This is a genomic window from Streptomyces yunnanensis, assembly GCF_029011865.1.
GTDB classification, from domain to species: Bacteria; Actinomycetota; Actinomycetes; order Streptomycetales; family Streptomycetaceae; genus Streptomyces; species Streptomyces yunnanensis.
Genome location: NZ_CP095749.1, coordinates 57,672 through 115,342, shown reverse-complemented (window position 1 = coordinate 115,342; position 57,671 = coordinate 57,672). Strand labels below are relative to the sequence as shown.

Sequence of the window (57,671 nt, the reverse complement as noted above, 5' to 3'; positions counted from 1 at the left end):
GCACGCAACTGCCTTGAGTAGCGCGGCGATGCCGGCCGCCGACTCCAGGTGGCCCATGTTCGCCTTGACGGTGCCCACGGGCAGTGGGCGCCGCCGTTCTTGCGGCCCAGCGCGGAGACGATGGCCTCCATCTCGATGGTGTCGCCCATCGACGTGCCGGTGCCGTGCGCCTCCACCAGACCGATGTCGGCCGGGGCCAGCCCCGCGTCCGCCAGCGCCGCCTCCATCAGATTGATCGACGAGAGCACGTTGGGCGCGGTGAACCCGGTCGAGCGGCCGTACTGGTTGACCGCCGAGCCCTTGAGCACGCCCAGGACGCGGTCCCCGTCACGCCGAGCGTCCGACAGGCGCTTGAGGACGACCACTCCGCAGCCCTCACCGCGGGCGAAGCCGTTGGCCCGGGCGTCGAACGCCTTGCACTTGGCGTCCGGTGCCAGCGAACCCAGCGCGTCAAGCTGCTTGGTCATGTGGGGGGACAGCGCGAGGTTGACGCCGCCGGCCAGAGCCACGTCGCACTCCTTGCGGGCGAGCGCCTGCCGGGCGAGGTGGACGGAGACCAGTGACGAGGAGCAGGCGGTGTCCACCGCGATGGCGGGCCCGCCCAGCCCCAGCTCGTAAGCGAGCCGGCCAGCCGCGAAATAGTGCCCGTTGCCCGTCGTCCAGTGGCGGTCGGGGTCGCCGTCCAGCCACTGCCACCAGTCGTGGTTCATGATGCCGACGAACAGACCGGTACGGGCGCCGTCGAGTCGGTCGGCGGGCAGCGCGGCGTTCTCCAGCGCCTCCCAGGCGACCTCCAGCAGCAGCCGGTGCTGCGGGTCCAGGGCCGTGGCCTCCTCGGCACCCATGCCGAAGAACGCGGCGTCGAAGTCCATGACCTCGTCGAGGAATCCGCCACGGGGCACAAGCCGGTCCCACTCCGCGGCGAAGGGCCGCTGCGCTGCTCGGGCAGCGGCCGCACCATGTCACGGCCCTCGGCCAGCGCCTGCCAGTACGAGTCGAGGTCATCGATGCCACCGGGGAACCGCAGCCCCGCGCCGATGATGGCCAGCGGCTGGCTGCCACCGGCCTCCTCCAGCTGGGCCCGCAGCTTCTTGACCGTGTCCAGCGCCCTGCTCAGCGGGGTGGGGGTGGCGGCGTCGGGCGTGACGTCCATATCCATCAGTCCTTGTCGTCATCGGAGGCCGGGGCGGCGGACAACTGCTCCGCCAGGACGCCGGAGAGAGCGCGTGTACTGCCGTAGGTCCACAGCAGCGTGGGCGAAAGCTTGAGGTCGAACGCTGCTTCGAGCCGGTTGCGCAACTCAAGGCCCATCAGCGAGTCCAGGCCCAGCGCCTTGAAGGGGGTGTCCCGGTCGATGGCCCCGGTCTCCAGGCGCAACACCCGGCCCGCCAGCTCCCGCACCGTGGTCTCCAGCAGCTCGGCCCGGCGCTCGGGCGCGGTCGCGCGCAGTTCGGCCAGGAAGGCACGGCCGGAACCGTCCGCGCCCGGTACGTCCTTGGCCGCCTCCCGCAGCGTGCTCCAGCTCCGCAGGGCGGCAGTGTCCGGATATGCCTCGAACCACTGGCGCACATTGAGCGGTACATAGGAGACGACCTGCTCCTCGCCGGCAAGGAAGCGCTCCAGCGCCTGCCACGCCTCGTGCGTGGTAATGCCGCCCATGCCGCGTTCCGCCAGCCGCGCGCCGCGGTTGGCGTCCTGCGCGGCGAGCCCGGCGTCGGAGAACGGCCCCCACTGCACGCTCAATCCGGGCAGTCCACGTCGGCGGCGGGATACGGCCAGTGCGTCCATGAAGGCGTTGCCTGCCGCATACGCCGCCTGGCCCGCGTTGCCGAACAGGGCGGCGGCCGAGGAGAACAGCACGAAGAAGTCCAGCGGGTCGCCCGCCGTGACGGTGTCGAGGTTACGGGCGCCGGCGGCCCCAGGTGCCAATACCCGTCGCAGCTGCTCGGGCCGCAGCTTCTGGATCGTGGCGTCATCCAGCAGACCGGCGGCGTGCACCACTCCGCGCAGCGGCGGCAGTTGGGCACGCACCCGTTTGAGCGCCTCCTCGTCGGCGATATCTGCCTGGAAGGTGTCCACGCGCACCCCGCCAGTCCGCAGCACCTCGATGCGCGCGGCGGCCTCGGGGTCCGGCGCGGAGCGGCCGACCAGCGCCAGCGCACCGGCTCCCCGCCCGGCCAGGAACTCGGCCAGGGACAGGCCGAGCGCCCCCAGACCACCGCTGATCAGATACGTGCCGTCGGCACGGAAGCGGCCGCCCGGCATCGGCTCCGGCGCCACCGCGCCCGCGGAGTCCGGATCGACGAGCACGGCCGTACCGATGCGGCCGCCTTCCGACAGCGCGCGCCATGCCTTCTGCGCGTCGCCGAAGGAGTACGTCGTCACCGGCGGCGGAGTCAGCCGTCCTTCCGCCACCAGTGCCCAGACCTCGGCCAGCAGCCGGGAGAACCGCTCGGGCCTGCGCACGATGAGTCCGGCCAGGTCCACGGAGACGAAGCTGATGCCCTTGCGGAACGCAGCCAGGCTCACCGAGTGCTTCTCCCGCCCGTCCCGCATGCCGACGTCGAGGAAGTGCCCGTCCTCGGCCAGCACGTCCAGGCCGTGCTCCAGGGCCGCGCCGACGAGGAGCCCAGGACGGCGTCCACCCCCGGCCTACGGTCGCCTCGCGCACACCATGGGCCCACGACAGGTCACGGGAGTCGAAGACGCGCTCGATACCCAGCCGGGTGAGATGGTCCCGCTGCTCCGTGCCCGAGGCCGTGGCGATGACCTCGGCACCCAGCACCTGTGCCACCTGGACCGCCGCCAGGCCCGGCCCGCTCGCCGCCTCGTGGATCAGTACGGTCCGTCCCGCGCCCAGCCCGGCCACCTCGTGCAGTGCGTACCAGGCGGCCGTCAGCGCAGAGGGCAGCGCCACGGCGGTGGCCTCGTCCATGTGGCCGGGCAGCGGGAGTGCGTGGTCGGCGCGGAGGATCTGGTACGAGGCGAGCGCACCGGGCGCGCACCCGACCACGCGGTCGCCCTCGGCGAAGCGGGTCACGCCTTCGCCGACACGGGTTACCACACCCGTCGCATCCAGTCCGTAGAGCTCATCGAAGCTTTCGGTGAAACGCGGGACATCGGTGGTACTCACCGCCGCGGCGCGCACAGCGATCTCGATTTCGCCGGGAGCCGGCGCCCGCCGCCCCAGCGGCCGACACTCCAGCGGTTCCGCAGCGCCCAGGCGGGCGGCGGCCAGCCGGAACGGCTGCGGCGGGGTGTGCCAGGCGGGCTCCGATCGCGGATCGGCGGAGCCGTCCGGGCCACGCAGCAGCCGTCCGGCGAAGCGGTCGGTACCACGTAGCGCGACCTGGTCCTCCTCGTCCTCGGCAAGCAGTTCGGCAGCGCAGTCCGCCGCCCACCCCGCCTCGCCCGAGCCCAGGTCGAGCAGCAGCGGCCGCAGCTCCGCGTGCTCGCGGCGCAGTACCCGGCCGAAGCCCCAGTACAGGGCGGAGCCCGCATCGGGCAGGTCGGCGGCGAGCGCCGCCTGCGCGCCGGTGGTGACCACGGCCACGCGCGGCGGCGTGGGCAGCGTCGAACAGGCACGCACCAGTGCGGCCAAACCGAGCAGTCCCTCGCGCTGTGCCTCCAGGCCGTCGTCAGCCCGCGGCGCGAGGAAGGCGACGCCCGTCACCTCACCGGCGGCACAGAGACGTTCGGCCCACACCGCCTCGTTCACCGCGTCGTCCCCGCTGACCACGGCCGTGGCCGTGTGGGCGCCGAGCGCACCCAGCGCGCCGGCCAGCGCGCCGGCCGCATCGATACCGCTGCTGGGCGCGCACACCGCCCACGTACCGTGCACGGTGCCCCGCGGCTCCGCGACGGCACGCGGCCGGGAGGTGAAGACCAGGCGATGGATACGGTCCGTTTCGGCGCCCGCCACCTGGGCGGTGACGGCCAGCGGCGTCAGGCGCAGCCCCTCCATCACGAGCAGGGGCCGGCGGCCGGCGTCGTAGAAGTACACGTCGAACAGCAGGTGGCCGCGGCATACCGCGTACGACCACACCTCCACGACCGGCTCGGCGAGATCCTGGAGCAGGTGAACCCGGCGCACACTGGTCGGCACCACGGCGTCCGCCTCCTCGGCGAGCGGCAGCGACACCTGCATCGCACCGTCCCACAGGGCCGGGTGCAGATCGCGGGCCCGGGCGCCGGCCAGGCACTGTTCGCTCAGGTGCACCTCGGCCAGCGTCTCGCCCTCGCCCCGGCGCACGCCGTTCACCCCGCGGAAGGCCGGTCCGTAGTTCAGGCCCTTGGCGGCGCAGGAGGCGTAGAACTCCTCGGCCTCCATCGGGGAGGCCACCAGCAGGTGTTCGGGGAATCGCGGCACCGCCACCTCAGGGGTGAGTGTGGGCGGCAGGGCACGGGCGACGGCGTGTTCGGTCCAGGCCGTGGCTCCCGGCGGCAGGGAGGCGAGTGTGAAGGACCCGCCTTGGGCGGGCTCGTCGCGCCACTGGACGCTGACCCTGGCCGCGTCCTCGCTCAGGGTGAGGTCGCTGCGGAACGCGATGTCGGCGAGCGCGCCGGGGAGGTCTCCGGTGCGGGCCAGTGCCGTGCGTACGGCGAACGCCAGCATCGCGGCGCCAGGCAGGACGACGGCGTCGTGCACCTGGTGGTCGCGCAGCCAGGGCTGGTCCTCCAGCGCCACCTCCAAGGTTCCTGTCCAGCGATCCTGTTCGGTTACGGACGGAGCCAGCACGATGTCCAGGCCGGGCTGCCGGGCCTCGCGGCGACCGGGCCGGATCCAGTGGGCAGTGCGCTGCCAGGGGTAGCCGGGCGCCGGGGCCCATGCCTTGCGCGGCAGGGAGTTGAACGGTGCAAGTCCCGCCACATAGGCACGGGCGAAGGACTCGCACAGATGCTGCGGCGATCCGCTGTCGCGCCGAAGGGTGGACAGTACCCGCGGGGGAGAGGTGCGCTGTGCCGCCAACTGCTCGATGGCTGGGGTGAGTACGGGGTGCGGGCTGATCTCGACGACATGGGTGACGCCGTCGTCGAAGACCTTGTCCAGTGCGTCGGCGAACGCCACCGGGCGACGCAGGTTGTCCACCCAGTAGCGGGCGTCGAGCTCACAACCGCCCAGCGCCGTCAGCCGCACCGTCGACAGCAACTCGATCGTGCCCTGGCGAGGGGTCACCGGGCCCAGTGCGGCCAGCAGGTCCTCCTCCAGTTCGTCCATCTGCGGGCTGTGCGAGGCGTAGTCCACGTTGACCAGGCGGCAGAACGTGCCCTCCGCCTCCAGGATTTCCTTCAGGACCTGAATCAGCTCGCTGTCGCCGGACAGCACGCAGGAGCTGGGGCCGTTGTTCACCGCCAGCGACACCCCGTGCTCAAAACCCTTGATGGCCGCCCGGGCGCCTTCGACGTCCAGATCCACGGCGAGCATCAGGCCCTTGCCGGACGTACGGCGGGCTATCGCGCTGCGCCGGGCCATCACCAGCGCGGCGTCCTCGTAGGACAGCGCGCCGGCCACCGTGGCGGCGGTGACCTCGCCCTGGCTGTGCCCGATGACCACGTCCGGCTCGACGCCTGCCGCCCGCCACACCTCGGCCAGGCTCACGGAGACGGCCCACAGGGTCGGCTGAAGCATGTCGATGCGCGAGAGCCACTCCTCACCGGCCTCGCCCGCCACGATCTTGACGAGATCCCAGGGGAAGTGCGGCTCAAGCGCCTTGGCACAGCGCTGGATCACCGCGGCGAAGACCGGGTCGGTGGCGAGCAGTTGGCGGCCCATCCCCGCCCACTGCGATCCCTGCCCGGGAAAGACGAAGGCGACACGGCCCGCTTCCTCGGCGGCTCGGCCGCTGACCACACCGGGAAGCTCCTCATCGGGCCCGGCGGCGTAGCGGGTGAGCCGGTCGTGAATCTCTTCGGGGCCGGTGCCGGTGAAGGCCGCCCGGAAGGGGAAGTGGTCGCGCTGCCAGGCCAGGGTGCCCGCCAGGGCGGGCAGCAACGCGGCACCCTGGGCGGCGAGGGCCTCGGCCACCCCAGCGCCCGCTGCTCCAGCGCCGCCTGCGAGTGCGCGGACAGCGGCAGCACCAGGCGTTCTCCCGCCGTCCCGGAGCACGGTTCGCCTCGCTCGGTGGGCGGTGGACTCATCACGCAGACATGCGCGTTGGTGCCGCCCCATCCAAGGAGCTGACCCCCGCGAAGAGCCGCCCGTCGGCGGGCAGCGGGAGCCGCTCGCGCACCACGTGCAGATTCAGCTCGTCGAAGGGGATGTCGGGGTTGAGGACCTCGGAGTGCAGACTTGGCGGCACCGTGCGGTGCTTGAGCACGAGCATCGCCTTGACCAGGCCCGCCATACCCGCACAGGCTTCCAGGTGCCCGATGTTGGTCTTGACCGACCCGATGGGCAGCGGCCCCATGGCGCGACTGCGCGGCTGCCCCAGGACGTGGCCGATGACCCCAGCCTCGATGGGGTCGCCGCGCTTGGTGCCGGTGCCGTGGGCCTCCAGGTAAGCGACCTCGTCGACGGGGATGCCCAGCCGGCCGTACACACTGCGCAGCAGGTCTTCCTGGCCGGCCGGGTTCGGGGTGACCAAACTCTCCCCGCCGCCGTCGTTGTTGACCGCCGTCCCCGCGATGACGCCGTGGATGCGGTCGCCGTCCTCCACAGCGCGGGCGAGGGTCTTCACATACAGAGCCACCACGCCCTCGCCGCGGACGAATCCGTTCGCGGAGGCGGAGAAGGTCTGGCAGCGGCCGTCGGGGGACAGTCCGCCGAAGTGTGTCAGGCCGATCATGACGTCGGGGGTCAGCATCACGTTGACCCCGCCCACGACGGCCGCGTCGATCTCCCCCTGCCGCAGGGCCTGTCCGGCCAGGTGCAGCGCCACCAGGGAGGACGAGCAGGCGGTTTCGACGGCCATGCTAGGGCCGGTAAGTCCAAGGAAGTAGGAGACCCGGGCGGCGATGACGTCGAGGGCGGCGCCGACCGCGCTGTGCTGGGTGGCCCCGGCCCCGCGGTCCCTGCGCAGGATCTCGTAGTCGTGCCACTGCGCTCCGACATAGACACCGGTCCGCGAACCCGCCAGCGAGCCGGCCGGTGTTCCGGCGTCCTCCAGCGCCTGCCAGGTCGTCTCCAGCATCAGCCGCTGCTGAGGGTCCAGCGCCTCGGCCTCGCGGGGAGATCCCGAAGAAGGTGGCGTCGAACCGGTCGATGCCGGAGAGGAACCCGCCCACGGACTGGATGCGCTTGTGGGGGTCCAACTGGGCCCCACTGTCCCAGCGTTCGGTGGGCACCGGCCCAATGGCATCGTGCTCGTCCAGCAGCCGCTGCCAGAAGGCGCCGATGTCGTCAGCTCCCGGAAACGCCCCGCCATACCGACGACAGCGAGGAGTCGGGCCGGATCCTGAGTCACATGGTCTGCGTGCATTACCTCTTCCTCGGCTAATTCCTCGGCTGTCGCACGGGACGCTGGGCGGTGGCGTGAACCACTCGTGCGCGAGGTCTCAAATGCGCTGGGGAAAGGGGCGTCGACCGGTGTGGGCGCGATATGCGGATGCTTGGTGCGCCGGCGGTTCTGCTCGCCCATGACGAGCATGCACGGCTGTTCGAGAAAGACGCAACCAGGAAATGGCAGCCGCTGTACCGCGCCAGGCCCGGTAGCCTGTCGCAACAGTTGGCCAGGTCCGGGCCGAACTGTTCAACCATCCACTTCGGGCAGTTGAACGCATGTCGGTGAAGCAGCCGGCGGCACCGCGTTCCACGAATCGGTCGAGTCAGAGAAACGAGCCGGCACACGAAGGGAACTGTCATGGCGGAAATCAAGGTTGTACTGGTTGGCGGCCCTTCCTATTTCCCTGACGACCAACGAGTGCAGTACGCCCCCTCGCTCACCGAGACGTTCAAGAAGCGCTTCCGGAACGGCTATGAGCACTTCGTGCATCAGGGGCCTTCCACACCGTGGAAGGCGAGGAGCTTCCGGCCCTGGAGTGGACGGCCCGGACAGCCATCGCGGAGTGAGCACGACGCCAACGGCGCCGGGAAGACGGCGTTCCCGTCGCGAGAGCGCCGTCACGGCACATCGGTACCCTCTGTCATCATGATCAACTTCCCCTACCCGCTGCCCTCGGACACCACATCCGAGGTGGACGAACGCGCTGCGGCCGTGGCCCTGCTGCCCGTCGGCAGTTACGAACAGCACGGCCCCCACCTGCCGTTGGTCACCGACACCCTCATCGCGTGTGCCATCGCCGACCGTCTCGCCGCCGCCTACCCCGTCCAGCAACTGCCGCCCCTGACCATCTCGTGCTCGCACGAACACGAGCGCTGGCCCGGCACGGTGAGCATTTCGGCGACCACGCTGCACGCGGTGGTATCCGACATCGCCGCCTCACTGCGCCGCGGCGGCACCACCGCCCTCGTCGTGGTCAACGCCCACGGCGGCAATCACGTCCTGCGCAACACCGTCCAGGAGAGCACGGCGCGCGGAGAGCGGATGGCACTGTTCCCCACCGCGGACGACTGGCGAACAGCGGCCGAGGACGCCGGGATACACACCGACGCGCACAGTGACATGCACGCCGGGGAACTGGAGACCTCCATCCTCTTGCATGTCGGCCCCCAACTGGTCCGTATCGGCCATGAATCGATGGATCACGTCCACGAAGACCGCAGGCACCTGCTCACCCTGGGCATGGATGCCTACACCGCCTCCGGCGTCATCGGCCGCCCCTCGCTGGCCTCGGCGGAGAAGGGACAGCGGCTGCTCGCCGGGCTGACCGAGTCCTTCGCCGACCATCTGAGCGCGCTCGGTGTCCGATGAACCGGCCACTGCTGGAAGCCGAAGAGGCATGGGAGAGGCTGCTGTCCGTCCGCACCGAGTCGCAGGCCGAGGCCGCGGGGTTGTGTCGGCGGCCGGACGGCAGCCGACGGTGGCGGCAGCCCGCCACACCCGAAGCGCACCACCTCGCCGAGGTGTACGCCCCGCTGTGCCTGGCCGGCCCGGGCCTGGTGTTCGCCCAGCTCGGGCAGAGCGTGGACGGATTCATCGCCACCCGCACCGGCCATTCCGACTACGTCACGGGGCAGCAGGACCGCCTGCACCTGCACCGACTGCGCGCCCTGGCCGACGCTGTCATCGTGGGCACCGGTACAGTCGTGTCCGATGACCCGCAGCTGACCGTGCGCGCCTGCCCTGGCCGCAACCCCGTACGGGTCGTCCTCGATCCACGGGGCCGCGCACTGCACCGGGCACCGGGCGCACAACTGTTCACCGATGGCCGTGGCCGGACACTGCGTGTGATCGGCCGGGATGGCCCGGAGGACGACCAGAAGGCGAGCAGTGCGAGCCCGGACGTCCTGCGGGTGCCCTGCGGCGAAGGAGGGTTCGCACCACACAAGGTGCTGGCCGCGCTCGCCGCACGCGGGCTGAGCCGGATCCTGGTCGAGGGCGGCGGCGTGACCGTCTCCCGCTTCCTACACGCCCGCGCCCTGGACCGGCTCTACGTCACGATCGCCCCCGTCCTGCTCGGGGACGGCGTGCCCGGTCTGCGCTTCTCCGGCCCCGACCGTATGGACGGGGCGCTACGCCCCTCGGTCCGCACCTTCGCGCTCGGTGAGGACACCCTCTTCGAACTGGATCTGAGAACCCGTGCGACGCCCGGCCAGGGAACGGACGGCCAGCACCCCGGCGCCAGGCAGGCTTGAGACGAGCGCGAGCACCCCGTACACCACGGAGGCGGCCAGGCCCTGCCGGGCCCCAGCCCGGCAGCGCCGAACACCAGCGCGCACGCGCCCTCCCGCGGTCCCCATCCGCCCAGACCCACCGGCAGCGCCATCGCCATCAGAGCGAACAGCAGCAGCGGCACCAGCGTCGCTACGGACGCCGTGACCCCCGCCACCCGCGCGGCCATGACGAACAGCCCCAGATGACCAGTCAGCGTCAGCACGGACAGCACCAGCACGCCCGGCAGGACGTCGCGGCCGAACAACCCCACACGCACCTCCGCCAGCACCACGGCCAGCGCCCGTCGCCACCGCGCCGCACCCCACCCCGCCACAGCACCAGCGCGAGAGCTCCGGCCGACACACCCAGCACGGCCGCGGTCACCGACAGCGGGACCCCTGCCGCGCCGACAACCGCCGGCAGAGACGGTCCAGCCACCAGCGCCAGCAGCCCGGCGGTCACCAGCACCATCTGGCCCGCGCAGCGTTCCAGGACCACGGCCCGCACACCATGGCCCAGCGCCCCGGATTCCTTGCCGTGTCGCATCCCGCGGTACACATCGCCGAGCACGCCTCCGGGCAGTACGGCGTTGAGGAACAGCGACCGGTAGTAGTCCGCCACCGCCGTCCCCAGCGACAGTTCGAGCCCCAGCCGCCGGGCCACCAGACACCACCGCCAGGCAGCGCACACAGTGGTCGGCACACTGACCGCGAACGTGGCCACGACGACCAGGACGTCGATGTGGGCCAGCACCTTCAGGAACTGCGTGCTGCCCACTTCGTACGCCACGGCCACGAGGAGACCGAGGACGGCCGGTATCCGCAACCGCCCCCACAGCGTGCGGGTCACAAGGTCACGCTCCCCAAGGAGCACGGGAGCGCGAGCAGATCACGGTGCCCGACGGTGACCCGCAGCGCACCGGACCGGCACTGGACAAGCCGTCGGCTGACATAGCGCTCGCTGCACCGGGCCAGGGCCGGGCGCTGCGCGCAGGCCGCCGCGACCCAGCCGAGCAGCCACTGTTCGGCCAGACCTGCCTGGTCCGCCCCCAGCCGCCACGGGCTCACACGGGTGTGCACCCGCGCACCGTGCCGCTCGAAGGCAGCCGCCGCCACGTCGACGGCGTCCGGTCCGAGCAGCCGTCGCCCACCGTCGTTGCGGCGCTGGTGGGCGTTGAAGGCGGCGGTGAATTCGGCGTCCAACGGGTCGGCGGGCTCCAGTACGACCTCGCCCACGACGGACAGCGCCAGCAGCACCGGGCAGGCAGCCTCGGCACAGGCCGAGGCGAGTCGGTGCACCTCGTCCTCGGTGAGCAGGTCCAGCAGAGCCGACCCGCACACCAGCGCCGTACCCGCCAGGTCACCCGAGCTCAGCCGGGTGATGTCCCGCTGTTCGGTGGTCACTTCGACACGGCCGCCGTCCGCACTGCGGCGTGGCATCCGCGCACCGACGCGGGCCAGCAGAGCCGGGTCGCGATCACACATGATCCAGCGCTGCGGGCCGCCGAGCCGTGCGGCCAGCCAACGCCCCATCGACCCGGTGCCACAGCCCAGATCGCGGAAGGCAGGCACCTCGCCTGGCCGGCGCACGCGGTCCAGATACGCGCGCAGCGGGCCGAGCAGCTCAGGGGCGCGGGCCGCGGCGTCGGCCGGTTCGCGCAGCGTCAGCCACTGGGAGGCGAAACGGGGGGAGCCGGGGGTGCCGGCCAGGTTCGAATCGGCAGTGGTCATCAGGCCCTCCGGGGCTCGCGGCCGAGGCGGCTGAGCACCTCGGCCAGCCGGCGGGACGTTCCCTGCCAGCCATCCAGCGCGGTTCGTCGCCGTAGTGCCGAGGCCGCCAGCTGACGACGCAACACCGGATCGGTGAGCCAACGGCGCAGCGCCGTGGCGAGCGCGCGCGCATCCTGTGGCGGCACCAGCAGGCCCGGCACACTCCCGTCGCAGGCCCGCCCCAGTGTGTCGGGCACTGCGTCCACCGCCGAGGCCAGTACGGGTACCGCGCGGGCCAGCGCCTCGGTCACCACCATCCCGTACGTCTCAGCACGAGACGGCAGCACCAACAGGTCCGCGGCGGCGTAGCTGCCCGCGAGCCGCTCGCCGGTGCGCACTCCCCCCAGCCGCACCCGACCGGTCAGCCCCAACTCCCCGATGCGTTCACGCAACCGCCCCGTGTACACCGGGTCCCGGTCCCCCGCTCCCACCAGCTCGCAGCGCCACGGAAGTCCGGCGACCGCCGCCAGCGCATCGACCAGCAGATCCTGCCCCTTGCGGGGATCAGGGCGGCTACGCACAACAGCTGCGGAGTGCCGTGGCTGCCGCGGGCGGGTGGGGCGGGGTCGATGCCCGGCGCGGCGTAGTACACCCGGTTCGGATCAAGCCAGTGACGGTCCGTCAACTGTCTTGCGGCCCACGGGCTGGTCGCGACGACCGCGCTCGCGGCGCGCAGTGTCTCTCCTCCCGCCGCTCCAGCTCCGCGGCCACGCCGGGCGCCAGCCCTGTTTCGTCGGCCAGCGGGAGGTGCACCAGCACCGCCAGGCGCAGCCGCCGGACCTGTGGCACGACGATCTCGGGCACGCCACAGGCCACCAGGCCGTCCATCAGCACGACGGCACCGTCGGGCAACTTCGCCAGCGCCTCCGCCAGTTCGGCGCCCGCCGCCGTGCCGGCCCGCGGCCAGCGGCCCCGGACCGGCACCTCGTGCACCGACCAGCCCGCCGAGGGCAGCTCCTGGCAGACGCGGCGGTCGTAGACGTTGCCGCCACTGGGAGCAGCCGGGTCGTCCACGCCGGCGGGCAGGACCATGTGCACGGTGGGGGCGGATGCCGCCGCGTGGCCCACGTCCCAGCTCACAGCGGCCGCTCGTAGGACGCCCAGGCGATATGCGACTCGTGCAGCGTCACGGCTATCGAGTCCAGGCCGAGCGCGCCCTTCCCCAGGGCACCGGCCCGTACCCGGTCGGCGATCCGGTCGGCGACGGCCTTGGCCAGGAACTCCGTGGTGGTGTTGACCTCGGCGAAGGCGGGGCGTCGTCGAGATTGCGGTAGTTGAGCTCGCCGAGCACAGAGCCCAACTCGACGCCGGCCCGCCCGATGTCGACGACGACGTTGTCGACGTCCAGTTCGGCGCGGCGGAAGGTCACGTCCACCACAAAGGTCGCGCCGTGCAGCCGCTGCGCGGGTCCGAAGATCTCGCCGCGGAAGCTGTGCGCGACCATCATGTGATCGCGGACGGTAATGCTGAACAAGGTCACTCTCCGGAGCCAGGGACCGCAGCCGTCTGTTCGTCACAGGTGCGGCCGTAGGTGATGCGATGACACAGGGCAGAGATCTCGCCGTTGGCGATGCGGGGCATTACACGGGGAAGCTCCTCGAAGTCGGATTCACCAGTGAACAGGGCGTCGAACACAGGGTCGCTCAGCAGGTGCAGGGCCAGTGACATCCGGTCCGTGAAGCCGCGGCGGACCCGCCGGCCAGCCGGAACCGCACCCACCTGGCTGCTGCGCAGCACCAGTCGGCGGGAGTGGAAGGCCGCGCCCAGCGGCACACTGACCCGGCGGTCTCCATACCAGCTCAGCTCGATGACCTCGCCTTCCGGGGCGAGCAGTTCAAGGCAGCGGACGAGCCCGGCCTCGGACGCGCTGGCGTGCACGACCAGGTCGCACTCCCCGTTGGCCCCTTCGGGAAGCGCGAAGTCCACTCCGAGCGCCCGGGCGACGGCGGCCCGTGTGGGATCGGCATCGACCAACTGCAGCCGCACGCCCGGGAAACGGCCGAGCAGGGCAGCCACGCAGCAGCCGACCATCCCCGCGCCGACCACCGCGATCCGGTCACCGACCAGCGGTGCCGCGTCCCACAGCGCGTTCACCGCGGTCTCCACCGTCCCGGCGAGCACGGCCCGCTGAGGCGGCACGCCATCCGGCACAGGTGTCACCGCACTCGCCGGGACCACATACCGGGTCTGGTGCGGATAGAGACAGAAGACCGTACGCCCCAGCAGCGCCAAGGCGTCTTCTCCACAGCCCTCTTCGACCACCCCCACATTGAGATAGCCGTATTTCACGGGCCCGGAAACTCCCCTCCTGAAAAGGTGCCCGCATCGAAGCCCGCTGGCTCGCGGGAACCCTGCCGTCGAAGACCAGGGTTTCGGTTCCTCGGCTGATGCCCGAATACAGCGTACGGACCAGTACATTTCCCTCATCGGGCGCGGGTACGGACCCCGGGCGGATCTCGCCGAGACCGGGGGAACGGAGCCAGTAGGCGCGGACTGCGCACTCCATCGGCATCCTCCAGAACAACAATGGGCCGACAACTCACGACACGTCGTATCGCCATGGCGACAAGTACCGTAAGCAGCTCCTTCGAACTCCGCCACACTCCGACAGGAGACATGTTGATCACGCAAGACGGCCGCCGCCCGGACGCGTTGATCCGGCAGGCGCTCACCGGAACGGCCGCCCAGCTCGCCCTCCTGGCGCTGCTGGGGTCCACCGTCGGCCTGGGCGCGGTGGGATGGCTGGCCGGAACGGCCGCGGCCGTCACCGTCTGGGCGGTCCTCATACGCGCCCTGCGCAGGTCCGGGGCACTTTCCTTGGGGCCGGCCGACCGCGTGACCGTGGCGCGGGCCACGCTCATCGGCGGCGTACTGGCGCTGGTGGCCGACTCCGGTCCGCACTCGGCACCCCTCGCTCTCGTGGCCCTGTCGGTACCCGCCTTGGTCCTCGACGCGGTCGACGGCAAGGTCGCCCGGCGGACCGAGACGGCCTCGGCTGTGGGAGCGCGTTTCGACATGGAGATCGATGCGCTGCTCATCCTCGTGCTCAGTGTCTTCGTCTCCACCTTCTACGGCGTGTGGGTGTTGGCCATCGGCGCGATGCGGTACGCCTTCGCCGCCTTGGAGCTGACTCTGCCGTGGATGCAGGCGCCGCTGCCGCCGAGTTTCGCCCGTAAGGCCGTGGCTGCTGCCCAGGGGATCGCCCTCGTCCTCGCCGCTTCCACACTCCTGCCGAATCCGTTTGGGGCAGCCGTGGTTGGTCTGTCCCTGGCCCTGCTGGTGTGGTCGTTCGGGCGCGACACCATATGGTTGTGGCAATCCAGCCGTTCCCAACTCGGCTTGCCCCGGCTCCGCCTGGGCGGAACGGGCGAATGATCAACCGCGCGGGTACGATCAAGCGCATGGCAGACCAAGCTCTCGCATTAAACGGTGTTTCGCGGATATCCGGGATCGAGCGGGTGGTGGATGTCCGGATGCCCACCGAGTACGGCGAATTCGTCGCCGTCGGCTATCTGGACCGCAGCACCGGGCAGGAGCAGATAGCCCTGGTCCACGGCGAAATCCAAGAGCATGCGATGCTGACCCGGGTCCATTCGGAATGCCTTACCGGAGACGCCTTCGCTTCCCGGCACTGTGAATGCGGCGATCAGCTTTCCGCCGCGCTTCAGGCCATTGTCGCCGAAGGGCGCGGAATCCTTCTCTACATCCGGGGCCACGAAGGGCGCGGCATCGGCCTGCTGGCCAAGCTCAAGGCGATGAAACTACAGTCCGAGGGCCTCGATACCGTCGAGGCGAATCTGGCACTCGGGCTCCCTGTGGACGCTCGCGATTTCAGCGTGGCCGCCGAGGTTCTCCACGACCTCAACGTGCGCTCCGTCCGCCTGATGTCGAACAACCCGCGAAAGCAGGAAGCGCTGGAGGAAACGGCATCACAATCGCCGAACGGGTCCCACTGCTGGCGACCCCGCACAAGGAGAACCTCCGCTATCTGCGCACCAAACGGGAGCGCCTGGACCACATCCTTCCGCAGCTGGACGGCTTGGCTGCCCACTGAGACAAGAGCGACGTTCGCCAACCAGCCTGGCCGACACCGCAATCCGGTGCCGGCCACGTCGCTGTGCGCCGTCCGACTGCGGGCGTCACCCGCCTGTGCCGGTCGTCGTCGACGTCATCAGTCGGCACCTCTCCGGGCGGGCGGGGCACCGCCGGACCGGTCCCACAGCAGAGCCGGATCGCTGCCGGCCCGGTCCAGAATGTCGGCCCGCAGTCGTTGGAGATGGGCCGGGGGCTCAACGCCCAACTCGCGCTGGAGGATGGCATGGAGATTCTGATACGCCTGCAGCGCCTCGATACGGCGGCCCGAACGGTACAGCGCCGTGATCAGCTGGCCGTGGAACCACTCGTGAAGCGGATAGTCGGCCACCAGCGTCCGCAGCTCCGGCAGGTGCTCCTTATGCCGGCCGAGCTGACCGGCGATATCGATCCGCAGCTCCAGTACACGGATCCGCAGTTCCTCCAACCACCCGAGCCGGCCCAGCAGCACACCGCCGACCGGGACGTTGCTCAGCGTCGGGCCGCGCCACAACTCCAGTGCCCGCTCCACCAGGTCGGCCGCTCGCTCCCACGCCCTGGCCGCGAACTCCCGCTGCGCCCGCTGGACCAGCCCTTCCATCGTCAAGGCATCCACTTCGGTGTCGTCCACCTGGAGCCGGTAGCCGGGCGCCTCGGTGAGCAGCAGGTCCCGGCCCGGTTCGGTGACTCGCTCCCCGGCCAGCATCTTGCGCGCGTGGTAGACGTGCGTCTGCAGCGTTCGCAGCGCGCTGCCCGGAGGGCTCTGGCCCCACAGCTCTCGGGCCAGTACATCCACCGCTACCGCCTCGCGGGGCCTGAGCGCCAACAGGGCCAGCAGCTGAGAGATCTTCGGTGCCTTGGGCGCATACGTTCTCCCGTCATCGGTCCTGATTTCGAACGGGCCAAGAAGGTTGAATCGCACGGCGTATGCTCCCGTTCCGGTCCGGTCGGCGTTCTCAGGGCAGCGAAACCGCTGAGAACTGCCGCCGAATTCACCGGCCCCCACGCGGCGCTGGGATCCTGAAAGGAGATGACGAGAGACTAGACCGGGACGCGGCCTGCGGTAAAGACTCTCCTTCGCTGACGTGGTCAGCGCCCGACGCGCCCTCCCGCGGGCGGAAAATGTCCGGCGGCCACAAAGAACTCTATGTATTTCGCGAAGAGTTCTTCAGTCACCGGCGGGCACTGGATACCGCTGTCCAGCAAGGCGGCATCGGTCTCGCTGGTGTCGATGGGCGGGTAGAAGGAATCCGTTTCCGTGACCATGTACTCGAAGGCGTCGAGCAGTGGGGTCACCGCGTTGTCGTGGTCACCGCGTATGCATGCGCTCCACTCTCCCAATTCCTTCTCGGCCAAGGGGTAGCCGAGCGAGCGGAGATATTCAACACAGGTGGCCAGGCTCAGTGCGTTCTGGTTGAACAGATGGAACGTCCGGCCCGCGCTCTCTTCCTGCCGGGAAAGGCCGATGATGGCCGCGCTGGTGTAGTCGACCGGGAGCAGGTGGAACCGCCCACCACCGGTCGCGGGAACGGCGCCCGCCTGCACCATGCCCTTAAGGCTCAGCCAGACGAAGTCCTGTGTCTGGCAGGCACCGTTGATCTGGTCGCCGGAGATCACATGGACCCGGTAGACAGACACCGGCAGGCCGCGATCCCTGGCCAGCTCGATGACCTGCTCCGCCACCCACTTGCTCTGCACATACCCACTGGGCAGTGCCTCGCCGGGGCCCGTCGGGGCGTCGGTGCGCAGCGGTGCGTGACCGTCTCCGCCGCCGGCGAAGACCCCGGCGGTGGACACGTGGTGGACCGGGACGGTGCGGTGCCGGGCGGCCAACCGCAGAATCTCCTGTGTGCCCAGGACGTTGGCCGCCTTGAGATCCGAGTAGGGGCGCAGCCAGTGCACGGCGGCCCCGCAGTGGTAGACGACGTCGACACGGCGTGCCAACTCGTCGAAATCGACTTCGTCCAGCCCAAGGTGATTCTGCGTCAGGTCGCCTGAGTGCACCGTGATCCGCTCGGGATTCACCTCGTCCCAGACGCGGTACCACTCCAGATTGGCACGCAGTCGCTCCCATGCCCGGGCCCCGTCCTCGGCCCGTACCAGGCAGTGGACGCGTCCTCGGGTGGTACGCATCAGGTCACGCAGCATGAACGCCCCGAGGAAGCCGGTCGCGCCGGTGAGCAGGATCTCCTGCGGTTCGTGGACGGTGTGCGCGACCTCGGGGGCGGGCTGGATGTCGGCGTCGAGACGGATGTCCGCGGCGAAGTCCACCGCCGGCGCGGCGGCATGATCCGTCTGCGTACGGGAATCAGCGGTCTCCTGCTCAGCCACCACCTGGGTCAGCAGGAAATGGGCCAGCGCGGCCGGGGTGGGGTAGTCGAAGACCACCGTGGCCCGCAGCTTGGTTGCGGCGAACTCGTTGATGCGGTTGCGCAGCTCGACCGAGGTGAGGAGTCGAACCCGAGAGCGGTGAAGGATTGCTCGGCGTCGATGCGCCCGGCGTCGGTGTGGCCAAGCACCTCGGCGACCTCCGCGAGCAGCCGGCGGACCAGGAACGCGAGCCGGTCTTCCGGGGCCAGCACGGCCAACTGCTCGGCGAGCGTGCCCCCACCGGTGCCGGTGTTGCGCGCCTTGCCACGGAACGGTGTACGCACCAGGGCACCCAGCACGGTGAGCGGCTTTCCCGGCTGACGTCGCATGGCCGCGATGTCCAGCGGGTTGGCCACCACGGCTGCCCGGTCCAGCTGAAGCGCGCTGTCGAGCATGGCCGGGCCGTCCTGGATCCCGACCGGTTTGAACCCGGCGCGGGCCATGCGCTTGAGATCGGTCTCGTCCAGTTGCCCGGTCATTCCCGAGATCTGTTCCCACAGTCCCCAGGCGACGGAGGTGGCGGACAGGCCGTTGGCCCGGCGGTGCTGGGCCAGGGCGTCCATGAAGACATTGGCAGCGGCGTAGTTGGACTGGCCCGGGCCGCCGATGGTGCCCGCGATGGAGGAGAAGAGGACGAACGCTGTGAGGTGCTGCTGGTCGCGGGTGAGGTCGTGGAGGTTCCAGGCCCCGTCGACCTTCGGGCGCAGCACGGCTTCGAGGCGCTCGGGAGTGAGGGCGTTGAACAGGCCGTCGTCCAGAACACCGGCGGTGTGGACGACACCGGTGAGCGGGTGCTCGTCCGGAATGACGTCCAGGGCAGCCCGGAGCGCGGCCCGGTCGGCGGCGTCGGCCGCGACAACGGTGACCTCAGCCCCCAATCCGGACAGTTCCGCGACGAGTTGGTCGGCACCTTCGGCCTTGAGACCGCGGCGGCTGGTGAGCAGCAGCCGTTTGATGCCGTGTTCGGCAATCAGATGGCGCGCGAAGAGAGCACCGAGCGTACCGGTACCACCGGTGATCAGAGTCGTCCCCTCCGGGTTCCAGGGAGCGGGACGGCGGGCGGCCAGGCCGTCTGGACCCGCTGGAGGCGAGGGAGGAAGAGGCGGCCCTCGCGGATGGCTGCCTGGGGTTCGCCGCAGATCAGGAGGGCTTGGAGAGCTTCCAGCGGGTGCGGCGTGGCGGAGTCGAGGTCGGCGAGGGTGAGCCGGCCGGGGTGCTCCGACTGCGCCGAGCGCAGCAGGCCCCACAGGGCGGCTCGGGCTGGGGCCAGGTCTTCGGCGCCGTCGGAGGTACTCACGGCTCCTTGGGTGAGGACGATCAACGGGGTGTCGACGAGACGTTCGTCGGCCAGCCAGGCCTGGACGAGAGCGAGCGCGCGCCGGGTGGTGCGGTGGGCAGCGGCCGCCATGTCGTCCACATCAGCGTCAACGACCTCGTCCGTGTCGGCGAACGGAACAACTACAGCTGCCAGTCGAGCGCCGGACTCCACGGCACGGGCCACCGCCGGCACATCCGCGAAGCGCTCCGCCGCTCCGAACAGACCCGGTACGTCTGCTCCCAGCACGCCCCACGCCGCCGCCTCGGCCGGCCGCGGCACGGCCACCGGCGTCCAGTCGAGCTGGAAGAGCGCGTCCGGTGTGGCTTCCACCCCGGCCAGTTGCTCGTGTGGGATTTCGTGGTAGGTGAGGTTGTCGATGGTGAGGAGGGGTTGTCCGGTTTGGTCGGTGAGGAGGGCGGTGGCGGTGTTGTGGCCGGTGCGGGTCAGTCGGATGTGTGCGGTGGTGGCGCCGGTGGCGTGGAGGCGTACGCCGTGCCATTCGGTGGGGAGGAGGAGGGTGCCTTCGCGGGGAGGAAGGGGTGGTTGAGGAGGGCGGCGTCCAGCAAGGCCGGATGAATCCCGAAGTCACCGGAGCGGCCGATCTGTTTCTCGCTCAGCCGGACCTCGGAGAAGAGATCGTCTCCCTGCTGCCACACGGTCCGTTCGAGGTCGGTGTCCTCGGCCCCCTGTGGCGGCCACTGGCCGAGCGCGGGCACAACCCCGGGAACGGAAAAGGAGAGTCGGGCGTGTGCGTGGCAGGTCCAGGGTGTGTCGTTGTTGTCGGGTCGGGTGTGGATGGTGAGGTTGTGGTGGTTGGTGTGGTCGGGGGTGGTGATGCGGACTTGGAGTTGGATGGCTTGGTGTGGGGGAGGGTGAGGGGGTGTGGAGGGTGAGGTGGTCGAGGGTGGTGGCGCCGTGGTGGTCGCCGGCGCGGATGGCGAGTTCGGTGAGGGTTGCTGGGGTGAGGGTGGTGGTGTTGCTCAGGGTGTGGTGGGTGAGCCAGGGGTGGGTGGTGAGGGAGAGGCGGGTGGTGAAGAGGGTTTCGTTGGTTTCGGCGAGGGTGATGGCGGTGCCGAGGAGGGGGTGGCCGGTGTCGGTGAGTCCTATGGCGGCGGCATCGGTTGTTTGCTGTCCGGCTTCCAGCCAGTAGCGGTTGTGTTGGAAGGCGTAGGTGGGGAGATCTACGCGGTGGGCGCCGGTGTTCTCGAAGAGCGCGGCCCAGTTGACGGAGGCGTCATGGGTCCAGGCGCGCGCGACGGAGGCGAGGTAGTGGTGGGGGCCGCCTTCGTTGCGGCGGAGGGTGGGCAGGGCTTGCGTGCGGGGAGCGTTGTGGGCTTCGGCGGTCTGCTCGATGCCGACGGTCATGACGGGGTGGGGGGAGACTTCGACGAAGAGTGCGTCGCCGTCGGCGAGGAGCGCGGCGACGGTTTCCTGGAACCGAACGGGGTGGCGAAGGTTGTCGTACCAGTAGACGGGATCGAGGGCGGTGCCGTCAGCCGGTGCGGCGCTCACCGTCGAGTAGAACGGGATGTGGGCGGCCAGGGGGACGATGCCCGAGAGCGCCTGTGCCAGTTCTGCGCGCAGGTCCTCGACTTGAGCAGAATGGGAGGCGTAGTCGACGGGGATGCGGCGAGCGTGGACGTGATGCGTGGCGCAGTGGGCGAGGAACTCGTCGAGTGCTCGGGCATCGCCGGAGACGACAGTGGTGGTGGGGCCGTTATGGGCGGCGATGGACAGCTGTTGGCCCCAGGACGCGATGAGGTCGGCGGTCCGGTCGGCGGGCAGCGTCAGGAGGCCATGCCGCCGCGCCCGGTGAGGGTGCGCAGGATCTGGGCTCGGCGGGTGACGATGCGGGCGGCGTCGCGCAGTGTGAGTGCGCCGGCGATGTGGGCGGCGGCGATCTCGCCCTGTGAGGCGCCGATGACGGCGGCCGGTGTGATGCCGTGTGCCTGCCACAGGCGCGTTAGGGAGACCATCACGGCGAAGAGGGCGGGCTGGACGACGTCGACGCGGTCCAGATCCGGGGCTCCGGGTGTCTGCCGCAACACGTCCTGAAGGCTCCAGCCCTCCCAGTCGGTGAACTCGGCCAGGGCGTCTGCGCATTCCTCCAGGTGTTGTGCGAAGAGGGGTGTGGTGTCGAGGAGTTCGGTGGCCATGCCGGTCCACTGGGAGCCCTGTCCGGGAAGACGAAGACCACCCGCTGCCCGGCTCGGCTGCCGGTGCCCGTGGCGGACGCGACGAGGTTGGGGGCTGGTGTGTCGTTGGCCAGCGCCCGCAGACCTGCGGTGAGTTCTTCCCGGTCGCGGCCTATCACGACTGCGCGATGATCGAGAGCCGAGCGTCCGGCCAGGGTGAATGCCATATCGACGGAGTCGAGTGCGGGATCGGACTCGACCCGACGCAACAGACGTCCCGCCTGGTTCCGCAGTGCCGTGGCGGACTTGGCGGACAGCACCCACGGCAGGGTGTGCGGCGCTACCGGTTCGCCGGCGGCCGGCTCGGTGTCCGCGGCCGGCGCCTCCTCAAGGATCACATGCGCGTTGGTGCCGCTCACTCCGAACGACGAGACCCCGCGCGCCGTGCCCGCCCGGTATCCGGCCAGGGCCTTGCGTCGGTCAGCAACGCGACCGCCCCTGCCTCCCAGTCCACAAAGGGCGTTGGCTCATCGACATGGAGGGTCTTGGGCAGTACCCCGTGCCGTATGGCCTGGACCATCTTGATCACACCTCCGACACCAGCAGCGGCGACGGAGTGGCCGATGTTCGACTTGAACGACCCCAGATACAGCGGTCGGTCGGCGGGTCGGCCCTGGCCGTAGGTGGCCAACAGCGCCCGCGCCTCGATCGGGTCGCCAAGCCGCGTTCCCGTGCCGTGGGCCTCGACGGCGTCCACGTCGGCCGACGTGAGACGCGCGCCGGCCAGCGCCTCGCGGATGACGCGTTCCTGGGATGGGCCGCTGGGCGCCGTCAGGCCGTTGGATGCACCATCCTGATTGACCGCCGTGCCCCGCACGACGGCCAGCACCTGATGGCCGTTCTTACGCGCATCCGCGAGCCGCTCGACCAGAAGCAGGCCCACCCCTCGGACCAACTGGTGCCGTCTGCCGCCGCGGCGAAGGACTTGCAGCGTCCGTCGGGCGCCAGCCCGCGCTGCCGCGAGAAGTCGACCATGCCACCCTGCGACCCCACACCGAGACGCCGCCGGCCAGGGCGAGGTCCGATTCACCCCGGCGCAGCGACTGGACGGCAAGGTGCAGTGAGACCAGCGAGGACGAGCACGCCGTGTCCAGGGAGACCGCGGGGCCTTCGAACCCGAAGAAGTACGACACCCGGCCCGAGGCGACGCTGCTGAGCTTGCTCGTCATGAGATAGCCCTCCAGCTCCTCGGGACCGTTGAGGCCGAGATAGCTCTGTTCCACCAGCCCGGTGAACACACCGGTCCGGCTGCCCTTCAAGGATGCCGGGTCGATACCGGCGTTCTCGAAGGTCTCCCAGGCAGCCTCCAGAAGAAGCCGGTGCTGCGGGTCCATGGCCAGCGCCTCGCGCGGCGAGATACCGAAGAACGCGGCATCGAAGTGCGTCGCACCGCTGACGAACCCGCCTTCGCGGGTGTAGGCGGTACCAGGCTTGTCGGGGTCCGGGTCGTAGATCCGCTCGATATCCCAGCCGCGGTCGGTGGGAATCGGCTCGATGCCGTCGGTGCCGTGCAGAACCATCTGCCACAGCTCATCGGGCGAGGACACACCGCCTGGATAGCGGCAGGCCATCCCCACGATCGCGATCGGTGCCTCGCTGCCGGACTCCAGCTCCGCTACCCGCTGTCGAGTCTTCTGCAGGTCGGCGGTGACCCGCTTGAGGTAGGCAAGCAGCTTCTCTTCGTTGGTGCTCTCTTCGTTGGTGGACTCGGCGTTGGACGCGGTCTCGGACGTGGTGTGGGACATGCGAAGCCTCGGCCTTCCTAGGCGGTCGGAATGAATGCACGGGCGGGCGCCGTGGTGATCACTGCGGCGGGCCGAGCTCGGAGTCGATCAGAGCAAAGATCTCCTCCGCCGTGGCCGATTCGATCGCACCGGCCGCACCGGCCGCACCGGTGGCCCGCGCCGGCCCATCCGCCGCGTCAGCTGCCTCTCGTACCTTCGCCAGCAGGGTTTGCAGACGCACGCTGATCGCACTGTGGTCAAGACCCAGCTCGTCCCACGAACCAGCGGTCAGATCCGTCAAGGACGCCTCCAGCTGCTCCAGTCCAGCGATCAGCGGCGGCCTTGCCGAACTCTCGGGGACCACACGCGCCAGCAGCGCACCAGCGAGTGCGGCGGGGGTCGGATGCTCGAAGATCACCGTTGCGGGCAGCGGCACACCGGCCATCGCATTGAGCCGGTTACGCAGCTCGACCGCCAGGAGCGAGTCGAAGCCCAGCTCCTGAAAGGCCCGGTCCGGATCGATCGCGGCGCTGTCCCGGTACCCCAGAACGGATGCCACCTCAGTACGGATCAGATGCAGGGTCAACTGCTCTTGCTCCTGCGGGGACAGCCCGGACAGGCGGTCGGCGAGCGAGGCGATGGCTCCGGCTGCCGAGCCGGTCGTGGCTGCGGTGCGGCGGACCGGACCCCGAGGACCAGGGAGCTGCATGCCGCCACCGCATCCGGCCGCGGGGACCAGTTGCTCGTGTGGGATTTCGTGGTAGGTGAGGTTGTCGATGGTGAGGAGGGGTTGTCCGGTTTGGTCGGTGAGGAGGGCGGTGGCGGTGTTGTCGCCGGTGCGGGTCAGCCGGATGTGTGCGGTGGTGGCGCCGGTGGCGTGGAGGCGTACGCCGTGCCATTCGGTGGGGAGGAGGAGGGTGCCTTCGCGGGGAGGAAGGGGTGGTTGAGGAGGGCGGCGTCCAGCAAGGCCGGATGAATCCCAAACCGGGACACGTCCTGAAGTGACTCGGCGAGGTCCTCCACGGGCACCTCCGCCTCGATGACCGCGCCGCTCCCGTCACCGCTCGGCGTCGATGCTGCGATCCAGGCGTCGACGTCGAAGTCACCGCACTCCTCAGTGAGGAGTCGGGCGTGTGCGTGGCAGGTCCAGGGTGTGTCGTTGTTGTCGGGTCGGGTGTGGATGGTGAGGTTGTGGTGGTTGGTGTGGTCGGGGGTGGTGATGCGGACTTGGAGTTGGATGGCTTGGTGTGGGGGAGGGTGAGGGGGTGTGGAGGGTGAGGTGGTCGAGGGTGGTGGCGCCGTGGTGGTCGCCGGCGCGGATGGCGAGTTCGGTGAGGGTTGCTGGGGTGAGGGTGGTGGTGTTGCTCAGGGTGTGGTGGGTGAGCCAGGGGTGGGTGGTGAGGGAGAGGCGGGTGGTGAAGAGGGTTTCGTTGGTTTCGGCGAGGGTGATGGCGGTGCCGAGGAGGGGGTGGCCGGTGTCGGTGAGTCCTATGGCGGCGGCATCGGTTGTTTGCTGTCCGGCTTCCAGCCAGTAGCGGTTGTGTTGGAAGGGGTAGGTGGGGAGGTCGGTGTGGTGGGTGTGGGGGAGGAGGGTGTGCCAGTTGGGGGTGGTGCCGGTGGTGTGGAGTTGGGTGAGGGTGGTGGTGAGGGTGTGGGGTTCGGGGTGGTTGTGGCGGAGGGTGGGGTGGGCGTTGATGGTGGGGTTGGTGTTGCGGGTGTGGGTGGTGAGGGTGGTGTCGGGGCCGAGTTCGAGGAGGGTGGTGGTGCCGTGGTGGGTGAGGGTGTGGAGGGCGTCGGCGTAGCGGACGGTGTTGCGGAGTTGGTCGACCCAGTATTGGGGGTTGGTGAGTTCGTTGGTGGTGAGGTTGCCGGTGAGGGTGGAGACGATGGGGATGGTGGGGGTGTGGTAGGTGAGTTCCTGTGTGATGGCGTGGAATTGGTTGAGGATGGGGTCCATGTGGGGGAGTGGAAGGCGTGGGAGACGGTGAGGCGTTTGGTTTTGTGGCCTTGTTGTTGGAGTGTTTTGGCGATGTGTTGGGCGGTGTGGTGGTCGCCGGATATGACGAGTGAGGTGGGGTCGTTGATGGCGGCGATGCTTAGGTGGTGTTCGTGGCCGGTGAGGTGGGGGGTGAGGTCGTTTTCGGTGGCTTGGATGGCGATCATGGTGCCGCCGGTGGGGAGGGTTTGCATGAGGTGGCCTCGGGCGGTGACGAGGCGGGCGGCGTCGGGGAGGGTGAGGATGCCGGCGATGTGGGCGGCGGTGAGTTCGCCGATGGAGTGTCCGACGAGGATGTCGGGGTGGATGTTGAAGGTGGTGAGGAGGTGGTGGAGGGCGACTTCGAGGGCGAAGAGGGCGGGTTGGGTGTAGGCGGTGTTGTGGAGTTGGTGGCCGGTGGTGATGGTGTGGTGGAGGGGTTGGTCGAGGTAGGGGTCCAGTGCGGTGCAGACGGTGTCGAAGGCTTCGGCGTAGGCGGGGTAGGTGTGGTACAGCTCCATGCCCATACCGACCCGTTGCGCGCCTTGCCCCGTGAAAGCAAAGGCGAGCTTGCCGTCCGTTGGGACCCCTGCACCACCCCGCGACCGGCTCGCCCGACGCCAGGGCGCACAGGTTCGCGATGAGTTCGTCGCGGTTGCGTCCGATGACGGCGGCGCGGTGGTCCAGGGCGGTTCGCTTTGTGGCGAGGGTGAAGGCTATATCGATGGGGTCGAGCGAGGGATCGTTCTCGACCCGGCTTAGCAGTCGTGCGGCCTGGTCCCGTACAGCCTTGTCGGTCTTGCCGGACAGCACCCACGGCACCACCGGAACGGGCGCGGGCTCCTCGGTGGCTGTTGCCGTTGTCTCCTCTGCGGGTGCTTGTTCGAGGATGAGGTGTGCGTTGGTGCCGCTGATGCCGAAGGCGGAGATGGCGGCGCGGCGTGGGTGGTTGGTGTGGGGCCAGGGGGTGGTTTCGGTGAGGAGGGTGAGGGGGGTGGTGTCCCAGTCGATGTGGTGGGTGGGTTCGTCGATGTGGAGGGTTTGGGGGAGGGTGCCGTGGTGCATGGCCTTGATCATTTTGATGACGCTGGCGATGCCTGCGGCGGCTTGGGTGTGGCCGATGTTGGATTTGAGGGAGCCGAGGTAGAGGGGTTGGTCGGTGGGTCGGTCGTGGCCGTAGGTGGCTTGTAGTGCCTGGGCTTCGATGGGGTCGCCGAGTGTGGTGCCGGTGCCGTGGGCTTCGATGGCGTCGATGTCGGTGGGGGTGAGTCCTGCGTTGGTGAGGGCTTGGCGGATGACGCGTTCTTGGGAGGGGCCGTTGGGGGCGGTCAGTCCGTTGCTGGCGCCGTCCTGGTTGATGGCGGAGCCGCGTAGTACGGCGAGGATGCGGTGGTTGTTCTTGCGGGCGTCGGAGAGGCGTTCGACGAGGAGGAGGCCCACGCCTTCGGACCAGGTTGCGCCGTCGGCGGCCTGGGCGAAGGGTTTGCAGTGGCCGTCGGGTGCCAGTCCGCGCTGGCGGGAGAACTCGATGAATGCCTGGGGGGTGGCCATGACGGTTGCTCCGCCGGCGAGGGCGAGGTCGCATTCGCCGGTGCGGAGGGCGCCTGCGGCCATGTGGAGGGCGACGAGGGAGGAGGAGCAGGCGGTGTCGATGGTGATGGCCGGGCCCTCCAGCCCGAAGACGTACGAGAGCCGACCCGAGGCGACACTGCCCGCGTTGCCGCTTGCCAGCAGACCTTGCAGATCCTCCGGGAAGCTGTGCACCTGAGAGGCGTAGTCGTGGTACATGACGCCGGTGAAGACTCCGGTGCGGCTGCCGCGGAGCTGCGGTGTGGTGATTCCGGCGTTCTCGAAGGTTTCCCAGGCGGTCTCCAGCAGCAGTCGCTGCTGCGGGTCGGTGGCCATTGCCTCCCTCGGGGACATGCCGAAGAACTCCGGGTCGAATTGGTCGGCGTCGTGGAGGAAGCCGCCGTGGCGGGCGTATGAGGTGCCGGGGTGTTCGGGGTCGGGGTGGTAGAGGCTTTCCAGGTCCCAGCCGCGGTTGGTCGGGAACTCGCCGATCGCGTCCCTGCCTTCCGCCACCAGGCGCCACAGGTCGTCGGGCGAGGTGACGCCGCCGGGATAGCGGCAGGCCATGCCGACGATGACGATCGGCTCGTCCACGCCGGCGACCGCAGCGGGCGCCGAGGCCGTCCCGGCGGGGGCGCCCGAGATCTGGGTGGCGAGGTGGGTGGCGAGGGCGGTGGGGTTGGGGTGGTCGAAGACGAGGGTGGTGGGTAGTCGCAGGCCGGTGGCGGTGGAGATCTCGTTGCGGAACTCGACTGCGGTGAGGGAGTCGAAGCCCAGGTCACGAAAGGCCTGTTCGGTGGCGATGGCGTCGGGGTTCGCATGGCCGAGCACCTTGGCGGCGTGGGTACGTACGAGGCTGATCAGCGCACTGTCGCGCTCCGAAGGTGCCAGCCCTGCCAGTCGTTCCGTCGCCGACCGACCGATTTCCTGTCGGGTGGTCGCGCGGCGGGTGGCTGATGGCGCGAGTCCGTGGAGGAGGACGGGGAGGTTGTGTCTGTGTGTGTGGAGGGTGGTGGTGTTGATGGGGGTGAGGGCGAGGGTTGTGTGGGGGTGGTGTGTGTGGTGTCGAAGAGGGTGAGGGCGTGGTGGGTGGTGAGGGGTTGGATTCCGGTGCGGGTGAGGCGTTGGTGGTCGGTGTGGGTGAGGTGGTGGGTGAGGGTGCTGGTGTCTTGCCAGAGGCCCCAGGCGAGGAGGTGGCGGGTTGGTTGTTGGTGTGGCGGTGGTGGGCGAGGGCGTCGAGGAAGGTGTTGGCGGCGGCGTAGTTGGCTTGGGCGGGGGTGCCGAGGAGGCCGGCGAGGGAGGAGTAGAGGATGAAGGTTTTGAGGTGGGGGTGGTGTTGGGTGAGTTGGTGGAGGTTCCAGGCTGCGTCGATTTTGGGTTTGAGGACGGTGTGGAGTTGGTGGGGGTGAGGGTGGTGAGGGGGCGTCGTCGAGGGTGCCGGCGGTGTGGATGACGGCGGTGAGGGGGTGTTCGGTGGGGATGGTGTCCAGGAGTGCGGCCAGGGCGTCGCGGTTGGCTGCGTCGCAGGCCACGATGGTGGTCTGGGTTCCCAACTGGTGTAGTTCTTCTTGGAGTTCTGCTGCGCCGGGGGTGTTGGGGCCTTGGCGGCTGGTGAGGAGGAGGTGTTGGGCGCCGTGGTGGGTGGCGAGGTGGCGGGCGAGGTGGCTGCCGAGGGTGCCGGTGCCGCCGGTGATCAGGATGGTGCCCTCGCTCCAGTCGGGGGGTGTGGTGGTGGGGTCGGGGGTGGTGCGGGCCAGGCGGGGGATGAGGAACTGGTTGTTGCGGAGGGCGAGTTGTGGCTCGTCCAGGGCCAGGGCGGTGGCCAGGGCGGTGGGTAGGGCGGTGGTGTGGTCGGTGTCGATGAGGTGGATGCGGTCGGGGTGTTCGGTTTGGGCGGTGCGGATCAGGCCCCAGATGGCGGCGTGGGTCAGGTCGGTGACGTCCTCGGTGGGGTTGGTGGCGATGGCGTGGTGGGTGACGATGGTCAGGCGGGTGGCGGCGAACCGGTCGTCGGCCAGCCAGGTCTGCAGTGTCTGAAGGGTGTGGTGGAGGGCGGCGTGGGCTCGCTCGGGTGCGTCCCCGCTCACCGGTCCGTCTTCGGTCAGTGCCAGGATCACCACCGGTGGCGCGTCCGCACCGTCGTCCACCGCCCGCGACAGTGCGTCCAGATCGGTGTAATGACGCCCCGGTTCAAGGTCTGTGCAAGGACCGATGACAGCCCAGGCATCCGAATACGAGGGCGATTCGGACGGTGCCGGTACCGGCCGCCACTCCACATGAAAGAGCCCGTCGCGGACGGCAGGGGCGGCAGCCCGCAGGGTGTCCAGGGACAACGGGCGGGTGGTGACGGCGTCGATGGTGGCGACCGGAGCCCCGGCGCCGTCGGCGATGGTGAGGGAGACGGACTCCGTTCCCGTACGAGTGAGGCGGGCGCGGAGGGTAGAGGCGCCGCCGGCCTGAATTTCGATGCCTGACCAGGCGAAGGGGAGAGCTGCTTCGACGTCGTCGTCCGCGATGCCCGGAAGGAGGGCGTGGAAGGCGGCATCCAGCAGAGCCGGGTGGAGGTGGAAGCGGTCGAGGTCTGCGTGCAATTCGCCGTCGAGGCCGATCTCGGCGTACACGGTGTTCTCGGTGCTGTGCTTCCACGCGCGGCGCAGGCCCTGGAAGGCAGGACCGTACTCGTAACCCTGGTCGGCCAGGCGCTCGTAGCCGCCGGTGAGATCGAGCTCGGTGGCATTGCTCGGCGGCCAGGAAGCGAAGTCGGTGTGGACGGTGGCCGGTGCCGCTGACCTGGCGGTGAGCGTGCCACCGCCGTGCCGCACCCATGCGGCATCCGCGCGCTCGGTCTCGGGACGGGCGTGGATATCGAAGGTGCGGCGCCCCGCTTCGTCCTCGGCGCCGACTGTCAACTGCAGGTGAAGGCCCCCGCGTTCGGGAAGCATCAGTGGCGCGGTGAGGGTGAGCTCCTCGACCTGTCCGGCGCCGACCTGCTCGGCCGCGTGTAGGGCCAGCTCCAGCAGGACGGTTCCGGGAATCAGATGTGTGCCCGCGACCGCGTGATCGAGCAGCCAGGGGTGGCTGTGTAGGGAAAGCCGCCCGGTGAACACGTACTCGTCGCGCTCGGCCAGCGCCACCGTGGCGGCGAGCAAGGGGTGGTCTGTGGGGTTGAGCCCAAGTCCTGTTGCATTGCCCGTGGTTGCAGGGTGGTTGAACCAGTAGCGGTTGTGTTGGAAGGGGTAGGTGGGGAGGTCGGTGTGGTGGGTGTGGGGGAGGAGGGTGTGCCAGTTGGGGGTGGTGCCGGTGGTGTGGAGTTGGGTGAGGGTGGTGGTGAGGGTGTGGGGTTCGGGGTGGTTGTGGCGGAGGGTGGGGTGGGCGTTGATGGTGGGGTTGGTGTTGCGGGTGTGGGTGGTGAGGGTGGTGTCGGGGCCGAGTTCGAGGAGGGTGGTGGTGCCGTGGTGGGTGAGGGTGTGGAGGGCGTCGGCGTAGCGGACGGTGTTGCGGAGTTGGTCGACCCAGTATTGGGGGTTGGTGAGTTCGTTGGTGGTGAGGTTGCCGGTGAGGGTGGAGACGATGGGGATGGTGGGGGTGTGGTAGGTGAGTTCCTGTGTGATGGCGTGGAATTGGTTGAGGATGGGGTCCATGTGGGGGAGTGGAAGGCGTGGGAGACGGTGAGGCGTTTGGTTTTGTGGCCTTGTTGTTGGAGTGTTTTGGCGATGTGTTGGGCGGTGTGGTGGTCGCCGGATATGACGAGTGAGGTGGGGTCGTTGATGGCGGCGATGCTTAGGTGGTGTTCGTGGCCGGTGAGGTGGGGGGTGAGGTCGTTTTCGGTGGCTTGGATGGCGATCATGGTGCCGCCGGTGGGGAGGGTTTGCATGAGGTGGCCTCGGGCGGTGACGAGGCGGGCGGCGTCGGGGAGGGTGAGGATGCCGGCGATGTGGGCGGCGGTGAGTTCGCCGATGGAGTGTCCGACGAGGATGTCGGGGTGGATGTTGAAGGTGGTGAGGAGGTGGTGGAGGGCGACTTCGAGGGCGAAGAGGGCGGGTTGGGTGTAGGCGGTGTTGTGGAGTTGGTGGCCGGTGGTGATGGTGTGGTGGAGGGGTTGGTCGAGGTAGGGGTCCAGTGCGGTGCAGACGGTGTCGAAGGCTTCGGCGTAGGCGGGGTAGGTGTGGTACAGCTCCATGCCCATACCGACCCGTTGCGCGCCTTGCCCCGTGAAAGCAAAGGCGAGCTTGCCGTCCGTTGGGACCCCTGCACCACCCCGCGACCGGCTCGCCCGACGCCAGGGCGCACAGGTTCGCGATGAGTTCGTCGCGGTTGCGTCCGATGACGGCGGCGCGGTGGTCCAGGGCGGTTCGCTTTGTGGCGAGGGTGAAGGCTATATCGATGGGGTCGAGCGAGGGATCGTTCTCGACCCGGCTTAGCAGTCGTGCGGCCTGGTCCCGTACAGCCTTGTCGGTCTTGCCGGACAGCACCCACGGCACCACCGGAACGGGCGCGGGCTCCTCGGTGGCTGTTGCCGTTGTCTCCTCTGCGGGTGCTTGTTCGAGGATGAGGTGCGCGTTGGTGCCGCTGATACCGAAGGAGGAGATACCCGCGCGGCGTGGTCGGTCTGTCTCTGGCCAGGCGAGGGCCTCGGTGAGCAGGGAGAGATCGCCTGCGTCCCAGTCGACGTGGTGGCTGGGCTCATCGACGTGGAGGGTCTTGGGCAATACGCCATGGCGTATCGCCTGCACCATTTTGATGACGCTGGCGATGCCTGCGGCGGCTTGGGTGTGGCCGATGTTGGATTTGAGGGAGCCGAGGTAGAGGGGCTGGTTGGCGGGTCGGTCCTGGCCGTAGGTGGCCAGCAGTGCCTGGGCTTCGATGGGGTCCCCGAGGGGCGTACCGGTGCCGTGGGCCTCGACGGCGTCGATATCGGTGGCCACCAGTCCTGCGTTGGCCAGTGCCTGGCGGATGACGCGTTCTTGGGAGGGGCCGTTGGGGGCGGTCAGTCCGTTGCTGGCGCCGTCCTGGTTGATGGCGGAGCCGCGTAGTACGGCGAGGATGCGGTGGTTGTTCTTGCGGGCGTCGGAGAGGCGTTCGACGAGGAGGAGGCCCACGCCTTCGGACCAGGTTGCGCCGTCGGCGGCCTGGGCGAAGGGTTTGCAGTGGCCGTCGGGTGCCAGTCCGCGCTGGCGGGAGAACTCGATGAATGCCTGGGGGGTGGCCATGACGGTTGCTCCGCCGGCGAGGGCGAGGTCGCATTCGCCGGTGCGGAGGGCGCCTGCGGCCATGTGGAGGGCGACGAGGGAGGAGGAGCAGGCGGTGTCGATGGTGATGGCCGGGCCCTCCAGCCCGAAGACGTACGAGAGCCGACCCGAGGCGACACTGCCCGCGATACCACCGACCAGAAAGCCCTCCAACTCCTGAGGGACGGTGTGCGTCTGTGGCGCGTAGTCGTGGTACATGACGCCGGTGAAGACTCCGGTGCGGCTGCCGCGGAGCTGCGGTGTGGTGATTCCGGCGTTCTCGAAGGTTTCCCAGGCGGTCTCCAGCAGCAGTCGCTGCTGCGGGTCGGTGGCCATTGCCTCCCTCGGGGACATGCCGAAGAACTCCGGGTCGAATTGGTCGGCGTCGTGGAGGAAGCCGCCGTGGCGGGCGTATGAGGTGCCGGGGTGTTCGGGGTCGGGGTGGTAGAGGCTTTCCAGGTCCCAGCCGCGGTTGGTCGGGAACTCGCCGATCGCGTCCCTGCCTTCCGCCACCAGGCGCCACAGGTCGTCGGGCGAGGTGACGCCGCCGGGATAGCGGCAGGCCATGCCGACGATGACGATCGGCTCGTCCACGCCGGCGACCGCAGCGGGCGCCGAGGCCGTCCCGGCGGGGGCGCCCGAGATCTGGGTGGCGAGGTGGGTGGCGAGGGCGGTGGGGTTGGGGTGGTCGAAGACGAGGGTGGTGGGTAGTCGCAGGCCGGTGGCGGTGGTGAGTTGGTTGCGGAACTCGACTGCGGTGAGGGAGTCGAAGCCGAGTTCTTGGAAGGAGCGGTCGGCTGCGATGGCGGTGTGGTCGGGGTGTCCGAGGACGGCGGCGGTGTGGGTGCGGACGAGATCGGTCAGTAGGCGGTCCCGTTCGGTGGTCGGAAGGTTCGCCAGGCGTTGGGTCAGTGACGGTCCGGCTTGCTGTTGGGCTGTGGTGCGGCGGGTGGTGGGGGTGAGGTCGCGGAGGAGGGGGGTGGGGTTGTGTTGTTGTCGGAGGGTGGTGGTGTTGATGGGGGTGAGGGCGAGGGTTGTGTGGGGGGTGGTGTGTGTGGTGTCGAAGAGGGTGAGGGCGTGGTGGGTGGTGAGGGGTTGGATTCCGGTGCGGGTGAGGCGTTGGTGGTCGGTGTGGGTGAGGTGGTGGGTGAGGGTGCTGGTGTCTTGCCAGAGGCCCCAGGCGAGGGAGGTGGCGGGTTGGTTGTTGGTGTGGCGGTGGTGGGCGAGGGCGTCGAGGAAGGTGTTGGCGGCGGCGTAGTTGGCTTGGGCGGGGGTGCCGAGGAGGCCGGCGAGGGAGGAGTAGAGGATGAAGGTTTTGAGGTGGGGGTGGTGTTGGGTGAGTTGGTGGAGGTTCCAGGCTGCGTCGATTTTGGGTTTGAGGACGGTGTGGAGTTGGTGGGGGGTGAGGGTGGTGAGGGGGGCGTCGTCGAGGGTGCCGGCGGTGTGGATGACGGCGGTGAGGGGTGTTCGGTGGGGATGGTGTCCAGGAGTGCGGCCAGGGCGTCGCGGTTGGCTGCGTCGCAGGCCACGATGGTGGTCTGGGTTCCCAACTGGTGTAGTTCTTCTTGGAGTTCTGCTGCGCCGGGGTGTTGGGGCCTTGGCGGCTGGTGAGGAGGAGGTGTTGGGCGCCGTGGTGGGTGGCGAGGTGGGTGGCGAGGTGGCTGCCGAGGGTGCCGGTGCCGCCGGTGATCAGGATGGTGCCCTCGCTCCAGTCGGGGGGTGTGGTGGTGGGGTCGGGGGTGGCGCGGGCCAGGCGGGGGATGAGGAACTGGTTGTTGCGGAGGGCGAGTTGTGGCTCGTCCAGGGCCAGGGCGGTGGCCAGGGCGGTGGGTAGGGCGGTGGTGTGGTCGGTGTCGATGAGGTGGATGCGGTCGGGGTGTTCGGTTTGGGCGGTGCGGATCAGGCCCCAGATGGCGGCGTGGGTCAGGTCGGTGACGTCCTCGTCCGGGCTGATGGCGATGGCGTGGTGGGTGACGATGGTCAGGCGGGTGGCGGCGAACCGGTCGTCGGCCAGCCAGGTCTGCAGTGTCTGAAGGGTGTGGTGGAGGGCGGCGTGGGCTCGCTCGGGTACGTCCCCGCTCACCGGTCCGTCTTCGGTCAGTGCCAGGATCACCACCGGTGGCGCGTCCGCACCGTCGTCCACCGCCCGCGACAGTGCGTCCAGATCGGCGTAATGACGCCCCGGTTCAAGGTCTGTGCAAGGACCGATGACAGCCCAGGCATCCGAATACGAGGGCGATTCGGACGGTGCCGGTACCGGCCGCCACTCCACATGAAAGAGCCCGTCGAGCGTGGTCGTCGCCGCGGCCGCGAGGGCGTCCTGCGCAAGGGGTCGGGTGGCAAGCGATTCGACGGTGGCGACGGGAGCGCCGGTCGCATCGGCGATGTCCAGGGCGACCGACTCGGCCCCGGTCCTGGCCAGACGGACGCGCAGTACCGACGCCCCCACGGCATGTACACGGACCCCGGACCAGGCGAACGGCAGGACCGCCGGCGCATCGTCCTCCACCACGCCCGGCAGCAGCGTGTGCAGGGCGGCGTCCAGCATGGCTGGGTGGACACCGAACAGGGCTGCCTCGGCGTGGAGTTCATCGTCAAGTGCGACCTCGGCGAACACCGCGCCGCCGGCCGTGCTCTTCCAGGCGCGCCGTAGGCCCTGGAAGGCCGGTCCGTACTCATAACCCCTCTCCGCCAGGCGCTCGTACGCACCGATCAGATCCACCTCTGTCGCCCCGGCCGGCGGCCAGGACGTCAGGGCGCGGGGCGCAGAGTCTGGAAGTTCGCTGGTTAGCACCCCGCGTGCATGCAGCGTCCACGGCCCGTCTTCGCCCGTATGGTCGAGCCGGGCGTGCACATCGATGCCGCGCTGCCCGCCCTCATCGGCTGAACCAACTGTCAACTGAAGCTGTACGCCACCGTGCTCGGGCAGCACGAGCGGCGCGGCGAGTGCGAGCTCCGTGACCCCGCTGCTCCCGACCTGCTCGGCGGCGTGCAGGGCCAGCTCCAGCAGCCCCGTCCCGGGAACCAACACCGTTCCCGCCACCGCATGATCCGTCAGCCAGGGGTGGGCCTGCCGCGACAGCCGCCCGGTGAACACATACTCGTCCCGCTCCGCCAACCCCACCGCCGCGCCCAGCAGCGGATGGCTCGTCTCACTCAGACCCAGCCCCGCTGCGTCAGCCGCTCCGGTCCCTGCCTCCAGCCAGTAACGCTGTCGCTGGAACGGGTAGGTGGGGAGGTCCGTGCGCTGTGCGTCGGTGCCGTTGAGGAGTGAGGTCCAGCTGACCGGTGCACCGTGGATCCAGGCGTCGGCCAGGGAGGCGAAGTAGCGGTGAGGGCCGCCTTCGGAGCGGCGCAGGGTGGGCAGACCGTGACTACGGGCGGCGCCGTGAGCTTCAGTGGTCTGTGCAATGCCGACGGTCATCACCGGGTGCGGGGACACCTCGATGAAGAGTGCGTCACCGTCGGCGAGCAGCGAGGCAACGGTCTCCTCGAAACGGACGGTGTGCCGGAGGTTGCCGTACCAGTACTCGGGGTCGAGCCTGGTGCCGTCGAGGGGGGTGGCGGTGACCGTGGAGTGGAAAGGAACGTCGGCGGTCCCGGGGATGATGCCCGCAAGCGCCGCCATCAGCTCTGCTCTGAGCTCCTCTACCTGGGCGCAGTGTGAGGCGTAGTCGACGGGGATGCGGCGAGCACGGAGGGCGTGCTGCTCGCAGTGGGCGAGAAGCTCGTCGAGTGCCTGGATCTCGCCGGAGACGACTGTGGCGGTGGGGCCGTTATGGGTGGCTATGGCGAGCTGTTCACCCCAGGGTGCGATGAGCTCGGAGACCTGATCGGCAGGCAGAGTGAGGGAGACCATGCCGCCGCGCCCGACGAGCGACCGCAGCATGCGGGAACGGCGGGTGACGATGCGGGCGGCGTCGCGCAGTGTGAGCGCACCGGCGATGTGGGCGGCGGCGATCTCGCCCTGTGAGGCGCCGATGACGGCGGCCGGTGTGATGCCGTGTGCCTGCCAGAGGCGGGCCAGAGAGACCATCACGGCGAAGAGGGCGGGCTGGACGACGTCGACGCGGTCCAGATCCGGGGCTCCGGGTGTCTGCCGCAACACGTCCTGAAGGCTCCAGCCCTCCCAGTCGGTGAACTCGGCCAGGGCGTCTGCGCATTCGTGTAGGTGTTGCGCGAAGAGGGGTGTGGTATCCAGGAGTTCGCTGGCCATGCCGGTCCACTGGGAGCCCTGTCCGGGGAAGACGAAGACCACCCGCTCCCCGACCGGGCTGCTGCCATGACCGTCGGCTGCGATCAGGTTCGGGGCCGTCCTGCCATCCGCCAACGCCCTCAACCCTGCGGTCAGCTGCTCGCGGTCGCTGCCGGTCACCACCGCCCGGTGCTCCAGCACCGAGCGCCCAGCAGCCAGCGAGAACGCCACATCGACCGGGGCGAGTGCGGGATCGGCCTCGACGCGGCTCAGAAGCCGTGCGGCCTGGTCCCTGAGCGCCGCGTCGGTCCTGCCAGACAGTACCCACGGCACCACCGGAACATGCGTGGCCTCCGTACGGGCCGGCTCCTCGGACGCGGCTGGCGCCTCCTCGACGATCACATGCGCGTTGGTGCCGCCGAATCCGAAGGAGGACACCGCGGCTCGCCGCGGTTCCTCGGACTCCGGCCAGGACACGGCCTCGCGGAGCAGGGAGACGGCCCCCGCCTCCCAGTCGACGTATCCGGTCGGCTCGTCGACGTGGAGGGTCCTGGGCAGCATGCGGTGCCGCATCGCCTGGACCATCTTGATGACACCGCCCACGCCCGCCGCGGCCTGCGTATGACCGATGTTCGACTTGAGCGACCCGAGCCGCAGCGGCCGGTCGGCGGGCCGGCCCTGCCCGTAGGTGGCCAGCAGGGCCTGGGCCTCGATCGGGTCGCCCAGCGGCGTGCCGGTCCCGTGGGCCTCCACCGCGTCGACGTCCGCCGTGGACAGGCCGGAGGCGGCCAGTGCCTGGTGGATGACGCGCTCCTGGGACGGGCCGTTGGGTGCCGTCAGTCCGTTGCTGGCACCGTCCTGATTGACTGCGGAACCACGCAGTACGGCCAGTACCTGGTGTCCGTTTTCCAGGGCGTCGGAGAGCCGCTCCAGCAACAGCAGACCCACGCCCTCCGACCAGCCGGTGCCGTCGGCAGCGGCCGAGAACGCCTTGCAGCGGCCGTCGACGGACAGCCCGCGCTGACGGGAGAACTCGACGAACGATCGCGGGGTCGACATCACCGCCACTCCGCCGGCGAGCGCCAGATCGCACTCGCCCCGGCGTAGGGCAGTGGCCGCGAGATGCAGTGCCACCAACGACGACGAGCACGCGGTGTCCACCGCCACCGCAGGCCCTTCCAGACCGTACGTGTACGAGAGGCGGCCGGCGGCAACACTGCCCGCGCTACCGCCGTAGAGATAAGCCTCGTTGCCCTCGGCGGGGAGGCGCGGACGTGAGCCGTAGTCGTTGTACATCACGCCGGTGAACACACCCGTGTGGCTGCCGCGCAACGACCCAGGGACGATACCCGCATTCTCGAACGCTTCCCAGGCGGCCTCCAGCAGCAGCCGCTGCTGCGGATCCACAGTCAGCGCCTCACGCGGGGACATCCCGAAGAACTCCGGGTCGAACAGGTCGGCGTCATGGAGGAAGCCGCCGTGGCGGGTGTAGGAGGTGCCCACCCGTTCCGGGTCGGGATCGTAGAGGGCTTCCAGGTCCCAGCCGCGGTTGACCGGGAACTCTCCGATCGCGTCCCTGCCTTCCGCCACCAGGCGCCACAGATCCTCCGGAGAGGTGACCCCGCCGGGATAGCGGCAGGCCATCGCCACGATCGCGATCGGCTCCTGCTGCCGCTCCTCCACCTCGCGCAGCTTCCTGCGCGCGTCACGGGCATCCGCAATGGCCCGCTTGAGGTAGTCGCGGAGTTGTTCTTCGCCCGCCATGTGATGTCGTCTCCCCGCTGTGTTGTGCCTGGATTCTGAATGTCTGGTAGCTGGTGTCTCGTGGCTGGTGTCCGTGCGCGTCGATCCGGACCGGCCGGATCAGCCGGTCATTCGAGGTCGTTGAAGAGCGCGAAGAGCTCTTCATCGCTTGCGGTTTCGAGGTCCTTGTCGGTGCCGTCGGAAGACTTGGGGGTTCCGGTGGTGCGTGGGGCCCGGTCGTCCACCGCTCCGGCCAGCTTCAGCAACTCGCCGAGTTGAGCAGTGATCCGGTCGCGGGTTTCCGTGTCGTCCGCCACATCCCTGATCACTGCCTTGAGCTTGGCCAGCTCCGCAAGTACGGGCCCGGCCGCTGCCGCACCATCGGGTACCAACTGTGCTTGGAGGTGGGTGGCGAGGGCGGTGGGGTTGGGGTGGTCGAAGACGAGGGTGGTGGGTAGTCGCAGGCCGGTGGCGGTGGTGAGTTGGTTGCGGAACTCGACTGCGGTGAGGGAGTCGAAGCCGAGTTCTTGGAAGGAGCGGTCGGCTGCGATGGCGGTGTGGTCGGGGTGTCCGAGGACGGCGGCGGTGTGGGTGCGGACGAGATCGGTCAGTAGGCGGTCCCGTTCGGTGGTCGGAAGGTTCGCCAGGCGTTGGGTCAGTGACGGTCCGGCTTGCTGTTGGGCTGTGGTGCGGCGGGTGGTGGGGGTGAGGTCGCGGAGGAGGGGGTGGGGTTGTGTTGTTGTCGGAGGGTGGTGGTGTTGATGGGGGTGAGGGCGAGGGTTGTGTGGGGGTGGTGTGTGTGGTGTCGAAGAGGGTGAGGGCGTGGTGGGTGGTGAGGGGTTGGATTCCGGTGCGGGTGAGGCGTTGGTGGTCGGTGTGGGTGAGGTGGTGGGTGAGGGTGCTGGTGTCTTGCCAGAGGCCCCAGGCGAGGGAGGTGGCGGGTTGGTTGTTGGTGTGGCGGTGGTGGGCGAGGGCGTCGAGGAAGGTGTTGGCGGCGGCGTAGTTGGCTTGGGCGGGGGTGCCGAGGAGGCCGGCGAGGGAGGAGTAGAGGATGAAGGTTTTGAGGTGGGGGTGGTGTTGGGTGAGTTGGTGGAGGTTCCAGGCTGCGTCGATTTTGGGTTTGAGGACGGTGTGGAGTTGGTGGGGGTGAGGGTGGTGAGGGGGCGTCGTCGAGGGTGCCGGCGGTGTGGATGACGGCGGTGAGGGGGTGTTCGGTGGGGATGGTGTCCAGGAGTGCGGCCAGGGCGTCGCGGTTGGCTGCGTCGCAGGCCACGATGGTGGTCTGGGTTCCCAACTGGTGTAGTTCTTCTTGGAGTTCTGCTGCGCCGGGGGTGTTGGGGCCTTGGCGGCTGGTGAGGAGGAGGTGTTGGGCGCCGTGGTGGGTGGCGAGGTGGGTGGCGAGGTGGCTGCCGAGGGTGCCGGTGCCGCCGGTGATCAGGATGGTGCCCTCGCTCCAGTCGGGGGGTGTGGTGGTGGGGTCGGGGGTGGCGCGGGCCAGGCGGGGGATGAGGAACTGGTTGTTGCGGAGGGCGAGTTGTGGCTCGTCCAGGGCCAGGGCGGTGGCCAGGGCGGTGGGTAGGGCGGTGGTGTGGTCGGTGTCGATGAGGTGGATGCGGTCGGGGTGTTCGGTTTGGGCGGTGCGGATCAGGCCCCAGATGGCGGCGTGGGTCAGGTCGGTGACGTCCTCGTCCGGGCTGATGGCGATGGCGTGGTGGGTGACGATGGTCAGGCGGGTGGCGGCCAGGCGTTGGTCGGTGAGATAGGTCTGGAGCGTGGTGAGGGTGTGGTGGAGGGCGGCGTGAGCCTGTGCGGGGATGTCCCCGCTGGCCGACTCATCCTCGGCTAGGGGGAGGACGATCACCGGTGGCACGTCCGCGCCGTCGTCCACGGCCTTGAGTAGGGCATGCAGGTCGGGGTAGTGACGGCCGATTTCGAGGTCGGTGCGGGGGGTGAGGACAGCCCAGTCATCCGTATGCGAGGGCGTGTTGACCGGTGCCGGCGCAGCCCGCCACTCCACGTGGAAGAGCGCGTCGCGGACAGCAGGGTCCACTGCCCGCAGTGCGTCCAGGGACAACGGGCGGGTGGTGAGCGAGCCGACAGTGACGACGGGGCCTCCGGTCGTATCGGTGATGTCCAGCGCCACGGTTTCGGGTCCGGTCCTGGTCAGGTGGACCCGCAGTGTCGATGCACCGGCGGCGTGGAGGCGTACGCCGGACCAGGAGAAGGGCAGCACTGCTTTTCCGCCGTCGGTGATGCCGGGCAGCAGGGTGTGCAGGGCGGCGTCCAGCAGTACGGGATGCAGGTCGAACGCACCGGTACCAGAAGACAGCTCATCGCCGAGGGAGACCTCCGCCCAGATCTCTCCTGTGGTGTCGTCCGACCAGGCACGGCGCAGGCATTGGAAGGCCGGTCCGTAGGCGTAGCCATGCTCGGTCAGGCGGTCATAGGCGTGGGACAGGTCGATCTCGGTAGTTCCGGCTGGCGGCCAGGGCACCAGGGGGGAAGGAGCTGTGTCCGGCGGCGCACCGACGGTGAGGGTGCCACGGGCGTGCAGGGTCCAGATGCTGTCCTGATCCGTGTGGTCGGGCCGGGCGTGGATGGTGATTGCACAGTGCCCGGCTTCGTCCTTGCCTCCCACCGCCAACTGGACCTGAACGCCGCCGTGTTCGGGAAGCGCCAGCGGCGCGGTGAGGGTGAGGTCGGCGACCTCACCGCGGCCGGCCGCGTGGAGGGCGAGCTCCAGCAGGACCGTGCCCGGGACCAGGACCGTGCCCGCGACCGCATGGCCGGCCAACCATGGGTGGCTCTGCAGGGACAGTCGCCCGGTGAACACGACTTCGTCCCGCTCCGCCAACCCCACCGCAGCACCCAGCAGCGGATGACCGGCGGAACCCAGCCCGAGGCCGGCGGCGTCGCCAGGGGCCGTCGCGGCATCCAGCCAGTAACGCCTGTGCTGGAACGCGTAGGTGGGCAGGGCCACCTTGCGGGCGCCCGGGAAGACCCTGTCCCAGTCGGGTGTGATGCCCCGAACGGCCAGATGGGCGACTGCCGTGCTGTAGGTCTCCGTCTCCGGCCGGTTCTTGCGCAGCACTGAGACGATCGCGCCCGCCTCTTCGGTGACACACTCCTGGACGAGGGCGGCGAGGACCCCGTCCGGGCCCAGCTCCAACCAGTCGGTGACACCCAGTTCTTCCAGCTGCCGCACCCCGTCCGCAAAGCGCACCGCCCGGCGAAGGTGATCGGCCCAGTAGTCGGGGGAGGTGAGCTGGTCGACGGTCGCGAGAGTGCCGGTGACGTTGGAGACGATCGGGATGCGCGGCTTGTGGAAGGTCAGGTCCCGGGCCACGGATCGGAACTCCTCCAGCACCGTGTCCATGTGGTGCGAGTGGAACGCGTGGGAGACGGAGAGCAGCCGGGCCTTGGCGCCGCTCGCGCGCCATGCCTCGGCCAGCTCGTTGACGGCGGACTTGTCACCCGAAACCACCGTGGACCGTGGGCCATTGACACCCGCGATCGCCACTCGGCCGTCGTAGCCGGAGAGCGCCGCGGTGACCTCTGCCTCCTCTCCCTGGAGGGCGGCCATGGCGCCGTCCTGGCGCGCGGACTCCATCAGCCTGCCGCGCTCGGCGACCAGGTGGCAGGCGTCCGGCAGGTCCAGCACGCCTGCCAGATGAGCGGCGATCACTTCTCCGATGGAGTGTCCCAGAAGGTAGTCGGGCACGAACCCGTGATGCTCGACCAGGCGGTACAGCGCCGTCTCCACCGCGAACAGAGCGGCCTGGGTGAAGGACGTCCGGTCCAGCAGCGCCGCGTCCGCGGAGCCGTCGGGTGCGAAGAGTACGTCCTTGAGCGGCCGGGGGAGTTCCCGGTCCAGCCCTGCGCACACCTCGTCGAGCGCGGCGGCGAAGACGGCGGAGGACGCATACAGTTCCCGCCCCATGGCAGGCCGCTGGGCTCCTTGTCCGGTTAACAGGAATGCGAGCTTGCCGCGCCTGGCGCTGCCCGGGCGCACCACACCCGGCGAAGGGTGCCCGTCCGCAAGGGATTCCAGGCCCGCCACAAGTGCGGCGCGGTCGCCGCTGCTGACCGCCGCGCGTCGGTCGAGGGGGGAACGTGTGGTGGCCAGCGACAGACCGAGGTCGGCGGTGGTCGGCTCCGGGTGGGCCGCGGCGTGCTGGAGGAGCCGCCGGGCCTGGGCGCGCAGTGCGCTCTCGTCGCGGGCCGACAGCATCCAGATCGGGAGAATCCCGGTGGCCGGTTCCTTGCTGGCTTCTTCTGTTGTCTGTGGTGTGGGTGCTTGTTCGAGGATGAGGTGTGCGTTGGTGCCGCTGATGCCGAAGGAGGAGATGGCGGCGCGGCGTGGGTGGTTGGTGTGGGGCCAGGGGGTGGTTTCGGTGAGGAGGGTGAGGGGGGTGGTGTCCCAGTCGATGTGGTGGGTGGGTTCGTCGATGTGGAGGGTTTGGGGGAGGGTGCCGTGGTGCATGGCCTTGATCATTTTGATGACGCTGGCGATGCCTGCGGCGGCTTGGGTGTGGCCGATGTTGGATTTGAGGGAGCCGAGGTAGAGGGGTTGGTCGGTGGGTCGGTCGTGGCCGTAGGTGGCTTGTAGTGCCTGGGCTTCGATGGGGTCGCCGAGTGTGGTGCCGGTGCCGTGGGCTTCGATGGCGTCGATGTCGGTGGGGGTGAGTCCTGCGTTGGTGAGGGCTTGGCGGATGACGCGTTCTTGGGAGGGGCCGTTGGGGGCGGTCAGTCCGTTGCTGGCGCCGTCCTGGTTGATGGCGGAGCCGCGTAGTACGGCGAGGATGCGGTGGTTGTTCTTGCGGGCGTCGGAGAGGCGTTCGACGAGGAGGAGGCCCACGCCTTCGGACCAGCCGGTGCCGTCGGCCTGTGCGGCGAAGGGTTTGCAGCGGCCGTCGGGGGAGAGTCCGCGTTGGCGGGAGAATTCCGTGAAGATGTGCGGGGTGGCCATGATGGTGACGCCGCCGGCGAGGGCGAGGTCGCATTCGCCGGTGCGGAGGGCGCCTGCGGCCATGTGGAGGGCGACGAGGGAGGAGGAGCAGGCGGTGTCGATGGTGATGGCCGGGCCCTCCAGCCCGAAGACGTACGACAACCGACCGGACACCACGCTGGACAGGTTCCCAGCGAGCAGGAAGCCCTCGAAGTCCCCTGGGGTGTCGGCCAGCCGGGAAGCGTAGTCGTCGTACATCACGCCGGTGAACACACCTGTGTTGCTGCCCCGCACGGCGGCCGGGTCGATCCCCGCGTTCTCGAAGGTTTCCCAGGCGGTCTCCAGCAGCAGTCGCTGCTGCGGGTCGGTGGCCATTGCCTCCCTCGGGGACATGCCGAAGAACTCCGGGTCGAATTGGTCGGCGTCGTGGAGGAAGCCGCCGTGGCGGGCGTATGAGGTGCCGGGGTGTTCGGGGTCGGGGTGGTAGAGGCTTTCCAGGTCCCAGCCGCGGTTGGTCGGGAACTCGCCGATCGCGTCCCTGCCTTCCGCCACCAGGCGCCACAGGTCGTCGGGCGAGGTGACGCCGCCGGGATAGCGGCAGGCCATGCCGACGATGACGATCGGCTCGTCCACGCCGGCGACCGCAGCGGGCGCCGAGGCCGTCCCGGCGGGGGCGCCCGAGATCTCGGCGGTCAGATGCGCGGCAAGGGCGACGGGCGTCGGATGGTCGAAGACCACAGTGCTGGACAGCCGCAGACCCGTGGACTTCCTAAGCCGGTTCCGCAGCTCGACGCCCGCCAGTGAGTCGAAGCCGAGGCTCTTGAAGGCGCGGTCGGGGACGACGGCGTCGACGCCGTCGTGCCCCAGAACGTCGGCGACCGCGCCGCGCACGAACTCCAACACGGCCTCGGCCCGCTCGGACTCCGGCAGTCGTGCCATCCGCTGAGCCCACCCGCCGCCGTCACCTTCCGCGCCGCCGCCCTGCCCCAGCGCAGTGCGCCGCACGGCACGCCGTGCGCCGGCCGCTGCCAGACCGCGCAGGACCACGGGCAGCGAGCCGTCGTCGGGGCGCATCCGGGACGGGGCCAGCGCCGCGGGGACCACAAGGGGGGCTCCTGCGGCCGGCGCGGCGTCGAACAGGGCAGTGCCCTGATCCGCCGTCAGCGGTGTGACACCGATACGGTGCCACCGTGCCAGGCCTGCCTCATCGAGGCCGCCCCCCATTCCACTTGCCCCGTCCCACAGCCCCCACGCCAGTGAGAGAGCGGGCAGCCCAACGGCGCTGCGGTGCTCGGCCAAGGCGTCCAAGAAGGCGTTGGCTGCGGCGTAGTTGGCCTGCCCCGCCGTACCGGTGATGCCTGAGAGAGACGAGAAGAGGACGAATGCGGCGAGGCCGGTGTCGCGGGTCAGCTCGTGGAGATTCCACGCGGCATCCACCTTGGGGCGCAGGACGGTATCCAGCTGCCGGGCGTCGAGGGATTCCACGGTGGCGTCGGCGAGCGTGCCGGCGGCGTGCAGCACCGCGGTGAGCGGATGCTCGACCGGAATGGCGTCGATCACCGCCGCCAAGGCTTCCCGGTCGGCGGCGTCACAGGTCACGATGGTGGCCTCGGCCCCCAATGCGGCGAGATCTGCCCGGAGCCGGGCCGCCCCCGGGGTCTGTTCGCCGCGGCGGCCGAGCAGCAGCAGATGGCGGACCGAGTGCCTGGCGGCCAGATGCCGGGCGAACAGGCTCCCCAGCGCGCCGGTACCACCAGTGATCAGGACGGTGCCCTCCGGGTCCAGCCGGGGGGCGTCGGCGGGCCGTTCGGGTGCGGCCCCGGACAACCGGGGGACGTACAACGTCCCGGCACGCACGGCGAGTTGTGGTTCGACCGCCGAGGCGGCAGCGGTAAGAGCTTCCTCGACCGCCACGGCACCTTCGCCGGCTTCGAGGTCGACGAGCAGCAGCCGGCCAGGGTGCTCGGCCTGTGCGGAGCGGACCAGGCCCCACAGTGCGGCGGCTGCCGGCGAGGCGACCCTGTCATCGGGCAGCGCCGCGACCGCGCCACGGGTGACGAACATCAGCCGGGCCGCTTCCCGCCGCTCGTCGGAGACAAAACGCTGCACCAGGCTCAGCGCACGGTGCGCCATGGCGCGTGCGGCGGCCGGCGGCGCGCCGTCCAGTGTCCAACGGTCAGCCCGTACGACGAGGACGTCAGGGCGCAGGCCATCCACCTCGCCCAGGTCTTCCCCGTCCGTCTCCACCAGATGTGTGCCACCGGCCTGGGTCGCGCTCACCGCGGACCACTCCAGCGCGAACAGCGCCCCGGGCCCGGACGCGCTCCCGGCGGGCGCTGATGCGCCGCGTTCCACCGGCCGCCAAGCCAGCGATTCCACCGAGGCGACCAGCGCTCCGGTGGTGTCCGCGACCGTCAGGGCGACGGCACCGCCGCCTGCCGGGGAGATCCGTGCCCGCACAGCGGTGGCCCCGGAGGCGTGCAGGATCGCTCCGGACCAGGCGAAGGGGAGCTGGATCAGCCCCGGTTCGGTGTCCGGGCCGCGCTGAAGCACCAGCGGGTGCAGTACGGCGTCCAGCAGCGCCGGATGGACACCGAAGTGCGCCGCGTGCTCATGCTGCTCCTTCGGAAGCCGTACCTCCGCGTACAGGTCCTCGCCTTTGCGCCACAGCGCGGTCAGGCCCTGGAAGGCGGGCCCGTAGACGTAGCCGAGGTCCGCCAGCCGGTCGTAGGCGTCGCCTGCCCCCTCCACGGCGTCCACCGGCACGGGGACGGCGCCCGGCGGCGGCCACTGGCGCAAGGCGCCGGCGTCCGTCTGCGGTAGCTGGGTGGCCGGCCCGCCGAGCGTCCCCGATGCATGCCGTGTCCACGGTGCCTGGTCGGCCGCGCCGTCGGGGCGCGCGTGGATGAGAAACGGCCGGCCGCCTGTGCCGTCCGGGGCGCCGACGGCCACCTGCACCCGCAGGGCGCCACGCTCGGGAAGGACCAACGGGGACTCCAGGGTGAGGTCCTCGACCCGCGCGGCCCCGACGTGGTCCCCGGCTGCCACGGCCAGTTCCAGGAAGGCGGTGGCGGGCACCAGGGCGGCTCCGCCCACGGTGTGGTCCGCCAGCCACGGGTGGGTGGCCCGGGACAGCCGTCCGGTGAGCACCAGGCCGTCGCGGTCGGCCAGTCGGACGGCCGCCGACAGCATCGGGTTCCCGGCCGGGTCCAGCCCCAAGGGCTGCGGGCCGGCAGCGGGTTCGGCGGCCGACCAGTACCGCTCGCGCTGGAAAGCGTAGGTGGGCAGATCGATGCGGCGGCCGTCGGGGAAGAGGGACACCGCGTCCAGGTCCGCGCCGTTGACCTGTGCCGTGGCCACGGCGGTGGCCACGGACTCCGGCTCAGGGCGGCCGGAGCGCAGCAGGGCGACGGCGGTGCCCTCCGGGCCGCCGACCTCCTGGGCCGGTGCCGTGAGGACGGCGTCCGGGCCGACCTCGATGAAGACGGTGGCACCTTGTTCGCGCAGGGTGCGTAGCGCGGCCAGGAACCGTACGGTTCGGCGGATCTGGTCCGTCCAGTAGTCGGCGGAGGTCAGTTCGGCGGTGGTGGCCAGGATGCCGGTCACGGTGGAGACGATCGGTATGCGCGGCTCGTGGTAGCTCACTGACGCGGCCACCTCGCGGAATTCGGCGAGGATGCCGTCCATGTGCGGCGAGTGGAAGGCGTGGCTCACCTTCAGGGCACGCGTCTTGCGGCCGTGCCGGCGCCAGAGGGCCTCGATGGCCCGGACAGCGTCCCGGTCGCCGGAGACGACCACGGAATCGGGGCCGTTGACGGCGGCGATCACGACCCGGTCCTCGCAGCCGCTGAGCGAGGCGGCGACCTCGTCCTCCGTGGCCTGGATCGCGGTCATCGCGCCGCCTTCGGGAGCCGACTGCATCAGACGTCCGCGGGCGGCGACAAGCCTGGCGGCGTCCGGTAGTTCCACAACCCCTGCGACGTGCGCGGCGGCCAGCTCCCCGACCGAGTGGCCCGCGAGCAGGCTGGGGGCCAGCCCGTGGTGCTCCAGAAGCCGGAACAGCGCGACCTCGACGGCGAATAGGGCGGGCTGGGCGTGGTCGGTGCGGTGCAGTGCCGCTTCGGCCCCGATGCCCGTCCGTCCGAACACGACGTCCCGAAGCGGACGCGACAGGTGCCGGTCCAGCTCGGTGCAGACCGCGTCGAAGGACCGGGCGAAGACCGGGTGCGCCTCGTACAGTTCCCGGCCCATGCCGATGCGCTGTGCGCCCTGCCCGGTGAACAGGAAGGCGGTCAGCCCGCCCGTGGTGGCACTGCCCGCCACCGTGTGCGGTGCAGTGCCGCCGTGGGCGAGTGCGTCGAGCCCCGTGAGCAGGTCCTCACGCGTGGAGCCGAGGACGGCGGCCCGGTGTTCGAAGGTCGTACGGGCCGCCAGCGAGCGGCCGATGTCCGGCCCGGTGAGTTGGGGGCGTGCGGTCACGTAGGAGTGCAGCCGGGCGGTTTGGGCCCGCAGTGCCTCCGGGGTGCGGGCGGAGACCAGCCACAGGGCGGGGGCCACGGGCATGCCGGCGGCCGGCTTCCCGGCCTGCTCGTCGCCGGACTCGTCGGCCTGCTCGATGATGACGTGTGCGTTGGTGCCGCTGATGCCGAAGGCGGAGACGGCGGCGCGGCGCGGATGGTCAGTCACCGGCCAGGCACGCTCCTGTGTGAGCAGTGCGAGGCCGCCCGTGTCCCAGTCGACGTCGGGGGACGGCTCGGTGGCGTGCAGCGTCCTGGGCAGCAGTCCGTGCCGCATCGCCACCACCATCTTGATCACGCCGCCGACCCCGGCCGCCGACTGGGTGTGGCCGATGTTGGACTTGAGGGAGCCGAGGTAGAGCGGCTGGTTCTTTGGGCGGTCCCGTCCGTAGGTGGCCTGCAGTGCCTGTGCCTCGATCGGGTCGCCGAGCCGGGTGCCGGTGCCATGGGCCTCGACGGCGTCCACGTCCCGCGCGTCCAGCCGGGCGTCGGCCAGCGCGTCGAGGATCACCCGCTGCTGGGCGGGGCCGCTGGGGGCGGTCAGGCCGTTGCTGGCACCGTCCTGGTTGACGGCCGTGCCGCGGATCACCGCGAGCACCCGGTGCCCGTTGCGCCGTGCGTCCGAGAGCCGTTCCAGGAGCAGCAGGCCCACGCCCTCGGCCCAGCCGGTGCCGTCGGCCGAGGCAGCGAAGGACTTGCAGCGGCCGTCGGGCGCCAGCCCGCGCTGCCGGGAGAACTCCACGAACATCCCCGGGCCGGACATCACGGTAGCCCCGCCCGCCAGCGCCAGTGTCGTCTCGCCCTGCCGCAGGGATCGCACCGCCAGATGCAGCGCCACCAGCGAGGAGGAGCACGCGGTGTCGACGGTCACCGCGGGCCCCACCAGGCCCAGGTGGTAGGCGATGCGACCGGACAGCACACTGGGGTGCCCGCCGGTCAGCACATGTCCCGCAAGGTCCTCGGGCGCGTGGTGCATCCGGGGCCCGTAGTCGAGCGCGGTCCCGCCCACGAAGACGCCCGAGCGGCTTCCCGCGAGCCCTCGCGGGTCCAGCCCCGAGTGCTCCACCGCCTCCCACGCGGTTTCCAACAGCAGCCGCTGCTGGGGGTCCATACCCAGCGCCTCGCGCGGGGAGATGTCGAAGAACGCGGCGTCGAACTCGCCAGCACCGTAGAGGAATCCGCCCTGTCGCACAGAGCTCCTGCCAGCCTGCTCCGGGTCCGGATCGTACAGTTCTTCGTCCCAGCCCCGGTCGGCCGGGAAGTCAGTGATGGCGTCCCGGCCCTCGGCCACCAGTTGCCACAGCTCCTGCGGGGAGGCGACGTCCCCGGGATAGCGGCAGGCCATACCGACGATGGCGATCGCCTCATCGACGCGCTCGCGGCGCCGCAGCGGCCGCACCGGCGCAGCTGCCTCCTCCTCGACGTGGGGCAATGCACCCTCGGCGTGCAGAAGTTCACTGGTCAGATGCTCGGCCAGTGCCTGTGGCGTCGGGTGGTCGAAGAGCAGTGAGGAGGGCAGCGGCAGTCCGGTCGCGGCCCGCAGCCGGTTGCGCAGCTCGACAGAGGTGAGCGAGTCGAAGCCCAGGTCCTTGAAGGCACGCCGGTCGTCGACGTCGTCGGCCGCGTACTCCAGCACCACCGCGATCTGCGCCCGCACCAGCTCGGCGACCGCGCGCCGCCGTTCGCGCCCGTCCGCGCTGGTCAACCGCGCCCGCAGCCCTGCCCCGTCCCCGGCGTCGGCCTGCGGACGGACGTCCTCGCCGACCCAGTAGCGACGGTGCTGGAAGGCGTAGGCGGGCAGCTCGGCGCGGCGGGCGCCGGCCCCCTCGAACAGCCCCTGCCACCTCACCCGGACACCGTGGGTCCAGGCGTGGGCGAGCGAGGCGACGAAGCGGCGGGCTCCGCCTTCGCCGCGGCGCAGCGTGCCCTGGACGTGGCAGCGGGAAGCGCCGTGGGCCTCCGCCGTCTGTTCGATGCCGACGGCCATGACAGGGTGGGGCGAGACCTCGATGAACGTCGCGTCACCGTCACAGAGGAGGGCGGCGACGGTCTCCTCGAAGCGAACGGTTCGGCGGAGGTTCTCGTACCAGTAGCCCCCGTCGAGTTCGGTCCCTTCCAGCGCGCCGGCGGTCACCGTCGAGTAGAAGGGCACCTGTGCGGGCTGCGGGGCGACCTCGTCCAGAGCCGTGGCCAGTTCGTCCCGGAGCTCTTCAACCTGCGCCGAGTGGGAGGCGTAGTCGACCGGTACGCGACGGGCCCGTATGCGCCTGTCGTGGCACAGGGCGAGCAGTTCCCCGACCGCCTGCTCCTCGCCCGCGACGACCACAGTGGCGGGGCCGTTGACGGTGGCGAGGGCGAGGCGGTCACCCCACGGGGCGATGAGCTCGTGTGCCTGCCGGGGAGTTTGGCCGAGGGAGACCATGCTGCCGCGTCCGGCCAGGGCGAGGAGCGTCCGCGAGCGGCGGGCAACGATACGGGCCGCGTCGTGGAGGGTGAGAACGCCCGCCACATGCGCGGCGGCGATCTCGCCCTGGGAGGCGCCGATGACCGCGCCGGGCGTGACGCCGTGCGCCTGCCAGAGACGGGCCAGAGCGACCATGACAGCGAAGAGCGCAGGCTGGACGACATCGACACGGTCCAGGGCGGGCGCACCCGGTGCCTCCCGGAGCACGTCCTCAAGCCCACGACCGTCCCAGTCGGTGAACTCGGCCAGTGCCTCGGCACACTGACGCATGTGGCGGGCGAAGAGCGGGCTGGTGTCCCACAGCTCCACGGCCATTCCGGCCCACTGAGAGCCCTGGCCGGGGAAGACGAACACCACACGTTTCCCGGCCTGTCCACCCTCGTCACCGCCGCCGGACTCGACGAGGTTCGGGTCGGCGTCGCCGGAGGCCAGCGCGCGCAGGCCGGCGATCAACTCCGCACGCTCACCACCCACCACCACGGCACGGTCCTCGAAGGCCGTACGAGCCGCGACCAGCGTCCAGCCGACGTCCTGCGGTCGGAGCCCGGGCCTGGCCTCGACGTACGCGGCCAGCCGCGCGGCCTGGGCCCGCAGCGCGGCGGTGCCCCGGCCCGACACGGTCCACGGCACCACGGACGTCAAATCCGCCGCACCGCCGCGCTGTTCGGACTCTGCATCCGTCGGCGCCACCGGCTCGGGTGCCTGCTCCACCACTACATGGCAGTTGGTGCCGCCCATGCCGAACGAGCTCACCCCGGCCAGCAGCGGCCGGTCCGTACGCGGCCACGGTGAGCGCTCACACACCACCGAGAGCCCCAACGCCTCCAGCGGAGCAGCCGGGTGGGGCGACTCGAAGTTGAGACTGGCCGGGATCTCCCGGTGCCAGAGGCTGAGCAGTGTCTTGATCAGGCCGACCAGTCCCGCCGCGCCCTCCAGGTGGCCGATGTTGGTCTTGGCCGAACCGACCAGCAGCCGGTCGCCGGGAGCCCGTCCGGTACCCAGCGCCGCACCCAGGGCCCTGGCCTCGATCGGGTCGCCCACCGGCGTACCGCTGCCATGCAGTTCCACGTACTGCACGGCAGCCGGGTCGACGCCGGCCTGTGCGTACGCCTGGCGCAGCACCCGCTCCTGGGCGGCCGCGCTGGGCACGGTCAGCCCCGGGGCGGCACCGTCGTTGTTGACAGCGCTGCCGCGGATGACCCCGTAGATCCGGTCGCCGTCCGCGCGGGCCCGCTCAAGGGGCTTGAGGACAAGGACTCCGGCCCCCTCGCCGCGGACGAACCCGTTGGCGCGGGAGTCGAAGGTATAGGTGCGCCCGTCGGGGGACAGGCCGCCGAACCGCTCCTCGGCCACTGCGGCCTCGCCGAGGATGTTGAGGTTCACGCCGGCCGCCAGCGCTGTGGTGGACTCGCCCGTACGCAGTGATTCGCAGGCCAGGTGAACGGCGACGAGCGAGGAGGACTGGGCCGCGTCCACGGTCAGACTCGGACCGTTCAGCCCCAGGAAATACGAGACGCGGTTGGCGATGACGCCGCGGTTGACGCCGGTCATTGTGTGCTGGGTGACGGCATCGGCACCGTACTGGTGGACCAGCGAGGCGTAGTCGTCGCGCAGGGATCCGACGAACACCGCCGTGCGGCTGTCGCGCAGCGTGGCCGGAACGATTCCGGCATCCTCCAGCGCGGCCCAGGACAGCTCCAGCACGATCCGCTGCTGCGGGTCCATGGCGACGGCCTCGCGGGGCGCGATGCCGAAGAACGCGGCGTCGAACCCGCCGACGTCGTCGAGGAATCCGCCGCGCAGCAGGCCGGGCGCCGCGGCCGAGTCCGCCGTCAGGCCGTCCAGTTCCGACCGTCGGCTCTCCGGCACATCGGTGACAGCGCTGCGCCCCTCTCGCAACAGGTCCCAGAACGCCGCGGTAGAAGGTGCCTGGGGCAGACGGCACGCCATACCGACCACGGCGACCGCCGCGCCGCGCTCGTCCGTCTCCTGGTTCGCGTCAACAACACCGTGCTCGCTCGTCATCGCGCTCGGAATCCCTTCCCTGGGTTAAGTCCCCTGGGCGCACATCCGTTGCGCCGCGGAACGCCGAAGGCGTCCCGGGCCGACGGCGCGGCATGCCCGGACTGGAAAGACGTTGTTCCGCCGAAGGCGCCTGGGCCCGCCGCTCGCAAACGCCGCACTCACATGTAAGCCGCACTTTAAGCGACCCCTGCCACACCCTTCTCAGCCGCCGTCCATGAAGCGGTAATTGGCCGGCCCGAGCCATGATGAGTGCGCCGTTACCCGGGGGTTGATACGGGGTGTGGCAGAACCGGTTACCCTCGCACCGCGCTTTTCGCGCGCTTTCCGCACCGCAGAGAATCGGAGCAGATCCGTCATGGCCACATTCGAGCCGACCAGCGATATCGACAAGCACGCCGAGCTGTACGCGCAGGTCCTCAACTCCGGCGACGCCGAAGCCCTCAACGCGCTGTACACCGAGGACGCGATCGCCGTATGGGAGCCGGATCAGCCGCTCACCGGCGCGGCGCGCAAGGCGGCACTGGCGGAGTTCCTCACGATGAACCCCGTGATGACGGCCAAGACCCGCGAGTCGTACGTCACCGGCGACACCGCGCTGCTGTTCGTCGACTGGACCATGGAGATCGACACCCCCGACGGCCGCCGGTCCGACTCCGGCGTGGGCGTCGACGTCGTACGGCGCGGCGCGGACGGCAAATGGCGGCACGCGGTCGACAGCCCCTACAGCGGCACCAAGTAACGACCGACCATCTCAATTACTGCGCGGTTACCCAGAAATCGGCCACCCAGAAAACGACTCGATCGAGGAGACAGTATGACTGCGACCGGCGCCGAGGCGGCGGCAATCCTTCAGGCGGTGGAGGGAATCCTTCCCGACTTGCGGGAGAATTCCCTGGAAGCGGAGGAGCGCCGCTGGATTCCGGACGAGAACATCGCTCTGCTGGAGAAGACGGGCATTTTCCGGATGGGGGTGCCGCGACGTTTCGGCGGCCTCGACCTGCCGCTCGCCGAGCAGATCAAGATCCTGACCGAGCTGCCGCGCGGCTGCGGATCCACGGGCTGGGTCGCCATGGTCTGGGCCGCCTGCACCTGGCTGGCCACGCTGTACCCGGAGGAGGCCCAGCAGGAGGTCTTCGCCGACAGCCCGGTGCGGATATCCGGCGGATTCACCCCCTCCGGCAGCATCGTTCCCGCCGACGGCGGCTTCGTCCTCAGTGGAACCTGGCGCTTCAACACCGGCTGCCGCGGCGCGCACTGGGACATCCTGGCCGCCCTCCAGGAGCACTCTGACGGCCAGGTCGAGCAGGTCTTCGCACTGGTGCCGATGGCGGACCTGACCATCGCCGACGACTGGGACGTCACCTCGGGCAGCGGCACCGGCAGTTGCAGCGTGTCCGCACAAGACGTCTTCGTCCCCGCGCACCGAGTCGCTTCCGGCGTGGAGGCGACGATGGGTGGTTCCCCCCAGCGGTCCGCGGACATGACGCCGGGACGCAACTACTACCTGACCGGATTCGTCAACTCCTGCGCCATCGCCACCTATATCGGAATCGCCAAGGCCGTGCTGGAGCTGTTCACGGCCACCGCACAGCGCCGTGGTATCTCCTACACGAGCTGGACCGAGCAGCACAAGCACCCGCTGACTCAGATCAAGGTCGCCACCGCCGCCAACCAGATCGCCGCCGCCGAAGCACTTTCCGACACCTACATCGCCCTGATGCAGGAGCGGGCGGACGCAGGAGAGCTGCCAACCGTGGAGGAAATGGCCGCCTTCCACGGCAAGTCCGGCTATGCGCTGCAACTCGTACGGGATGCCGTGACCGAACTGCACTGCATCAGCGGCGCGTCGGTCATCTCGCGCAAGGACCCCTTCCAGCGCCACTTCCGCGACCTGATGGGCTTCTCGCTGCACGGCATGATGGCCCCGCACGTCAACCTCGAACTGCACGGCAGGGTTCTGCTCGGCCTCGACCCGGACACCGACGTGCTCTGATCCGAGTACCCCGGACGGAAAGGAGTTCTCCGTCCGGGGTACTCGTGTGTGGCACCACCAGTGGCGCGTGTGTGTCCTCAAGAGCCGAAGAAGCGTGCCTCGTCCTGGTCGCGCAGGATCTCGCACAGCGCACGCAGGGCGGCCGCCAGCTGGTCGATCTCGGCGTCGCTCACATACACCGACGGCTCGAACCGGAGCGTACTGACCGCGCTCGCCGTTGGGAACGTACGGACCCGGTGCCGCTTGAGCAAATAGCCCGCGAGCGCATACCCGAGAATCCCGGCCTGAGCGAAACCCCGGAAGGTCTCGGAGGGCGCCGACGTCTGGTCCGTGAACTCCAGCCCCAGCATCAGACCGCGGCCGCGTACGTCCTTGACCACGCCGGGAAACTCCTCGCGCAGCGCCAGGAGCACGCTCTTGAGTTTGTTGCCGCGCTCGGTGGCGAGGCGGTAGACCTGTCCGCCGTCGGCCTCCAAGATATCCAGGACCTTCTGCGCGATCAGGCTGGAGAACGCGTCCTTGGCGAAGGTCGAGCTGTGCACCATCTCGAACTCCCGCCGATAGCGGCTCTGCCGCACGAGCATGACGGAGTTCTTGGCGATGCCGCCGCCCAGGCTCTTGGCCAGCGTGTAGTAGTCGCCGCGCAGCCCGAGAGAGGAGGACGCGAGGAACGAGCCGGTGCGGCCCATGCCGCTCTGGATCTCGTCCACGATCACCGGGCAACCGGCGGCCTGGCACTCGCGCCCGATCTCCTCGGCCAGCTCCCGGCTCACCTCCACGATGCCGCCCTCCCCCTGGATCGGCTCCACAAGCAGGGCGCACACCACCGGCAAGTCCCGCTCGGCTACCCGGACTTCGCTGCCGTCGACCACGATGTCGAAGACGACGGCCCGCTCAGCGGCAAGCGCCTCGCCGACCGCGCCGCGGCGCCCGAGGGGAATGAACCGGGCCTGCGTGGCCAGCGCGGAGAAGGGAGTGCGGAAGCCCGGGTTGTGGGTGAGCTGAACGCTGCCCATCAGCTTGCCGTGGAACCCGCCCTCCAGTGCGAGGAAGACCGGGGGGCGGGCCATCTGCTCGGCGTTGCGGCGCTCGGCCTCGGCCAGCAGCTCGGCCACCCCGCCTTCCTTCAGGCCTAGTTGGGCCAGGGCACCGGCGGTGACCTCCGCCGTACCCGCGGACACCGCCGCGCGGGCCTGTTCGGCGTGCGCGGCGAGCTGGGCGGCGAGCACGCCGGCCCGCATGACCCGGTCCAACTCGGCGTGCTTGACCGCCGCCTCGATCGCCTCCGCACCGCTGTTGGCGAAAATGGCGAAGTAGGGTTCGTCGCTGCCGAGTTCGCGCCGGAGGATCTCGTTGAGACGGAAAGCCACGGCGTTGGCGTGGGAACTCGGGGCGAACTGTGCGTGCACCGGCACCTGGCCGTCCAGGGCTTCTCTGGCCCGGGCCACGATCTGCGAGTTGTTGTGCCCGAGCAGCAGCGACCCGTAGCCACCCGTGAAGTCGACCACGGGTACTTCCTCGCCATTCTCGTCAAGGTAATACAGAGTATTGTGTTCGGCTCGCACATATTCGACGTCGAGCCCGGCCATGGCAAGCGTCTCGCGCAGGTGGGGTTCGGTCAGATCGACCGGTCCCGCTGCCTTAGGTTCGGTCACTGCAGATTCCATGATTCCCTCGGTGTCCTCATTGTTGATCACTTGGTCGCTCCTCGATCGTTCAGGCGTCGGAGAGCTGGTGTTCGACAGGGCCGGGAGTGGCCGGCCGCTCCCCGCGCACGGCCGACGACAGCGACGCCACCAGGCGGTCGGTGGTGTCCCGGGTCGACCGCCCCAAGGTGAGGGTGGTCGCCTGACTGCTGCCCCCGGCCCAGGAACGGCGCCGCAGCAGCAGCTCCGGGTCCGCGGCCGCGATGATGAACAGCGGCACCGGGCCCGCACACTGAGCCAGCTCCTCCACGGCGTCCAGCACACTGTCGTCCGCATGATGCACATCGTCGAACCCGAGCACGACCGGCCGCCGCCGCGCCGCCGCCTGGAAGAACTCTCGCCAGGCCACCATCACTTCGCCCGGTGTGCCGCCGCAGCGGGAGTCGGAAGTCGGGTCGACGAGCGGCACGAGCCGGGCCAGCGTCCAGCCCGCGGACTGCGCGGAACCGAACAGCGACCGCACCGTCTCCGCAAGCCTGGCCCAGGCCGTCGCCGCCGCGTCATCAGGCCGAAGACCGCAGTACGCGGACAGGATCTGCGCCGGAGCGGTGAGCGGATCCTCGTGCGGCACGGCCGGAAACCGTCCGCTCAGGACCAGCGGCGAACCAGGCAATTCGGTTGCCTGGCCCCCGAATTCCCGCAGCAGACGACTCTTGCCCGTTCCAGGCTCGCCCACGACCGTGACCAGATGCGGCATGGATCGGTGCCTGGTGATCCCGAACAGCCCTTCCAGGGCACGTAGTTCACAACCCAGCTCCGATTGCTGTCGCGTGCCGCTGTCGCCACGGCTCTCTGTTGAAGGAAAGTCCACCCGCCACCCGGCGGCGGCCTCTGCGGCAGGGACACATCCGAAGGTGCCATCGGTTGCCCGCCGCACCTCCGCACCGGCTCGTACCTCCCCAGCCCCCGCCTCGGCCAGGACCTTCCGGCACTCGTCCTCGCCTCTGCTTCCGTCTGCGCAGACCAGTGCCGACCGCGCCGGCCGAATCACCTGCCGAGCGGGATTTCCGCGCGCCACCTCGTCGAAAGGGGCGTACGGTGAGGCCGCCCCACCCAGCGACAGCACGGGGTCCTGAGCGAGAATGGCCTGCTGGAGCCGCTGCAACCCACGGCCCGGTTCCAGACCCAGGTTCTCCACCAGGCCGTCCCGCATCCGCCGGTAGACGCTGAGCGCGTCCGCCTGCCGCCCACACCGGTACAGCGCCAGCATCAACTGGCCACACGAACGCTCCCGCAGTGGCTCGGCCTTGACCATTGCCTCCAACTCGGTGAGCACCCGGTGGTGACGGCCGCAGCCCAGCTGTGCCTCGAAGTAGTCCTCCAGCACGTCCAGCCGGGCGTGCTGCACGGCCATCAGCTCCGGCCACCCGACCCCGGCCTCCACAAGATCGGCCAGCACCGGGCCCCGCCACAGCGCGAGCGCCTCCCGCAGCAGCCGCGCGGCCTCCTCCAGGGAGCCCTGCGCCAGCTTCTCCCGACCGACGCCGGCCAGCTTCTCGAACAGATGCAGATCCACCAGTTCCGGATCGACCTGCATCACGTAACCCGGCGGCCGGGTCAACAACGCCGCGCTCTGTGGAACGTGTGCGCCGTACTCGCCGGAGAGTGCACCACGTATCCCGGACACGGCATTGTGCAAGATCTTGCGCGCGGTCGTCGGCGCGTCGTCCGCGGCCCACAGCGCCCCGAGCAACTGGCTCGTGGCCACTACGTGGTTGGCCTGCAGCAGAAGAAACCCGAGCGTGGCACGCTGCTTGGTCCCGCCCAGCCCTATCGGCCGGTCACCGGCGACGGCTTCCAAAGGCCCCAGAATTCGGAATTGCATATCTCCCCCCATGATCCGCAGGTATCCGGCCGGCGATCCGGCCGAGAAACGGCCCTACTCTGCGGCGGCCCGGGCGCCCGTCACTGCGGTGGGGACGGACAGCACCCGGCGGACGGTTTCGGCCACGCCGTCGACGTTGTGGTCGAGGTAGAAGTGCCCGCCCGGGAAGACCCGCACATCAGTGGGTGCCGACGTCAGTTCGCACCAGGCGGAGGCGCCGGATCGGCTCGCCACAGGGTCCCGGTCACCGACGAGCACCGTGAACGGAACGCTCAGTTTCGGGCACGGACTCCACCGGTATGACCCGATCGCGTGGTAGTCGG

21 protein-coding genes and 15 pseudogenes (1 of these 36 only partly in view) are annotated in these 57,671 nt (G+C 70.0%); 7 read left to right on the top strand and 29 right to left on the bottom strand.

All coding sequences use genetic code 11. The annotated features are described in order from the left end of the window. Positions 1 to 24 precede the first annotated feature (24 nt). The 6 genes and pseudogenes from MOV08_RS00360 to MOV08_RS00335 form a co-directional block, all read right to left on the bottom strand. Positions 25 to 845 (bottom strand): annotated as a pseudogene (locus tag MOV08_RS00360) (beta-ketoacyl [acyl carrier protein] synthase domain-containing protein); the annotation flags it as partial. Positions 846 to 982: 137 nt separating this feature from the next. Then, positions 983 to 1,153, bottom strand: a pseudogene (locus tag MOV08_RS00355) (hypothetical protein); the annotation flags it as partial. Between the two features lie 5 nt (positions 1,154 to 1,158). Next, complete coding sequence (locus tag MOV08_RS00350) at positions 1,159 to 2,592, bottom strand: SDR family NAD(P)-dependent oxidoreductase (protein ID WP_275305694.1); 1,434 nt, start codon at positions 2,590 to 2,592, stop codon at positions 1,159 to 1,161. A gap of 109 nt (positions 2,593 to 2,701) precedes the next feature. Then, positions 2,702 to 5,773: pseudogene (locus MOV08_RS43725) on the bottom strand (acyltransferase domain-containing protein); the annotation flags it as partial. A gap of 364 nt (positions 5,774 to 6,137) precedes the next feature. After that, positions 6,138 to 6,656: a beta-ketoacyl [acyl carrier protein] synthase domain-containing protein gene (locus MOV08_RS00340; RefSeq protein WP_275311662.1), complete on the bottom strand. Its 519-nt coding sequence runs from the start codon at positions 6,654 to 6,656 to the stop codon at positions 6,138 to 6,140. Positions 6,657 to 6,719: 63 nt separating this feature from the next. After that, positions 6,720 to 7,311 (bottom strand): annotated as a pseudogene (locus MOV08_RS00335) (beta-ketoacyl [acyl carrier protein] synthase domain-containing protein); the annotation flags it as partial. 488 nt (positions 7,312 to 7,799) lie between these two features. Between MOV08_RS00335 and MOV08_RS43945 the strand changes: the two are divergent. The 3 genes and pseudogenes from MOV08_RS43945 to MOV08_RS00325 all read left to right on the top strand — a co-directional run. Continuing rightward, positions 7,800 to 7,877 (top strand): annotated as a pseudogene (locus MOV08_RS43945) (DUF5988 family protein); the annotation flags it as partial. A 210-nt stretch (positions 7,878 to 8,087) separates the two neighbouring features. After that, positions 8,088 to 8,810, top strand: a complete 723-nt coding sequence (locus MOV08_RS00330) for a creatininase family protein (protein ID WP_275305693.1) — start codon at positions 8,088 to 8,090, stop codon at positions 8,808 to 8,810. After that, positions 8,807 to 9,694 carry a RibD family protein gene (locus MOV08_RS00325; protein ID WP_275305692.1) on the top strand — a complete coding sequence of 296 codons (888 nt, stop codon included), beginning with the start codon at positions 8,807 to 8,809 and terminating at the stop codon, positions 9,692 to 9,694. The genes MOV08_RS00330 and MOV08_RS00325 overlap by 4 nt, the downstream gene beginning before the upstream one ends. Before the next feature lie 235 nt (positions 9,695 to 9,929). On the opposite strand, the gene MOV08_RS00320 is transcribed toward MOV08_RS00325, so the two are convergent. The 6 genes and pseudogenes from MOV08_RS00320 to MOV08_RS00300 form a co-directional block, all read right to left on the bottom strand. Then, positions 9,930 to 10,562: a lysylphosphatidylglycerol synthase transmembrane domain-containing protein gene (locus tag MOV08_RS00320; protein ID WP_275305691.1), complete on the bottom strand. Its 633-nt coding sequence runs from the start codon at positions 10,560 to 10,562 to the stop codon at positions 9,930 to 9,932. Next, positions 10,559 to 11,443, bottom strand: coding sequence for a class I SAM-dependent methyltransferase (locus MOV08_RS00315; protein ID WP_275305690.1), 885 nt, complete (start codon positions 11,441 to 11,443; stop codon positions 10,559 to 10,561). Before MOV08_RS00315 ends, MOV08_RS00320 begins: the two co-directional genes overlap by 4 nt. Next, positions 11,443 to 12,003 carry a glycosyltransferase family 4 protein gene (locus MOV08_RS43720; protein WP_338057117.1) on the bottom strand — a complete coding sequence of 187 codons (561 nt, stop codon included), beginning with the start codon at positions 12,001 to 12,003 and terminating at the stop codon, positions 11,443 to 11,445. The genes MOV08_RS00315 and MOV08_RS43720 overlap by 1 nt, the downstream gene beginning before the upstream one ends. Positions 12,004 to 12,103: 100 nt before the next feature. Continuing rightward, positions 12,104 to 12,562, bottom strand: a complete 459-nt coding sequence (locus MOV08_RS43715; protein WP_338057116.1) for a hypothetical protein — start codon at positions 12,560 to 12,562, stop codon at positions 12,104 to 12,106. After that, positions 12,559 to 12,956: pseudogene (locus MOV08_RS00305) on the bottom strand (6-pyruvoyl trahydropterin synthase family protein). Before MOV08_RS00305 ends, MOV08_RS43715 begins: the two are co-directional and overlap by 4 nt. A gap of 2 nt (positions 12,957 to 12,958) precedes the next feature. Beyond that, positions 12,959 to 13,988 (bottom strand): annotated as a pseudogene (locus MOV08_RS00300) (zinc-dependent alcohol dehydrogenase). A gap of 110 nt (positions 13,989 to 14,098) precedes the next feature. Between MOV08_RS00300 and MOV08_RS00295 the strand changes: the two are divergent. Next, positions 14,099 to 14,857, top strand: coding sequence for a CDP-alcohol phosphatidyltransferase family protein (locus tag MOV08_RS00295; RefSeq protein WP_275305689.1), 759 nt, complete (start codon positions 14,099 to 14,101; stop codon positions 14,855 to 14,857). A gap of 26 nt (positions 14,858 to 14,883) precedes the next feature. Continuing rightward, positions 14,884 to 15,536 (top strand): annotated as a pseudogene (ribA, locus tag MOV08_RS00290) (GTP cyclohydrolase II). 117 nt (positions 15,537 to 15,653) lie between these two features. On the opposite strand, the gene MOV08_RS00285 reads toward ribA, so the two are convergent. The 14 genes and pseudogenes from MOV08_RS00285 to MOV08_RS00215 all read right to left on the bottom strand — a co-directional run bounded on the left by MOV08_RS00285 (position 15,654) and on the right by MOV08_RS00215 (position 51,824). Further along, positions 15,654 to 16,475, bottom strand: coding sequence for an AfsR/SARP family transcriptional regulator (locus tag MOV08_RS00285; RefSeq protein WP_275305688.1), 822 nt, complete (start codon positions 16,473 to 16,475; stop codon positions 15,654 to 15,656). Positions 16,476 to 16,642: 167 nt separating this feature from the next. Continuing rightward, the gene (locus MOV08_RS00280) at positions 16,643 to 17,941 is read right to left on the bottom strand and encodes an SDR family oxidoreductase (protein ID WP_275305687.1); all 1,299 of its coding nucleotides are present in this window, start codon (positions 17,939 to 17,941) and stop codon (positions 16,643 to 16,645) included. After that, complete coding sequence (locus tag MOV08_RS00275) at positions 17,893 to 18,894, bottom strand: type I polyketide synthase (RefSeq protein WP_275311661.1); 1,002 nt, start codon at positions 18,892 to 18,894, stop codon at positions 17,893 to 17,895. The genes MOV08_RS00280 and MOV08_RS00275 overlap by 49 nt, the downstream gene beginning before the upstream one ends. 47 nt (positions 18,895 to 18,941) lie before the next feature. Further along, entirely contained in the window at positions 18,942 to 19,571 is a 630-nt protein-coding gene (locus MOV08_RS00270) for a SpnB-like Rossmann fold domain-containing protein (RefSeq protein ID WP_275312055.1), read from the bottom strand. A 255-nt stretch (positions 19,572 to 19,826) separates the two neighbouring features. Continuing rightward, positions 19,827 to 23,181: pseudogene (locus tag MOV08_RS43935) on the bottom strand (type I polyketide synthase). Positions 23,182 to 23,239: 58 nt separating this feature from the next. After that, positions 23,240 to 23,746, bottom strand: a complete 507-nt coding sequence (locus MOV08_RS00260) for a phosphopantetheine-binding protein (RefSeq protein ID WP_275305686.1) — start codon at positions 23,744 to 23,746, stop codon at positions 23,240 to 23,242. A 528-nt stretch (positions 23,747 to 24,274) separates the two neighbouring features. Further along, positions 24,275 to 28,231, bottom strand: a pseudogene (locus MOV08_RS43930) (type I polyketide synthase). Continuing rightward, positions 28,183 to 28,758, bottom strand: a pseudogene (locus tag MOV08_RS43925) (SpnB-like Rossmann fold domain-containing protein); the annotation flags it as partial. The pseudogenes MOV08_RS43925 and MOV08_RS43930, both read right to left, overlap by 49 nt. Positions 28,759 to 29,043: 285 nt before the next feature. Beyond that, positions 29,044 to 33,456, bottom strand: a pseudogene (locus MOV08_RS43920) (type I polyketide synthase); the annotation flags it as partial. 106 nt (positions 33,457 to 33,562) lie between these two features. Beyond that, a pseudogene (locus MOV08_RS43915) lies at positions 33,563 to 33,937 on the bottom strand (SpnB-like Rossmann fold domain-containing protein); the annotation flags it as partial. 252 nt (positions 33,938 to 34,189) lie between these two features. Further along, positions 34,190 to 37,849: pseudogene (locus MOV08_RS43910) on the bottom strand (type I polyketide synthase); the annotation flags it as partial. A 149-nt stretch (positions 37,850 to 37,998) separates the two neighbouring features. Beyond that, positions 37,999 to 38,199, bottom strand: coding sequence for a hypothetical protein (locus MOV08_RS43675; protein WP_338057113.1), 201 nt, complete (start codon positions 38,197 to 38,199; stop codon positions 37,999 to 38,001). A gap of 132 nt (positions 38,200 to 38,331) precedes the next feature. Beyond that, positions 38,332 to 38,421 (bottom strand): annotated as a pseudogene (locus MOV08_RS43670) (acyl carrier protein); the annotation flags it as partial. 104 nt (positions 38,422 to 38,525) lie between these two features. Further along, positions 38,526 to 51,824, bottom strand: coding sequence for an SDR family NAD(P)-dependent oxidoreductase (locus tag MOV08_RS00215; protein ID WP_420834106.1), 13,299 nt, complete (start codon positions 51,822 to 51,824; stop codon positions 38,526 to 38,528). A gap of 355 nt (positions 51,825 to 52,179) precedes the next feature. Here MOV08_RS00215 and MOV08_RS00210 point away from each other — a divergent pair, with 355 nt between their 5' ends. Both MOV08_RS00210 and MOV08_RS00205 read left to right on the top strand, forming a co-directional pair. Further along, on the top strand, positions 52,180 to 52,563 hold the full coding sequence (locus MOV08_RS00210) for a YybH family protein (protein WP_039628517.1): 384 nt from the start codon (positions 52,180 to 52,182) through the stop codon (positions 52,561 to 52,563). 75 nt (positions 52,564 to 52,638) lie between these two features. After that, positions 52,639 to 53,817, top strand: a complete 1,179-nt coding sequence (locus MOV08_RS00205; protein ID WP_275305685.1) for an acyl-CoA dehydrogenase family protein — start codon at positions 52,639 to 52,641, stop codon at positions 53,815 to 53,817. A gap of 77 nt (positions 53,818 to 53,894) precedes the next feature. Here the strand turns inward: MOV08_RS00205 and MOV08_RS00200 are convergent, their stop codons facing one another. The 3 genes from MOV08_RS00200 to MOV08_RS00190 all read right to left on the bottom strand — a co-directional run. Next, positions 53,895 to 55,484 (bottom strand): aspartate aminotransferase family protein, encoded by a 1,590-nt coding sequence (locus tag MOV08_RS00200; RefSeq protein WP_275311657.1) that lies wholly within the window; start codon positions 55,482 to 55,484, stop codon positions 53,895 to 53,897. Positions 55,485 to 55,533: 49 nt separating this feature from the next. Further along, positions 55,534 to 57,324 (bottom strand): ATP-binding protein, encoded by a 1,791-nt coding sequence (locus tag MOV08_RS00195; RefSeq protein ID WP_275305684.1) that lies wholly within the window; start codon positions 57,322 to 57,324, stop codon positions 55,534 to 55,536. Positions 57,325 to 57,402: 78 nt separating this feature from the next. Beyond that, a protein-coding gene (locus MOV08_RS00190) for a thioesterase II family protein (protein WP_039628514.1) crosses the window boundary here: on the bottom strand, positions 57,403 to 57,671 show its 3' end. 520 nt of this gene lie beyond the right edge of the window; only the last 269 of its 789 coding nucleotides appear in the window; its start codon lies beyond the right edge, outside the window; its stop codon occupies positions 57,403 to 57,405.

Coding starts and splice junctions, on each gene's coding strand:
- MOV08_RS00325 (WP_275305692.1), top strand. CDS start 8,807: ATGAACCGGCCACTGCTGGAAGCCGAAGAGGCATGGGAGAGGCTGCTG.
- MOV08_RS00315 (WP_275305690.1), bottom strand. CDS start 11,443: ATGACCACTGCCGATTCGAACCTGGCCGGCACCCCCGGCTCCCCCCGT.
- MOV08_RS00295 (WP_275305689.1), top strand. CDS start 14,099: ATGTTGATCACGCAAGACGGCCGCCGCCCGGACGCGTTGATCCGGCAG.
- MOV08_RS00200 (WP_275311657.1), bottom strand. CDS start 55,484: ATGGAATCTGCAGTGACCGAACCTAAGGCAGCGGGACCGGTCGATCTG.
- MOV08_RS00215 (WP_420834106.1), bottom strand. CDS start 51,824: ATGACGAGCGAGCACGGTGTTGTTGACGCGAACCAGGAGACGGACGAG.
- MOV08_RS00330 (WP_275305693.1), top strand. CDS start 8,088: ATGATCAACTTCCCCTACCCGCTGCCCTCGGACACCACATCCGAGGTG.
- MOV08_RS00205 (WP_275305685.1), top strand. CDS start 52,639: ATGACTGCGACCGGCGCCGAGGCGGCGGCAATCCTTCAGGCGGTGGAG.
- MOV08_RS00210 (WP_039628517.1), top strand. CDS start 52,180: ATGGCCACATTCGAGCCGACCAGCGATATCGACAAGCACGCCGAGCTG.